The organism is Limnohabitans rimovensis (SeqCode), assembly GCF_965234775.1.
GTDB lineage: Bacteria > Pseudomonadota > Gammaproteobacteria > Burkholderiales > Burkholderiaceae_C > Limnohabitans > Limnohabitans rimovensis.
In genome coordinates this window covers 55403-113073 of record NZ_OZ248568.1, presented here as the reverse complement: position 1 = coordinate 113073, position 57671 = coordinate 55403, and the positions used below count along the sequence as shown (strand labels likewise).

Annotated in this window: 51 protein-coding genes and 1 riboswitch (2 of these 52 running past the window's edge); of the genes, 23 read left to right on the top strand and 28 right to left on the bottom strand. The window is 60.1% G+C overall.

Annotation, left to right across the window (positions count from 1 at the left end; translation table 11 throughout):
* Window positions 1–553, bottom strand: partial view of a DNA helicase RecQ gene (gene recQ / locus AC8GFZ_RS13560; protein ID WP_506645437.1) — the 5' end (the start) only. Its footprint begins 1379 nt before the window's first position; only the first 553 of its 1932 coding nucleotides appear in the window; its start codon is at window positions 551–553; the stop codon falls past the left edge of the window.
* Window positions 538–930: a rhodanese-like domain-containing protein gene (locus AC8GFZ_RS13555; RefSeq protein WP_506645436.1), complete on the bottom strand. Its 393-nt coding sequence runs from the start codon at window positions 928–930 to the stop codon at window positions 538–540. Before AC8GFZ_RS13555 ends, recQ begins: the two co-directional genes overlap by 16 nt.
* Before the next feature lie 65 nt (window positions 931–995).
* On the opposite strand from AC8GFZ_RS13555, the gene AC8GFZ_RS13550 reads away from it, so the two are divergent.
* Window positions 996–2072 (top strand): homocysteine S-methyltransferase family protein, encoded by a 1077-nt coding sequence (locus tag AC8GFZ_RS13550; RefSeq protein WP_506645526.1) that lies wholly within the window; start codon window positions 996–998, stop codon window positions 2070–2072.
* A gap of 30 nt (window positions 2073–2102) precedes the next feature.
* Here AC8GFZ_RS13550 and AC8GFZ_RS13545 read toward each other — a convergent pair whose 3' ends face one another.
* Entirely contained in the window at window positions 2103–2699 is a 597-nt protein-coding gene (locus AC8GFZ_RS13545; RefSeq protein ID WP_506645435.1) for a hypothetical protein, read from the bottom strand.
* A complete protein-coding gene (locus AC8GFZ_RS13540; protein WP_506645434.1) occupies window positions 2699–2902 on the bottom strand; it encodes a hypothetical protein in 204 nt (67 codons plus the stop codon). The genes AC8GFZ_RS13545 and AC8GFZ_RS13540 overlap by 1 nt, the downstream gene beginning before the upstream one ends.
* Window positions 2903–2992: 90 nt before the next feature.
* Window positions 2993–3064: riboswitch (S-adenosyl-L-homocysteine riboswitch) on the top strand.
* Window positions 3065–3115: 51 nt separating this feature from the next.
* On the opposite strand from AC8GFZ_RS13540, the gene metH reads away from it, so the two are divergent.
* Window positions 3116–5920: a methionine synthase gene (gene metH, locus AC8GFZ_RS13535; RefSeq protein WP_506645525.1), complete on the top strand. Its 2805-nt coding sequence runs from the start codon at window positions 3116–3118 to the stop codon at window positions 5918–5920.
* Between the two features lie 15 nt (window positions 5921–5935).
* Here the strand turns inward: metH and AC8GFZ_RS13530 are convergent, their stop codons facing one another.
* The 4 genes from AC8GFZ_RS13530 to AC8GFZ_RS13515 form a co-directional block, all read right to left on the bottom strand.
* Complete coding sequence (locus AC8GFZ_RS13530; RefSeq protein WP_506645433.1) at window positions 5936–9670, bottom strand: beta strand repeat-containing protein; 3735 nt, start codon at window positions 9668–9670, stop codon at window positions 5936–5938.
* A gap of 230 nt (window positions 9671–9900) precedes the next feature.
* Window positions 9901–10095, bottom strand: a complete 195-nt coding sequence (locus AC8GFZ_RS13525; RefSeq protein ID WP_506645432.1) for a hypothetical protein — start codon at window positions 10093–10095, stop codon at window positions 9901–9903.
* 171 nt (window positions 10096–10266) lie between these two features.
* A complete protein-coding gene (locus AC8GFZ_RS13520; protein WP_506645431.1) occupies window positions 10267–11679 on the bottom strand; it encodes an MFS transporter in 1413 nt (470 codons plus the stop codon).
* Between the two features lie 70 nt (window positions 11680–11749).
* A complete protein-coding gene (locus AC8GFZ_RS13515) occupies window positions 11750–13252 on the bottom strand; it encodes a YifB family Mg chelatase-like AAA ATPase (protein WP_506645524.1) in 1503 nt (500 codons plus the stop codon).
* 170 nt (window positions 13253–13422) lie between these two features.
* Between AC8GFZ_RS13515 and AC8GFZ_RS13510 the strand changes: the two genes are divergently transcribed.
* From AC8GFZ_RS13510 to AC8GFZ_RS13470, 9 genes are all read left to right on the top strand, one after another.
* Window positions 13423–14232, top strand: coding sequence for a TorF family putative porin (locus AC8GFZ_RS13510; RefSeq protein ID WP_506645430.1), 810 nt, complete (start codon window positions 13423–13425; stop codon window positions 14230–14232).
* Window positions 14233–14575: 343 nt separating this feature from the next.
* Window positions 14576–15361, top strand: a complete 786-nt coding sequence (locus AC8GFZ_RS13505) for a TorF family putative porin (RefSeq protein ID WP_506645429.1) — start codon at window positions 14576–14578, stop codon at window positions 15359–15361.
* Window positions 15362–15384: 23 nt separating this feature from the next.
* Window positions 15385–15723, top strand: coding sequence for a P-II family nitrogen regulator (locus tag AC8GFZ_RS13500; protein ID WP_506645428.1), 339 nt, complete (start codon window positions 15385–15387; stop codon window positions 15721–15723).
* A 35-nt stretch (window positions 15724–15758) separates the two neighbouring features.
* Window positions 15759–17234, top strand: coding sequence for an ammonium transporter (locus tag AC8GFZ_RS13495; RefSeq protein WP_506645427.1), 1476 nt, complete (start codon window positions 15759–15761; stop codon window positions 17232–17234).
* A 151-nt stretch (window positions 17235–17385) separates the two neighbouring features.
* Window positions 17386–18261: an aldose 1-epimerase gene (locus AC8GFZ_RS13490; RefSeq protein ID WP_506645426.1), complete on the top strand. Its 876-nt coding sequence runs from the start codon at window positions 17386–17388 to the stop codon at window positions 18259–18261.
* Window positions 18262–18590: 329 nt separating this feature from the next.
* Window positions 18591–19595, top strand: coding sequence for an AAA family ATPase (locus tag AC8GFZ_RS13485; RefSeq protein WP_506645425.1), 1005 nt, complete (start codon window positions 18591–18593; stop codon window positions 19593–19595).
* 83 nt (window positions 19596–19678) lie between these two features.
* Window positions 19679–20830, top strand: coding sequence for a glycolate oxidase subunit GlcE (gene glcE, locus AC8GFZ_RS13480; protein ID WP_506645424.1), 1152 nt, complete (start codon window positions 19679–19681; stop codon window positions 20828–20830).
* A gap of 5 nt (window positions 20831–20835) precedes the next feature.
* The gene (gene glcF, locus AC8GFZ_RS13475) at window positions 20836–22071 is read left to right on the top strand and encodes a glycolate oxidase subunit GlcF (protein WP_506645423.1); all 1236 of its coding nucleotides are present in this window, start codon (window positions 20836–20838) and stop codon (window positions 22069–22071) included.
* Complete coding sequence (locus tag AC8GFZ_RS13470) at window positions 22068–22952, top strand: LysR family transcriptional regulator (RefSeq protein WP_506645422.1); 885 nt, start codon at window positions 22068–22070, stop codon at window positions 22950–22952. Before glcF ends, AC8GFZ_RS13470 begins: the two co-directional genes overlap by 4 nt.
* Window positions 22953–22961: 9 nt before the next feature.
* Here the strand turns inward: AC8GFZ_RS13470 and AC8GFZ_RS13465 are convergent, their stop codons facing one another.
* The 5 genes from AC8GFZ_RS13465 to AC8GFZ_RS13445 form a co-directional block, all read right to left on the bottom strand.
* Entirely contained in the window at window positions 22962–23291 is a 330-nt protein-coding gene (locus AC8GFZ_RS13465) for a P-II family nitrogen regulator (protein WP_506645421.1), read from the bottom strand.
* 21 nt (window positions 23292–23312) lie between these two features.
* Window positions 23313–26399, bottom strand: coding sequence for an efflux RND transporter permease subunit (locus tag AC8GFZ_RS13460; RefSeq protein WP_506645420.1), 3087 nt, complete (start codon window positions 26397–26399; stop codon window positions 23313–23315).
* A gap of 6 nt (window positions 26400–26405) precedes the next feature.
* On the bottom strand, window positions 26406–27581 hold the full coding sequence (locus tag AC8GFZ_RS13455) for an efflux RND transporter periplasmic adaptor subunit (RefSeq protein WP_506645419.1): 1176 nt from the start codon (window positions 27579–27581) through the stop codon (window positions 26406–26408).
* A 26-nt stretch (window positions 27582–27607) separates the two neighbouring features.
* Window positions 27608–28933: a TolC family protein gene (locus AC8GFZ_RS13450; RefSeq protein WP_506645418.1), complete on the bottom strand. Its 1326-nt coding sequence runs from the start codon at window positions 28931–28933 to the stop codon at window positions 27608–27610.
* 137 nt (window positions 28934–29070) lie between these two features.
* A complete protein-coding gene (locus AC8GFZ_RS13445; RefSeq protein ID WP_506645417.1) occupies window positions 29071–29556 on the bottom strand; it encodes a glutathione peroxidase in 486 nt (161 codons plus the stop codon).
* 169 nt (window positions 29557–29725) lie between these two features.
* Here AC8GFZ_RS13445 and AC8GFZ_RS13440 point away from each other — a divergent pair, with 169 nt between their 5' ends.
* The 4 genes from AC8GFZ_RS13440 (at window position 29726) to AC8GFZ_RS13425 (ending at window position 33825) form a co-directional block, all read left to right on the top strand.
* Window positions 29726–30619 carry an isocitrate lyase/PEP mutase family protein gene (locus AC8GFZ_RS13440; RefSeq protein WP_506645416.1) on the top strand — a complete coding sequence of 298 codons (894 nt, stop codon included), beginning with the start codon at window positions 29726–29728 and terminating at the stop codon, window positions 30617–30619.
* 6 nt (window positions 30620–30625) lie between these two features.
* Window positions 30626–31303 (top strand): pyroglutamyl-peptidase I, encoded by a 678-nt coding sequence (gene pcp, locus AC8GFZ_RS13435; RefSeq protein WP_506645415.1) that lies wholly within the window; start codon window positions 30626–30628, stop codon window positions 31301–31303.
* Between the two features lie 84 nt (window positions 31304–31387).
* The gene (locus AC8GFZ_RS13430; protein WP_506645414.1) at window positions 31388–32785 is read left to right on the top strand and encodes an MmgE/PrpD family protein; all 1398 of its coding nucleotides are present in this window, start codon (window positions 31388–31390) and stop codon (window positions 32783–32785) included.
* Window positions 32786–32823: 38 nt separating this feature from the next.
* Window positions 32824–33825, top strand: a complete 1002-nt coding sequence (locus AC8GFZ_RS13425; RefSeq protein WP_506645413.1) for a Bug family tripartite tricarboxylate transporter substrate binding protein — start codon at window positions 32824–32826, stop codon at window positions 33823–33825.
* A gap of 152 nt (window positions 33826–33977) precedes the next feature.
* On the opposite strand, the gene AC8GFZ_RS13420 is transcribed toward AC8GFZ_RS13425, so the two are convergent.
* The 6 genes from AC8GFZ_RS13420 to AC8GFZ_RS13395 all read right to left on the bottom strand — a co-directional run bounded on the left by AC8GFZ_RS13420 (window position 33978) and on the right by AC8GFZ_RS13395 (window position 39786).
* On the bottom strand, window positions 33978–34985 hold the full coding sequence (locus AC8GFZ_RS13420) for an NAD(P)-dependent oxidoreductase (RefSeq protein ID WP_506645412.1): 1008 nt from the start codon (window positions 34983–34985) through the stop codon (window positions 33978–33980).
* A gap of 76 nt (window positions 34986–35061) precedes the next feature.
* The gene (locus AC8GFZ_RS13415) at window positions 35062–35871 is read right to left on the bottom strand and encodes a class II aldolase/adducin family protein (RefSeq protein ID WP_506645411.1); all 810 of its coding nucleotides are present in this window, start codon (window positions 35869–35871) and stop codon (window positions 35062–35064) included.
* A 60-nt stretch (window positions 35872–35931) separates the two neighbouring features.
* Window positions 35932–37245: a TRAP transporter large permease gene (locus AC8GFZ_RS13410; RefSeq protein ID WP_506645410.1), complete on the bottom strand. Its 1314-nt coding sequence runs from the start codon at window positions 37243–37245 to the stop codon at window positions 35932–35934.
* Entirely contained in the window at window positions 37242–37808 is a 567-nt protein-coding gene (locus tag AC8GFZ_RS13405; RefSeq protein ID WP_506645409.1) for a TRAP transporter small permease, read from the bottom strand. Before AC8GFZ_RS13405 ends, AC8GFZ_RS13410 begins: the two co-directional genes overlap by 4 nt.
* Window positions 37809–37821: 13 nt before the next feature.
* Window positions 37822–38793, bottom strand: a complete 972-nt coding sequence (gene dctP / locus AC8GFZ_RS13400; RefSeq protein ID WP_506645408.1) for a TRAP transporter substrate-binding protein DctP — start codon at window positions 38791–38793, stop codon at window positions 37822–37824.
* 108 nt (window positions 38794–38901) lie between these two features.
* Complete coding sequence (locus AC8GFZ_RS13395; RefSeq protein WP_506645407.1) at window positions 38902–39786, bottom strand: alpha/beta hydrolase; 885 nt, start codon at window positions 39784–39786, stop codon at window positions 38902–38904.
* A 401-nt stretch (window positions 39787–40187) separates the two neighbouring features.
* Between AC8GFZ_RS13395 and AC8GFZ_RS13390 the strand changes: the two genes are divergently transcribed.
* From AC8GFZ_RS13390 to AC8GFZ_RS13365, 6 genes are read left to right on the top strand one after another with little or no spacing between them, the layout of a single operon-like run.
* Window positions 40188–41438, top strand: coding sequence for an ABC transporter substrate-binding protein (locus AC8GFZ_RS13390; RefSeq protein ID WP_506645406.1), 1251 nt, complete (start codon window positions 40188–40190; stop codon window positions 41436–41438).
* A gap of 10 nt (window positions 41439–41448) precedes the next feature.
* Complete coding sequence (locus AC8GFZ_RS13385) at window positions 41449–42324, top strand: branched-chain amino acid ABC transporter permease (protein WP_506645405.1); 876 nt, start codon at window positions 41449–41451, stop codon at window positions 42322–42324.
* A gap of 5 nt (window positions 42325–42329) precedes the next feature.
* Window positions 42330–43268 (top strand): branched-chain amino acid ABC transporter permease, encoded by a 939-nt coding sequence (locus AC8GFZ_RS13380; protein WP_506645404.1) that lies wholly within the window; start codon window positions 42330–42332, stop codon window positions 43266–43268.
* Window positions 43255–43980 carry an ABC transporter ATP-binding protein gene (locus AC8GFZ_RS13375; protein ID WP_506645403.1) on the top strand — a complete coding sequence of 242 codons (726 nt, stop codon included), beginning with the start codon at window positions 43255–43257 and terminating at the stop codon, window positions 43978–43980. Before AC8GFZ_RS13380 ends, AC8GFZ_RS13375 begins: the two co-directional genes overlap by 14 nt.
* A complete protein-coding gene (locus AC8GFZ_RS13370; protein WP_506645402.1) occupies window positions 43973–44674 on the top strand; it encodes an ABC transporter ATP-binding protein in 702 nt (233 codons plus the stop codon). Before AC8GFZ_RS13375 ends, AC8GFZ_RS13370 begins: the two co-directional genes overlap by 8 nt.
* A complete protein-coding gene (locus AC8GFZ_RS13365; RefSeq protein WP_506645401.1) occupies window positions 44664–46544 on the top strand; it encodes a flavin-containing monooxygenase in 1881 nt (626 codons plus the stop codon). Before AC8GFZ_RS13370 ends, AC8GFZ_RS13365 begins: the two co-directional genes overlap by 11 nt.
* An 11-nt stretch (window positions 46545–46555) precedes the next feature.
* Here AC8GFZ_RS13365 and AC8GFZ_RS13360 read toward each other — a convergent pair whose 3' ends face one another.
* From AC8GFZ_RS13360 to lplT, 9 genes are all read right to left on the bottom strand, one after another.
* On the bottom strand, window positions 46556–47563 hold the full coding sequence (locus AC8GFZ_RS13360; protein ID WP_506645400.1) for an MBL fold metallo-hydrolase: 1008 nt from the start codon (window positions 47561–47563) through the stop codon (window positions 46556–46558).
* Between the two features lie 46 nt (window positions 47564–47609).
* Window positions 47610–48518, bottom strand: coding sequence for an isocitrate lyase/PEP mutase family protein (locus AC8GFZ_RS13355; RefSeq protein WP_506645399.1), 909 nt, complete (start codon window positions 48516–48518; stop codon window positions 47610–47612).
* A 17-nt stretch (window positions 48519–48535) separates the two neighbouring features.
* A complete protein-coding gene (locus AC8GFZ_RS13350; RefSeq protein WP_506645398.1) occupies window positions 48536–49210 on the bottom strand; it encodes an SDR family NAD(P)-dependent oxidoreductase in 675 nt (224 codons plus the stop codon).
* Window positions 49207–50295 carry an aromatic ring-hydroxylating dioxygenase subunit alpha gene (locus AC8GFZ_RS13345; protein WP_506645397.1) on the bottom strand — a complete coding sequence of 363 codons (1089 nt, stop codon included), beginning with the start codon at window positions 50293–50295 and terminating at the stop codon, window positions 49207–49209. Before AC8GFZ_RS13345 ends, AC8GFZ_RS13350 begins: the two co-directional genes overlap by 4 nt.
* 15 nt (window positions 50296–50310) lie before the next feature.
* The gene (locus tag AC8GFZ_RS13340) at window positions 50311–51063 is read right to left on the bottom strand and encodes an SDR family NAD(P)-dependent oxidoreductase (protein ID WP_506645396.1); all 753 of its coding nucleotides are present in this window, start codon (window positions 51061–51063) and stop codon (window positions 50311–50313) included.
* Window positions 51064–51366: 303 nt separating this feature from the next.
* Window positions 51367–52380 carry a nucleotidyl transferase AbiEii/AbiGii toxin family protein gene (locus AC8GFZ_RS13335; protein WP_506645395.1) on the bottom strand — a complete coding sequence of 338 codons (1014 nt, stop codon included), beginning with the start codon at window positions 52378–52380 and terminating at the stop codon, window positions 51367–51369.
* Window positions 52373–52966: a DUF6088 family protein gene (locus AC8GFZ_RS13330; RefSeq protein ID WP_506645394.1), complete on the bottom strand. Its 594-nt coding sequence runs from the start codon at window positions 52964–52966 to the stop codon at window positions 52373–52375. Before AC8GFZ_RS13330 ends, AC8GFZ_RS13335 begins: the two co-directional genes overlap by 8 nt.
* A gap of 277 nt (window positions 52967–53243) precedes the next feature.
* Window positions 53244–54131: a DMT family transporter gene (locus AC8GFZ_RS13325; RefSeq protein WP_506645393.1), complete on the bottom strand. Its 888-nt coding sequence runs from the start codon at window positions 54129–54131 to the stop codon at window positions 53244–53246.
* Window positions 54132–54142: 11 nt separating this feature from the next.
* A complete protein-coding gene (lplT, locus tag AC8GFZ_RS13320) occupies window positions 54143–55450 on the bottom strand; it encodes a lysophospholipid transporter LplT (RefSeq protein WP_506645392.1) in 1308 nt (435 codons plus the stop codon).
* Between the two features lie 149 nt (window positions 55451–55599).
* Between lplT and alr the strand changes: the two genes are divergently transcribed.
* Both alr and AC8GFZ_RS13310 read left to right on the top strand, forming a co-directional pair.
* Window positions 55600–56709 carry an alanine racemase gene (gene alr / locus AC8GFZ_RS13315; protein WP_506645391.1) on the top strand — a complete coding sequence of 370 codons (1110 nt, stop codon included), beginning with the start codon at window positions 55600–55602 and terminating at the stop codon, window positions 56707–56709.
* A gap of 36 nt (window positions 56710–56745) precedes the next feature.
* Window positions 56746–57671 carry the 5' portion of a spermidine synthase gene (locus AC8GFZ_RS13310; protein WP_506645390.1) on the top strand. It continues 1144 nt past the right edge of the window, so the window shows 926 of its 2070 coding nt (coding positions 1–926); it begins with the start codon at window positions 56746–56748; the stop codon falls past the right edge of the window.

Below are 57671 nucleotides of genomic sequence, written 5' to 3'. Positions count from 1 at the left end.
AACGCTCGTGCAAAACCGTCAGGCCACGGTACTCGGGGCGAAAGTCGTGCCCCCATTGGCTCACGCAGTGGGCTTCGTCAATCGCAAACAAACCCAGCAAACCGCGCTCGTGCAATTGGTCGAGCAAGGCCAAAAAGCGCGGCGTGGTCACCCGCTCGGGGGCGGCGTAGAGCAAAGTGATGTCGCCACTGAGCAAGCGTTGCTCCACCGCATGGGCCTGCTCGCCACTCAAGGTCGAATTGAGCAAGGCCGCGCTCACCCCCACCTCCAACAAAGCGCCCACTTGGTCGTGCATCAACGCGATCAAGGGCGAGACTACCACCGCCACACCCAAGCCAGCACGTTGCCGTGCAATGGCTGGTATTTGGTAACACAGCGACTTCCCCCCGCCAGTGGGCATCAGCACCAAGGCGTCACCCCCTTGGCTCACATGGCCAATGATGTCGGCCTGTGGGCCGCGAAATTGGTTGTAGCCAAACACCTCGCGCAGCAAGGCGTGCAAGGCCTGTGGTGCCAGCTCAGGCCGTGTGGCCGGGCTTACATCTGCTCCCACGGCAACCCTTCATGGCGCCAGCCATTGACGCTGGAGCGTTGAAAGCGGGGGTCCAAGTCACCCTCAAAGCCATGCACCACGTGGGCCACATCGGAGAAACCAGCGGCCTCCAAGGCAAGGCCTGCGTCGATGGTGCGCTGACCGCTGCGACACAGCAGCACCAGGGGTCTGGCCTTGTCGCCGGCCTCGGCCAGCACCTGGTTGCAAAACGCGGGGATGTCGGGGGTGAAGTCGGGGTATTCGTACCACGCCACATGCACGGCACCCGGGGGGCGGCCCACGTACATCGATTCGATTTCCATGCGCACGTCGATCAGCAAAGCCTCAGGGTTGGCTTGCAAGCATTCCCAAGCCTGCTTGGGCAATAAATGTTTCATGGGGGGCATTTTCGCTGTTTGGCAAAACCCTGTCCGCGTGGGACCGCGCAAGCCAGGTTTCTACAATCGGCCCCATGAACTACACCCGCGCCCAAACTTTGCCCGATTTGCTCCAGCAACGCATCGCCATCCTAGACGGTGCCATGGGCACCATGATCCAGCGCTTTAAGCTATCCGAGGCCCAGTACCGAGGCGCGGGCTTCAGCGGCGAGGGCGGCCAAGCTGAGCGTTTCGCCGACTTTCACCGCGACGTCAAAGGCAATAACGAGCTGCTCAGCCTCACCCGCCCGGACATCATCCGCGACATCCACGAGGGCTATTTGGCGTCGGGTGCCGACCTGATTGAGACCAACACCTTTGGCGCGACCACCATCGCACAGGCCGATTACGACATGGCCGACTTGGCGGTGGAAATGAACCGCGCCTCGGCCCGCATTGCCCGCGCCGCTTGCGACAAGTTCTCCACGCCCGACAAGCCGCGCTATGCGGTCGGCGCTTTGGGCCCCACGCCCAAAACCGCCAGCATCAGCCCCGATGTGAACGACCCCGGTGCGCGCAACGTCAACTTTGAAGAGCTGCGAGCGGCCTATTACGCGCAAGTGCAAGCCTTGGTGGAAGGCGGCGTGGACGTGTTGTTGGTCGAGACCATCTTCGACACCTTGAACGCTAAAGCCGCGCTGTTTGCCATTGACGAATACTTTGACGCCAGTGGCGAGCGCCTGCCGCTCATCATCAGTGGCACCGTCACCGACGCCTCGGGGCGCATCCTGAGCGGCCAAACCGTCACCGCGTTTTGGCACAGCGTGCGCCACGCCCAACCTTTGGCGGTGGGGCTGAACTGCGCCTTGGGCGCGGCCCTCATGCGCCCCTACATCCAAGAGCTCGCGCGCGTGGCCGGCGACACCTTCATCAGCTGTTACCCCAACGCCGGCCTGCCCAACCCCATGAGCGAGACCGGCTTTGACGAAACGCCTGATGTGACCAGCCGCTTGCTGCACGAGTTCGCCGCCGAGGGTTTGGTCAACATCGTGGGCGGCTGCTGCGGCACCACGCCCGAGCACATCGCAGCCATTGGCGACGCGGTGTCGCCACTCAAACCGCGTGGGGTGCATGCTTGGGGTGGGTATAAGCAGGCGGCGTGAGGTGATGGTGCGGTTGATGATGTCCGTTGATCAAGCCTTGATAGGGCGAAAGTAACCCTTGATGCAATCGGTGTTGCGGATGCAAAGTTGAATGTGGTTTTCGCTGCGGAAACCGGCGTTGGGATAGAGGTGCGCGCCTTCTAAAAACGGCCCGCGCACAGAGTCGTATTCTTCTTCGTTGCGCTCTTTGCGGTATTCATGCAAGTAGTTCAGTACCAAGCAATCGAGCTTTCTGCCGGCGTTGTCCGGCGTGTTTCCGGCATTGGAGGGCATGGGTGTGCCTGTCAGCTGCATGGTTTGTTCGAGTTCGGCATGTGCTGTCCGAACTTGCCTCAGCCCTTCTTTGTCAAACAGATCGAGGCAGCGGCGCAGGTCAATGATGGCGCCAATGACAAATGGCGCCAGGATCTTTTCTTCTTGTTGTTTAAGCTCAGCCCACTCAAGTGCGCGCGCAGGATTGCCTTCCCAAAAGTAAATTCCATGGCCCAGCCAGTCATAAATTTTGGTGGAAGGCTTCAGGTGCTTGGTTTTGCCTGAGAGCAGGGCTTCGCCGATGGCCTTGTCACAGCCGTGAAAGCCCAGTACGAAGCTGGGCTGGTATTCGTAAGTCGACCAATGGGCAGACATCAGCCGCGATAGGGTTTGGCCAACGCACCTTTCTTGTTCAAGATACCCGCGCGGATGAGGAATTCTTGAGCGGTTTTTTTGGATTCGCGAATCTCACGGCCAAACGCCTGCATGTCGGCAATGCGTTCATCAGGCGTCATGGCAACCACAGATTTGCCACGAGGCGGTGTGGCCACTTTGCTCGGTTTATTCATGGTGATCATATGGGGCTCCCTGACAATGCATTTTTATGCTTTCAAATAACTATACCTCGTCCATTGCGGCTTGGAAATCAGAAGGGCTTAAAATCTGATCGTCTCAAGGAGCGTTGCAGCTTCGCACGAAGCCAGGCTTGAGATGATTGCCCGCAACGACGCTCGCCTGTTTTGCATCCATCAGGTGAGCCCATGACGACCCCACATACCGCTGTACCCCCCATGAAGCTATCTGGCTTGGAGCCGGTTCGCATTGGCGTGACCGCCAGCGATGACGGCACAGGCACGGCGCAACAAGCCACGTTTGTGAACATCGGCGAGCGCACCAACGTCACCGGCTCCAAAGCCTTCGCCCGCATGATTTTGAACGGCGAGTACGAGCAAGCCCTGGCCGTTGCGCGGCAGCAGGTGGAAAACGGCGCACAAATCATCGACATCAACATGGACGAGGCCATGCTCGACAGCCTTGCCGCCATGGTGCGTTTTTTGAACCTCATCGCGTCTGAACCCGACATCGCCCGTGTGCCCATCATGATCGACAGCTCTAAGTGGAGCGTCATCGAGGCCGGCTTGCGTTGCATACAAGGCAAGGGCATTGTGAATTCCATCAGCATGAAAGAGGGCTTGGACGAATTCAAGCGCCAAGCCAAGCTGATCAAGCGCTATGGCGCGGCCGCGGTGGTGATGGCGTTCGACGAAAAAGGCCAAGCCGACACCTACCAACGCAAGGTGGAGATTTGCGAACGCGCTTACCGCGTGTTGATCGCGGATGTTGACCAAGGTGGGGTGGGCTTTGCGCCTGAAGACATCATCTTCGACCCGAATATTTTTGCCATCGCTACTGGCATTGAAGAGCACGACAACTACGCGGTGGACTTCATCAACGCCACGCGCTGGATCAAAGAGAACCTGCCCGGCGCCAAGGTCAGCGGTGGTGTGTCAAATGTGAGTTTTTCATTCCGTGGCAACGACCCGGTGCGCGAAGCCATCCACACCGTGTTCCTGTACCACGCCATCCAAGCGGGCATGGACATGGGCATCGTCAACGCCGGCATGGTGGGCGTTTATGACGACCTCGAGCCCACGCTGCGCGAGCGTGTGGAAGACGTGGTGTTGAACAGAACGCCTCAGTACAAAGACGGCGAAGCGCACCTGACAGCGGGCGAGCGTTTGATTGAAGTGGCTGAGAGCGCCAAGGGCGCGGCCAAAGACGACAGCGCCAAGCTGGCTTGGCGAGGCACGCCCGAGGCACCGGTGAGCGTGTCGCACAAACTCAGCCATGCGCTGGTGCATGGCATCACCGAATTCATCAACGAAGACACCGAAGCCGCTTACCAAGAGGTGTTGGCCCGTGGCGGCAGGCCGCTGCATGTGATCGAAGGCCCGCTGATGGACGGCATGAACGTGGTCGGCGATTTGTTTGGCCAAGGCAAGATGTTTTTGCCGCAGGTGGTGAAAAGCGCTCGCGTGATGAAGCAGGCCGTGGCCCATCTGATCCCCTACATCGAAGAAGAAAAACGTTTGCAAGAAGCGGCCGGCGAAGATGTGAAAACCAAGGGCAAGATCGTGATTGCTACAGTCAAAGGCGATGTGCACGACATTGGCAAAAACATCGTCACCGTGGTTTTGCAATGCAACAACTTTGACGTGGTCAACATGGGTGTGATGGTGCCCTGCCACGAAATTTTGGCCCGCGCCAAGGTGGAAGGCGCGGACATCATCGGCTTGTCGGGCCTCATCACCCCCAGCTTGGAAGAGATGCAGTACGTTGCCGCCGAGATGCAAAAGGACGACCATTTCCGCTTGCGCAAAATCCCGCTGCTCATTGGTGGCGCCACTTGCAGCCGTGTGCATACCGCGGTGAAGATTGCGCCGCACTACGAAGGGCCGGTGGTTTATGTGCCCGACGCCTCGCGCAGCGTGGGCGTGGCGCAAGGCCTGCTGAGTGACCAAGCGGCACAGTACATCGAAGAACTCAACGCCGACTACGCCAAAGTGCGCGAGCAACACGCCAACAAAAAGCAAACCCCCTTGCTGCCGCTGGCCAAGGCCCGTGCCAACGCCGCGGCCATCGATTGGGCGGCGTTCCAGCCCACCGCGCCAAAGTTCATTGGCAAGCGGGTCTTCAAAAACTTTGATTTGGCCGAGTTGGAGCCCTTCATCGACTGGGGCCCTTTCTTCCAAACCTGGGATTTGGCCGGTCCCTTCCCCGCCATCTTGAAAGACGAGGTGGTGGGCACTGAAGCGCAGCGGGTGTTCAGCGACGGCAAGCGCATGTTGAAGCGGCTGATTGAAGGCCGCTGGTTGCAAGCCCATGCGGTGGTGGGCCTGTACCCCGCCAACAGCGTGGGCGACGACATCGTGCTGTGGACCGACGAGAGCCGCAGCCAACGTGCGCTCACCTGGCACGGCTTGCGCCAGCAAACCGAAAAGCCGGTACATGACGGTGTGCAAAACCCCAACCGTTGCTTGTCTGACTTTGTCGCACCTTTGAACGATGCCAAAGGCCAGGCCAGCGGCTTGCAAGACCATGTGGGCCTGTTCGCCGTGACCGCCGGTGTGGGCGTGGGCTCAAAAGAAAAATACTTCATGGACGACCACGACGACTACAGCGCCATCATGCTCAAAGCCTTGGCCGACCGCTTGGCCGAAGCCTTTGCCGAGTGCATGCATGCCCGGGTGCGCCGCGACCTGTGGGGCTACGCCGCCACAGAGCAATTGAGCAACGAAGAGTTGATCAAAGAAAAATACAAAGGTATCCGCCCCGCACCCGGCTACCCCGCCTGCCCCGACCACAGCGTGAAAAAGCAAATGTTCGACTTGCTGCAATGCCAAGACATCGGCATGACGCTGACTGAGAGCATGGCCATGACACCTGCGGCGAGTGTGAGCGGTTTTTACCTGGCACACCCCGAGGCCACCTACTTCAACGTGGGCCGCATTGGTGATGATCAGGTGCAAGACTTGGCCAAGCGCCAAGGCGTGGACGACAAAGACTTGTTGCGTTTGCTGGCGCCCAACCTTTGAGCGCAGCCATCGGCATCAAATGACACCGTTGTTGCTCACCATCAACTGATCGATCAACAACTGCGCTTGCGCACTGGCGTGGTTGTAAACCACCAAGGTGTGCCCGCCTTGAACCACTGTGTCATTGGATTGCACCCATCCCGTGACACTGAGGTCAATGTCCACGCGGTCATTGCTGCCCCCATACACCGCCACTTGGTGCTTGGCCACGCTTTGGCCATTCACTTGAAACAGGTTCATACCGGCCATGTCGACCACATCTCTGAGTTCAATGGTCAGTTGGTTGGCGGCGGCGTCGCTGGCCATGTCGATGATTTCGATGCTTTCAATCCGGCTCAAACCATCCGGCCCGCCCGCGTCCACATTGGCCACTTTCGTCAAGTCCAGGTCGCCGCCCAAAGCGGAAATGCGCAGGGTGTCCAGGCCACTGCCGCCCACCACCCGCGACAACTGGTAGGTGTTGCCGCCTTGCCCGAACACGTTTTGCAAAGCGGTGAGGTTGCTGAGGTTGAGGACAAAAGTGTCGTCGCCCGCGCCACCCATCATCACATCGGCGCCGCCACCGCCGATCAAAATGTCGTTGCCCTGGCCTGCGGCAAAGGTTTCGCTGTAGCCGGTGCCGGTGAGTTTTTCGCTCGCAGCGGTGCCGACGAAGTCCACGGTTTGGGCCAGTTGGCTGCCGCCAAATATCACGTAGCTTTTTCCGGTGAAGTTACCAATACCGCGCCCACCCACGATCAAATCGTCAAAGCCGTCGCCGTTGACGTCGTCCGCTGCGCTTACCGCGTACCGGGACTTGTCGGTGGGGTCAAGCAAGCCGTTGATCACAAAACCGCCGTTGCCGGCTTCGATCGCAGTGGCCTCCACGGCCGTGTTGTCGGCCTTGCCAAAAATCACATAGCTTTTGTTGCCGTTTGCCGTGCCGACGATCAAGTCGGCCAAGCCATCGCCATTGATGTCGCCGGCGGAGCCCACCGAATAGCCGGCATATTCTTCCGCCAGGCCCTTGAAGGCAAACCCGTTGCTGCCCAAGTTGTTCACATCAATAGCGCCGCCATCGCTTTTGCCAAACACCACATAGGCCGCGCCCGCATTGGCAGAGTTATACGGTGTGCCCACAATCACATCGGCCAAACCGTCGCCGTTGACGTCGCCAGCGGAGCGCACCGAAAAGCCCAATTCGTCGAGGAAGGCCTCCCCCTTGATCACATAGCCTTGGGTGTTGTTCGCGGTTTCCAAGTCGAAGAGGTTGATCGCGCTGGCGTTGGCTTTGCCGAACACCACATAGGCATGGCCAGCGCCAATAGACGCAAATCCTGGTCCTCCAGCACCTGTGGCGCTCACCAGCAAATCGGCCAAACCATCGCCATTCACATCGCCGGCGGAACTGACCGAAAACCCCGCGCTGGCAAAAGATTGGTTGAATTGCCCGTCGTCGTAGAACATTCGAAAGCCAGTTTGCGCCCCCTCAATGTCAAGCAAGTTGACATCTGTATTCAACCCCGTTTGACCAAACAGCACATAGGCATTGGCATTTGTGTCCACACTTCCCTCCGCGCCCACGATCAGGTCTGCCACACCATCCCCGTTGACGTCGCCCGCCGATCGAGCCGATCGGCCCAACAAATTGCCCCCAGCAAAGTTATAGGGCGTGTTCAAAGTAAAACCATCGCCACCCAAGTTTGAAATCTCCACGGCGTCGGTGTCTGTTTTGCCAAACACCACATGGGCAGAGCCAGCGTCTATAGAGTTTGTAAAAGTGCTATCGATGTTGCTGAAGGGCGACCCCACAATCAAGTCGGCCAGGCCGTCGCCATTGATGTCCCCAACCGCGCTCACCGAGGTGCCCAGTTCGTCGCCACGGCCGTTGTTGTTGTTCGTGTCACCATCCCATTGGCCATTGGGATCGCCGCGGATGACAAACCCACCGCTACCTTGCGCAATGTCGCTCAGCTGAACGTCCGTCAAATCGGTTTTGCCAAACACCACATACACATTGCCCGCATAGACATTGGCCCCGCGTGCCCCGATCAGCAAATCGTCCAGGCCGTCGCCATTCACATCCCCGGCGTTGCTCACCGCCCAGCCGCTTTGGTCATCGGCTGTTTGCCCGTGGATGATGAGCTGCTTGGGCTTGCCGGCTTCATCGACTTCGCCAACCCTGATCGGGCCGAGTACCGGGTTGATGGGGGCCGGGTCAGGTTCTTGGTTCAAAGCGAATGGGCTGCTGCGTTGTGACAAATTACCCGCTTTGTCCACCGCATACACCACATAATTTCGTCCAGTCTCCAGGCTAGCCAAAGCCACGATGACGTTATCTTTCTTGGGGGTGGATTGCGACAGCAGCAAACTGTTTGGTGCATTGAGGATGTCGGCCAAGCTATTGATGCTGAGGTTGTCGCCCTCCACCACATACAAAGTTCCGCCTTCGCTCACATCCACTGACAAGCTTTCGATGTTCAGAAAATCGTTGCCGTTGCTCAGGTTGACAGTGGGGGCGGTGGTGTCGATGGGTTGCAGGTCAATGGGGGTGGCGGTGCCCACATTGCCGATGGCATCGCTCAAACTTGCAGCTACTGCGATGGTCTCGCTGCCGTCAAATTGATCCACCTTGGCGGTGTAGGTGTCTAGGCCATTGACACCTACCGTGATGGTGAACCAGTCGGCCAGGGCGCTGCCTTGGATGGTGTTGCCATTGATCTTGACGCTGGCAGTGGCGCCCGTGGTGACGGTAAAGCCTTGGTTGAAGGTTTCGCCAGGTGCGGCATCACTGTCGCCAATAGCGGTCAACGTGACCGTTGGTGCCAAAGTATCGATGGTTTGTTTGGCAAAGCCAGACAGATCAGCATCGAGCACCGAGTTGCCCGCAGCGTCTTTGAGGCCGCTGCCTTTGAGGCTCAGGCTCACCGTGCCGTTGGCCACACCGCTGTTGGGTGTGACCACCACGGTGTATTGGTTCGTGCCCGCCACGGGGGTGACAGAAGTCACCGTGCCTTGTGTGGCGCTGAAATTGGCGGTGCTGGGTGCACTGGCAAGGGCCTTGCTGAAGCTGACCTTAAAGCTGATATCGCTGTTGGTTGGCTTGTCGGAAGTGCCGGTGACGGCGGTGACCACAGGCGGCACGGTATCGCCGCTGGGCGTGGCGTCACTGGTTTTGCCGCCGCCGCCGCCATCGGCAATGGCGGCCACCCCGGCGACGCCGGCTGCGCCTGCGGCCAGCGTGCCCCAACCAAAACCGGGGACGGCAGGGGCCAAAGCCGTCAAAGGGGTGATGCCAAAAGCGACCGGATTGACACACAAGATGCCAGCACTGCCCGGCGACCACAGAACCCCCGCAGCATCGCCTGCCAAACTGGCTGTGGAGTCAATCGCCGACAAAGGGCAGTTGGCCAGGCCGGTTGGAAACACGTATTGGATCGCCGCCGTGGGCACCATTGAGCTGGGGGGCTGGGGGACTGGGGTATCGCCTGGCGTGGGCACATCGCTGTCAAAGTAGTTGAGCAGGTTGACAACCGGCGTGCCGTTCAGCTCAATGACCAGGTTTTTGCCTTTGCGGATGATTTTCTGACCCGCCACGGGCTGTTGGGTCTGCGGGTCCAGCAGGGCATAGATTTTGTTGGGCTCTGCTGGCACGGCCAGTACAAAACTTTTGCTCCCGCTGGTGCTGACAACCGTTTGCGATGGGGGCGCTTTGGATGTGCCTGCCTGTGGGGTGGGCCGATCGCGGCTCAGCAGTAAATAAGACGACATGGTTTTTACTCGCTTGGCCCGCCAAACATTTGGCAAACCGACAACTGGCAACCATTGTATTAATAATTTACACCGAATACAACTATAGATTTATTAAATGCAAGCCAATTCCACAAAAATGAACTATTAAGAGGGAGCCTGACTCACCGACCCTGGGGCTTGATCGATGACCAACTCCCCAAAAAACACAGCCCGCTGATGCGGGCTGTGTGGGGTGGGCGGGAAGAAAATTACTTCTTGGTTTCTTCTTTTTTAACGGCGGCTTTTTCTTTCACTGGAGCGCTTTTGGCCTCGGCCTTGACTTCGGCTTTGGCTGCGGCTTTGGGTGGCGTTTTGTCGCCCGCCGCTGGGGCCAGGTTAGGGGTGCTGGCAAATGATGCGCTGGCAAATGCAGACAACAGGATGGTGGTGAAGAGTTTGTTCATGGAGAGCTCCTTGGTTGAGGTTTGAATCACTCCGAAAGCTGGAGTGATCATTCAACGACCCCTGATGACGCGCTGTTGACCCAAATAAAAAATTATTCGTGTCAACCAAATCACCAAAAAAACATTGATGATGCGCTTTCAATGCGCTTTCAATGCGCTTTCAATGCGCTTTCAATGCGCTTTCAATGCCGAGGATTTTTGTGCCATCCACATGCACACCACCGCCACCAACCCCAGCGCACACATGCACACCAAGCCCCAGGTGTAGCCCCATTGGCTGGACCACAACAAACCCATCAACCAGGGCGCGAAGGCCCGTGCCATGGCGGTGGGAAAGCCGAGCAATCCGTTCAAGCTGCCGGTGTGCAAGCGGCTGACGTATTCGGTCATGGCGGTGGCGCGCACGATGGTGAGCAAGCCATTGCCCACTCCAAACAACAACACAAACAGCAAGGACCACCACACCTGCCCGTAGCCCCAGAGCAAGACCGCAAACCCCAAGGGAATGAGGGCGGGCAGCCACAGGTTGCCCGCGTGAACGGGCAAGCGGTGCTCGGTGGTGTACAGGGCCAGTCGCCCCACCACTTGAAGCACACCGATGCTGGCCGGCATGGCAATGGCCCAGGCCTCGCTCATGCCAGCTTCGCGCAGCAGGCTCACCAAATGCGGCGGCAGTGCGGCTGTGGTGCCCATCATCAACACCACAAACACGCTCAACCACCAAAACGCGGGTTGTTTCAAATGCACCGACCAAGCGGGTTCTTCTTGGCGCGCAGCGCTGCCCCCGTGGGTGCCAGATGAAGGCAATTGCAGGTGCGCAGGTGAAGCCGAGGGCGTGGTAGAGGTAGAGGTAGAGGTAGAGGGTGAGGTAGAGGGTGAGGGTGAGGGTGAGGGTGAGGGTGAGGGTGAGGGTGAGGGTGAGGGTGAGGGTGAGGGTGAGGGTGAGGCGTGGTCGTGCGCGACCCCATGGGTGGCACCGGCTTGTGGGCCATGGGCCATCTCGGGGCCCGATGGGCGCAGCCACCAAGCGTGCAGGGGCGCGCACACCAAGGCGTTGAGCGCGGCCAGCACCCACAGCGCGTCGCGCCAGCCCCAGTGCTCGACCAAAGCGGCGGTGAGGGGGATGAACACCGTGCTGGCCAGCCCACCCAAAAACGTCATGGTGATGATGGCGCGCCGGTAAGCGCTGCCATAGCGTTGGGTCAACACCGTGAAGGCCGGTGTGTACAAGGTGGCGGCCCAGGCCAGGCCCATGCACGACCACACCGCATAAAACCCGGCCACACTGTCGACCCAGCGGTGCGCCACAAAACACAGGCCCACGGCCAAGGAGCCCAAAGTCATCACGCGCCGGGCATGGCCTTGGTCGACCCAACGGCCCACGGCAAAGGCCATCACACCTTCGCCCAGCAAGGCCAGGCTGAAGGCCAGCGAAGATTGCGCCCGGTCTATGCCGAGTGCGGTCTCCATCGGCCCCATGAACAGGGCAAAACCATAAAAACCACTGCCCCAGGTGATCAACTGCGCCAGCGACAACCACCACACCAAAGCGTGTGAAGGTGTGGCGGGGGTTGTGCGCGTCATCCTCCGATTATGCGAAACCGCCTCGATCAACGGGCTTGGCCGTCGCGGGTGTAACCCGCCGCGAAAACACTCACCAGGCGGGGCGGTATTGCAGCGCCTCGGCCATGTCTTGGGCCTCGATGAGCACATGGCCGTGCAAGTCGGCCACGGTGCGGGCCACGCGCAAGCAGCGGTGGGTGCCCCGCCCCGACCAACCCAAGCGCTGGGCCGCGCGTTCGAGCAGTTGCTGCGCGGCGGGCTGGCGCGTCAGGCTGTCCAAGGCTTGGCCTTGCAACAAGTGGTTGGTGTGGCCTTGGCGCGCCAGGGCAAGCTCGCGGGCGGCTTGGCAATCTTGGCGCAAGGCTGCGCTGCTGGCGCCCGGGGGGGTGTTGAGCAAGGCCTGTGGGTTTAGGCTGGGCACCTCCACATGCAGGTCAATGCGGTCGAGCAACGGCCCCGACAACTTGCCTTGGTAGCGCGCCACTTGGTCGGGCGTGCAGCGGCAGGCTTTGAGGGTGGAGCCGTGGTGCCCGCAAGGGCAGGGGTTCATGGCCGCGATGAGCTGAAAGCGCGCCGGAAACTCGGCTTGTTGGGCAGCCCGCGAGATGGTGATGCGCCCGCTTTCCAGCGGCTCGCGCAAAGCCTCCAAAGCGCTGCGCGCAAACTCGGGTAATTCGTCTAAAAACAACACACCGTGGTGGGCCAGCGATATCTCGCCCGGTCGGGGTGGCGAACCGCCGCCGACCAAGGCCACCGAGGTGGCGGTGTGGTGCGGGCTGCGCACCGGCCTGCGCCCCCAGTCCTGTGGCGCAAAACGCCCCACCAGGCTGGCCACGGCGGCGCTTTCCAGGCATTGGGTCAAGTCCATGGCGGGCAACAAGCTGGCAAAGCGCTGCGCCAGCATCGATTTGCCGCTGCCCGGCGGGCCCACCATCAACACACTGTGGCCGCCTGCGGCCGCGATTTGCAAGGCCCGTTTGGCAGCGGCTTGGCCTTTCACCTCAGCCAGGTCAAGGCCCAGCGGCTCAGGCGTGGGCGCAGCGGCGGTCAAGACCGGCCAGTCGGCCTTGTCCGCATCGGGTGCAAAAGCCTGCACCACGTCGCGCAAGTGCAAAGCCCCGTGCACCTTGATGTGCGGCACCCATGCGGCCTCGCGGGCGTTGTCCATGGGCAACACCAGACGCTTGGGGCTGTCTTGCGCCGCCAAGGCCATGCCCATGGCCAAAGCGCCGCGCACCGGGCGCAGCTCTCCCGACAAAGACAACTCACCCGCAAACTCGTGTCCGGACATGGCGACGGCGTCCACCACCCCGCTGGCTGCCAAGATGCCCATGGCAATGGGCAGATCAAAACGGCCTGAGTCCTTGGGCAAATCGGCCGGCGCCAGGTTGACGGTGATGCGTTTGTTGCTAGGAAACGACAGGCCAGCGTTTTGAATGGCGCACCTGACCCGCTCCCTCGCCTCTTTCACCTCGGTATCGGCCAGGCCCACCAAGGTGAAGCTGGGCAGCCCATTGGCCAAGTGAACTTCCACGCTCACGGCGGGGGCTTGCAGGCCCACCAAACAGCGGCTGTTGACCATGGCCAAGCCCATCGAGCTTCCTTTTTTCAAAAATGCAAGTTTTGACAATTTGGTGAAAGCCGTGAAGAATCATGGTTTTCCCTGATCGCCGGGGTGGGTGTGCAGTACCCGTGACCAGCACCCCCATCGTGGCCCAGGAAATCGATTCTTTCATCCTCAATAACCCTGCTTTGGAGCCCAAAATGAGTAAAAAAACATTGGCCTTGGCCGCATTGACATTGGTTTCTGGCGCTGTGTTCGCACAGGCCGCCCCCGAAACCACCCTGACCTTCAACGCTGGCGTGGTCACCGACTACCGCTACCGTGGCATCACCCAAAGCCGCAACGAAGCCGCTGTGCAAGGTGGCGTGGACTACGCCCACAAGAGCGGCTTTTACGTCGGCGCTTGGGCCTCCACCATCAAGTGGATTGCTGACAACTCATACACTGCCAACTCTGGCGGAACACGCACGGGAACGGACATCACTGGAAACGTAGAGTTGGACCTGTACGGTGGGTACAAGTTCGACTTGGCCAAAGACGTGACCATGGATGTTGGTTACTTGCGTTACCAATATCAAGGCAACAACTTGGAAGCAACCAGAACAAACGTCAATGCTGGCCAGTACAACAACGCCAACACCAACGAGGTTTACACCGCCATCACCATGGGCCCCATCACTGCCAAGTACTCCTACAGTTTGGGTGATCTGTTTGGCTACATTGACTCCAAAGGCAGCGGCTACTTTGATTTGTCGGCCAACTTTGAAGTCATTCCCACTTGGACGGTCACACCCCATGTGGGCCGTCAGACGGTCAATTACACCGTTCAAGGCGTGAATGCTTCATACAACGATATGTCTTTGACCGTTACCAAGGACTTCGGTAAAGGCTTGACCACTTCTTTGTCGTACCACGGAACCAATGCTGAGCCCAGCATTTACTCCAGCTCTTTTGACAACAAGTACTTGGGCGAACGCGGTGCCGTTTTGGGTATGAAGTACAACTTCTGACCCCCGGTCAGGCTGTAACGGCCTGACCCAAACCCCGCCGTTGCTATGCCCGGCGGGGTTTTTTCTTGGCCCCCAAAAAGCGCTACCCCCCAACTTGAGCGGCCCATCAAGGCGTTTGTGACCCGTCACGCCGTTGTCATAGCGCGCATCAATTTGGGGATTCATTTGGCAGATAACCCAAAAGCACAATCATGCGCACCAAAATAATGCGGCCACTGATATAGATATGAAATGCATGTGGCTTTGTTGGGGTCAATCCAAAGCGAAACCGCACCAAATTGGCGAAAAAGGCGGGTGGCACAAAGTCTGCTTATACGTGTTACACCTTACTTTGGAGAAACCCATGAAGAAATCCGCTCTGTCCCTGATCACCTTGGCTTTGGCCAGCGGCGCTGCCGTGGCCCAAACTGCGCCAGCGCCCGCCAGCACCCTCAGCTACAACATCGGCGTGGTCACCGACTACCGCTACCGGGGTATCTCGCAGTCCAGCCGCAACCCTGCGGTGCAAGTCGGTGCCGATTACGCGCACAAGAGCGGCTTCTACATTGGCGCATGGCACTCCACCATCCAGTGGATCACCGACAACAGTTCTTATGCACCCGCCACCACCGTCAAGGGGGCTGGCGAACTCGATATTTATGGCGGCTACAAAGGCGAAATCGTCAAGGGCTTGGGCTACGACGTGGGCATGTTGCGCTACGAATACCTGGGCAACACCTTGGAAGACACCGGCGGCGCCAAATATGGGGTGTACGACAACGCCAACACCACCGAGGTCTATGGCGCTTTGAGCTTTGGCATGTTCACCGCCAAGTACTCCTTCTCCACCACCCCCTTGTTTGGCAACTTGCGCTCCAGTGGCAGCGGCTACTTGGACTTGAGCGCGACTGTTGACCTGGGCAATGGCTTGTCCGTGGTGCCGCATTTTGGCGCGCAGTCGGTGGCCAATGTGCCTGTTGCCGCTTACAACGATTACAGCGTCACTTTGAACAAAGACTTTGGCAATGGCATGGTGGCTTCTTTGGCCTATGTCACCACCAACGCCAATAAAACCAACTACGCCCGCCCCAGCGACAACAAGTTTTTGGGTGAGTCGGCCGGCGTGATCGGCCTCAAGTACACGTTCTAAAGAACCTCACGATTGGACACCCCATGAAAATCATCACCGCCATCATCAAACCGTTCAAGCTCGACGAGGTCCGCGAGGCCTTGTCGGCCATCGGTGTGCAAGGCATCACCGTGACCGAGGTCAAGGGCTTTGGTCGCCAAAAGGGCCACACCGAGCTGTACCGTGGCGCCGAATACGTGGTCGACTTTTTGCCCAAGGTCAAGATCGAGGCCGCCGTGGCCACCGAGTTGGTCGAGCGCGCCATCGAAGCCATCGAGGGCGCTGCCCGCACCGGCAAGATCGGCGACGGCAAGATCTTTGTGTACGACCTGGAGCAGGTGGTGCGCATCCGCACCGGTGAAACCGGTAAAGAGGCGCTTTGAGCCGCAGCACCACGAACCCACAGAAAGCCATTACCATGAAAAACTTCTTTGCCTCTCTACTGCTGGGCTTGAGCCTGCTGACGGTGACGTCGGCAGCCTTGGCCCAAACCCCTGCCCCGGCAGCACCAGCCGCTGCTGCTGCAGCCGCCCCCGCAGCCGCTGCACCGGCCGCAGAAGCCGCAGCCCCCGCTGCGGCACCAGTGCCCAACAAAGGCGACACGGCCTGGATGACCGTGGCCACCTTGTTGGTGATCCTCATGACCATCCCTGGCCTGGCCCTGTTCTACGGCGGCTTGGTGCGCTCTAAAAACATGCTGTCGGTGCTGATGCAGGTGTTTGTCGTCACATCCATGATTTACGTCTTGTGGGTGCTGTACGGCTACACCGCTGCATTCACGGGCGGCAACCCATTCATTGGCGGGCTGGACAAGCTGTTCCTCAAAGGCATCACGCCTGACTCGGTGGCCGCCACCTTCAGCAAGGGCGTGGTCATCCCTGAGCTGTCGTTTGTTGCCTTCCAAGCCACGTTTGCCGCCATCACCTGCTGCTTGATCGTCGGCTCGTTTGCCGAGCGCATGAAGTTCTCTGCGGTGTTGCTGTTCTGTGCCCTGTGGTTCACCTTCAGTTACTTGCCGATCGCCCACATGGTGTGGTATTGGGACGGCCCCGATGCGATCACCGACGAGAAAACCCTCGAGACAGTGACCGCCGCCGCCGGCTGGTTGTGGGCCAAGGGCGCGCTGGACTTCGCCGGTGGCACCGTGGTGCACATCAACGCCGGTGTGGCTGGCTTGGTCGGTGCTTACATGCTGGGCAAGCGCGTGGGTTACGGCAAAGAAGCCATGGCCCCACACAGCCTGACTTTGACCATGGTGGGCGCAGCCCTGCTGTGGGTGGGTTGGTTTGGCTTCAACGCTGGCTCCAACCTGGAAGCCAATGGCGTGACCGCCCTGGCCTTCATCAACACCTTGGTGGCGACCGCTGCCGCCACGCTGAGCTGGATCGCTGGTGAAGCCCTGGCCAAAGGCAAAGCATCCATGTTGGGCGCCGCCTCTGGCGCGGTGGCTGGCTTGGTGGCTGTGACGCCTGCCTGCGGTTTTGTCGGCCCCATGGGTGCCATCATCATTGGCTTGATCGCTGGCTTGGTTTGCTTGTGGGGCGTGAGCGGCTTGAAGCGCATGCTCGGTGCCGACGACTCCCTGGACGTGTTTGGCGTGCACGGCGTGGGCGGCATTGTGGGCGCCTTGCTCACCGGCGTGTTCGCAGCGCCCTCGCTGGGCGGCACGGGCATCTTTGATTACGTGGCCAACGCGGCATCGCCCGACTACTCCATCGGCGGCCAGGTGTGGGTGCAATTCCAAGCCGTGGCCACCACCATCGTGTGGTCGGCAGTGGTGTCCTACATCGCCTACAAACTGGTCGACATGATCATCGGCCTGCGCGTCAGCGAAGAAGACGAGCGCGAAGGCCTGGACATCAGCTCACACGGCGAAAGCGCCTACAACCGCTGATCTGAGCGTTTCAGAAAACTCCTCCAAGGTTTTACCCGCCGCGCGTCATGCTCGGCGGGTTTTTTCATGTGCGCCCCGCTTGGGGGAACGGCTTGGGTTGCCCGCCGAAACCAAGTCACAATGCACGCTCTTTGACCCAGGAGACGACGGCATGACCTTGCGTTTGAGCCACCAAGACATGGTTTGTGAATTGCGCCCCGACCTGGGCGGTTGCATTGCCGGCCTGTGGCTGGGGGGCGTGCCCATCTTGCGCTCCACCCCGGGCGATCAACTCAACACCGTGCGCGCCTCGGGCTGCTACCCCTTGGTGCCCTTTTCCAACCGCATCGCTCAGGCCAAACTGGTGTGGAACGGCACCAGCCACCCCCTGGTGCGCAACTTCAACGACGAGCCCCATGCCATCCACGGGGTGGGCTGGCAGCGGCCCTGGACGGTTTTGGACCAAAGCGACAACACCGCTTTGTTGAGCTATGAGCACCGCCCCGACAGCCACTGGCCGTTTGCCTTTGACGTGTCGCAGGCCTTTGCCCTGCAAGGCCACAGTTTGCAAATCAGCCTGTCCATCACCAACCAATCGGGCCAAGCCGCGCCGGTGGGCCTGGGGTGGCACCCTTACTTCGTAAAGCGTGCCCACAGCCATGTGCAGTTTGCCGCCACGGGCCTGTGGGAAATGGGCGAAGACAAACTGCCCACCCTGCGCCGCGCAGCACCGGGCATGGACACCGACTGCCAGCACCTGCGCATCGACAACTGTTTTGACGGCTGGGATGGCCGCGCCCAATTGAACGACGAGTTGTTGCACACCCGCATCGAAGCCAATCTGCGGCATGTGGTGGTCTACACCCACCCTGACTTGGATGTGGTGGCCATAGAACCTGTCAGCCATGTCAACAACGCGGTACACCTGTCCAGCCACAGTGCCTCCCAGTGGCGCGGCGTCGATCAGGCCGATCCATTGGGCTTGCGCGTGGCCCAGCCGGGCGAATCCTATGGCGTGCAAATGACCATTTCGGCGCAACACGCCTAAGGGCCCGCATCAGCACGACGCAGTGTTGGTGCGAACCTGGAACAGGGCTTGTGTGGACTGAGAGAACAGTTCGAACGCTCTGGCAAATTTGGTGTTTTTATCAATTCAGGCGTCGCTCATTTTGTGGCGCGCATGTCGCTGGCTGCCCCGGTGTTGTCGACCTCCTGACACCTGCGCGTGGGGGCCAGCGTCAACGGATTGAAACCAAGCGCTGAAACCGCGCGGACTTTGTGCTTCAAACGCTGCGCACATGCGGCATATTTGTCGAAAAAACCAGACCAAAACTGGCTTGCTCCTTGCTCATTCGATAGGCATCAGGAGGATGAAAAATGGAACCAAACCAGGGAGTAAAAATTGACAAAAATAACAATAAAAAAACACAACAACGCCCCGTTTTTGATGCTGGCGAGTTAGAAGCGCGTTGGCTTCAGATGCAAACCGCTGGCCCCAGCAACGAGCACAGCGCGTTGCTGGGCATTTACGATCGTTTGCTGCATCGCGGCGCCATGCGCACCTGGGCCAAGCCCCTGGCTGTGCCCGACATGGCGGCCTTGTACGCGGCCTTGCCCAACTTTGCGCAACCCTTGGACGAGGTCAAGCGCCAGCTGGCCCTGAGCCAAGACAGCGACGAAGGTTTGGAGCTGATGCCCATGTTGTTGCTGGGCCCGCCCGGGATTGGCAAAACCCACTTTGCACGCCAATTGGCGCAGCTGGTGGGAACCCGCGCCGAATTGATCAGCATGAACGCCATGACCGCGGGTTGGTTGTTGTCGGGCTCGTCCCCGCAGTGGAAAGGCTCCAAGCCGGGCCGGGTCTTTCAAGCCCTGGCCGAGGGTGACTTTGCCAACCCGGTGATGGTGCTCGACGAAATCGACAAAGCCAGTGCTGACGCGCAGTACGACCCGCTGGGCCCTTTGTACAACTTGCTCGAAGTGGACACGGCGTCGCAGTTTGTCGATGAGTTTGTCGACCTGCGCATGGACGCCAGCCGGGTGTTGTGGGTGGCCACCGCCAACGACGAGCGCCACATCCCAGCGCCCATTCTCAACCGCATGAATGTGTGGGAGATCGCACCACCCAGCGTGGACGAGGCCCGGGGCATTGCCAGCCGCATGTGTGGATCGATCTTGTCGCAACACCATTGGGGCCGGTTTTTCCAAGCCGAGCTGGGCGAAGACGTGCTGGACCAATTGGCCCGCATGCCCCCGCGCGACATGCGCCGCTCGTTGATGACCGCCTTTGGCAATGCCCGTTTGGCCCGGCGCGATCGTTTGCTGGGGGTGGATTTGCCCGATCGCAGTGCACAACGCCAGCGCATGGGTTTTGTCGCCTGATGCGGTGGGGGGCGGACAAGGCTGCACAAAGCCTGTTCAAAAAAATCAAACAGGGGCAAGCCAGCGACAGTTAACATGGCCAAATGGACACCACATTGGCACATTGGGTGGCGCAAATTCGCGCCGCTGCGCAGCAGAAACAAACCTTGGTCATCCAAGGCGGCAACAGCAAATCTTTTTATGGCGAAACCGCGAACAGCGCCAATGTGTTGGACACCCGCGCCCACAGCGGCATCGTCAGCTACGAGCCCAGCGAATTGGTGGTCACCGTGCGTGCGGGCACGCCTTTGGCCGAGCTGGAAGCGGTGCTCAACGCGCAAGGCCAATGCTTGGCGTTTGAGCCGCCGCACTTTTCTGTCGACGGCCAAAGCCAAGCCACCGTGGGCGGCATGGTGGCCTGTGGTTTGGCGGGTCCGGCCCGGGCCAATGTCGGCGGTGTGCGCGACCATGTGCTGGGCGTGCAAATGCTCAACGGCCTTGGCGAGTGGCTGACCTTTGGCGGGCAGGTGATGAAAAACGTCGCTGGCTACGACGTATCGCGGGTCATGGCCGGCAGCATGGGCACCTTGGGTGTGATCACCGATGTGTCGCTCAAAGTGCTGCCCCAAGCCCCGGCCGAAGCCACCTTGGTGTGCCATCTGCCGCAAGACAAAGCCTTGGCGGTGTTGCAGCGTTGGGGCGCACAACCCCTGCCCTTGAACGCCAGCTGCTGGGTGCATGACACCACGGCACAACCCGCACAAGACCTGCTCTTTGTGCGCTTGCGTGGCGCGGTGGCGGCGGTTGAATCCGCCGTGCCGCGCATGTGTGCTGATGTGGTCGCCTTGGGCGGGCAGGCTGTTGCCATGGACCCAACGCAGGCCAAGGCCGATTGGTCGGCTTGCCGCGATCAACGCTTGCCCTTCTTCACACCTCCTGCACCCGACTTGGCGCTGTGGCGCTTGAGCGTGCCGCAAACCGCGCCGGTTTTGCCACTGCCCTATGCACCCTTGATCGAGTGGCACGGGGCCTTGCGTTGGCTGTGGGCGCCGCTGTCAGCCGCCAGCGACTTGCGCGCCATTGCCGCGCAAGTCGGCGGCCACGCCACCCTGTTTCGTTCACCCCTGCAAGCCCCAAGCGACATGCCCCAAGTGTTCTCGCCCTTGCCTGCGGTGCAGCAACGCATTCAACGCCAACTGCAACACCAATTTGACCCGCACGGTGTGTTCAACACCGGCCGACTGGGCCTGAGCTGACCACCATGCAAACCAACCTCGCCCCCGAATTTCAAAACACCGCCGACGGCCAAGAGGCCGAGGCGATTTTGCGCAAATGCGTGCATTGCGGTTTTTGCACCGCCACATGCCCCACCTACCAACTGCTGGGCGATGAGTTGGATGGCCCACGTGGGCGCATCTACCTCATCAAACAGGTGTTGGAAGGCGTGCCACCCACGCGTGACACGCAGCTGCATTTGGACCGGTGCCTCACCTGCCGCAACTGCGAAACCACTTGCCCGAGCGGCGTGCAGTATGGGCATTTGGTCGACATTGGCCGCAAAATTGTGGATGAGAAAGTCCCGCGCCCCGCGACTGAGCAAAGTGTACGCTGGGCCTTGAAAGAAGGCCTGTCCTCGCCCTTGTTTGCCCCGGCCATGAAGCTGGGCCAAAGCGTGCGTGCGTTGTTGCCCAGCAGCCTCAAAGCCAAGGTGCCTGAAGCCCGCAGCGCAGGTGCGTGGCCCACACGCCAACATGCACGCAAGGTATTGATGCTCGCCGGTTGTGTGCAACCCGCCATGAGCCCCAACATCAACACCGCCACGGCGCGGGTGCTGGACGCTTGTGGCATTCAAACCGTGGTCGAACCGCTGGCAGGTTGTTGTGGCGGCGTGAAATTCCACTTGAACGACCAAGACGCGGCCCATGTCCAAATGAAGAACAACATCGACGCGTGGTGGCCGCATGTGGCGCAAGGCGTGGAAGCGATTGTGATGAACGCCTCAGGCTGCGGTGTCACGGTCAAAGACTATGGCCACATTTTTCGCAACGACACGGCGTATGCCGACAAAGCCGCCCGCATCAGCGAACTCACCAAAGACTTGAGCGAGTTGTTGCCCCACTTGATGCCCACGCTGCAAGAGCGCATTCGCCCTGAACAAGCCCAACAGCAAGGGCAGCTCGCGTTTCACCCGCCTTGCACCTTGCAGCACGGCCAGCAACTCAAAGGCGGCGTGGAAACTCAGATGAGCGCCTTGGGCTTCAAAGTGCGCGTGGCCAGCGTTGAGGCGCATTTGTGCTGCGGATCCGCCGGTACTTACAGCGTGTTGCAACCCACCATCGCCACCCAACTGCGCGACCGAAAACTCGGCAACTTGAGCGAGATGCAACCCAGCGCTATTTTGAGCGCCAACATCGGCTGCATCACCCATTTGCAAAGCGGCACCCAGGTGCCGGTTAGGCATTGGGTGGAAGTGGTGGACGCAGCCTTGGCCCCATGAGCCACCTTAATTACAAGCACCTTTATTACTTTTGGGTGGTGGCCAAAGAGGGGGGCTTCTCGCGCGCTGCCGAGCGCTTGGACATGGCGATTCAAACCATCAGCGTGCAGGTGCGCGAGTTGGAAAAGTCGCTGGGCTATCAACTGCTCAAACCACAAGGCCGGGGCGTGACCCTGACCGATGCCGGGCAAGCCGCTTATGCCAGGGCCGAAGAAATATTTCAAATTGGTCAGCACATTGCACCCGAGGTCAGCGCTGCCGCCACGGGCCGTGGCGTGCGTTTGGCCGTGGGTTTGTCGGATGGCATTTCCAAAATGGCCGCACACCGCTTGCTCGGGCCGGTGTTGCACACGCCCGGCCTGAAGCTGCTGTGCCATGAGGGCGAATACGAACAACTGATGGCCGAGCTGGCCTTGCACCATTTGGACATTGTGTTGGCCGACCAACCAGCGCCGCACAACCCCAATTTGCGCTTGTCGGGTCAGTTGTTGGCCTCAGCCCCCGTGGCTTGGTTTGGGCAAAGCAGCCAGGTGCACAAAGCAGACATAGACCAATTCCCCCAGTGCCTATCGCGCTTGCCGGTGCTGCTGCCCACCCAGCACACGCCGCTGCGGGCCGCGTTGGACCGTTGGTTCGATAGCCACGGCATCGCGCCCCATGTGGTGGGTGAGTTTGAAGACAGCGCCATGATGGCCGTGTTTGCGCTGGGTGGGATGGGTGTGTTTCCCGCCAGTCTCACCGGCCAAGAAGATTTGGCGTTGATGAAGGGCCTCAAGCGCTTGGGGGTGTGTGAGGCCAAAGAAAACATTTACGCCATCTACACCCGGCGCGGGCGCAACCATCCGCTGGTCGGTCAAATCATTGGCAAACCGGCGGGCTGAGGCGGCAACTCAAGCGATGGTTTGTTGGTCGCGAATGCGTTGCGCCTGGTGCACATCCACAGACCACACCAAACCGTCGCCCATTTGACCCGTGTGACAAGCCACCAACAAGGCGTTGCGCACCATGGCCTCCAATTCTGGGCTGACCAAAATGCACACCATGCACTTATCGGAGAATTCGGTGAGCTCGTCTTTCACGGTTCGCTTGACCATGGCGTCAGGGGCCGTGAAGCCTTGGGCGGGCAACACCGTCAGACCAGGAAAACCGGGTATTGCGCGCAGGGCTGTTTGCAAGCGGGCCATGCGGGTCGGTCGAACAATGGCGCGGATCTCTTTCATGCATTTTCCTTTCAAGTGGGCTCACGCTTCAACAGGAACTTCATCAAACCATTTGTACAAAGTGGGCAAGACCACCAAGGTCAGCAAGGTGGAGGAAATCAGCCCACCGATCACCACAATGGCCAGGGGCCTTTGCACCTCAGAGCCTGGACCGGTGGCAAACAAAAAGGGAATCAGCCCCAACAAGGCCACCGTGGCGGTCATCATCACCGGCCGAAAGCGCTGCACACAGCCTTCGCGCACGGCCTCAGCCACGGCCATGCCGTCTTCTCGAAAGCGGCGGATGCAAGTCACCAGTACCACGCCATTGAGCACCGCAATGCCCCACAGGGCGATAAAGCCCACAGAGGCAGGCACGCTCACATATTCGCCGGAAACAAACAGCCCGATCAAGCCGCCAATGCAGGCAAAAGGCAAGACCAAGATGATGAGCGAGGCCAGGCGCAAAGAGCGGAACAGCAAAAACAGCAGGAAAAAGATGGCGCCAATGGTCAATGGCACGATGACCGACAAGGTCTCCATGGCGCGCTCCATGTTTTCAAACTGGCCGCCAAATTTGAAGTAATAGCCTTCGGGCAATTGGACGTCTTTGTCAAGCCGTTGCTGTACTTCGGCCACATAACCACCCAAATCCCGCCCTTCGACGTTGGCGCCGACCACCACGCGGCGTTTGGCACTTTCGCGGCTGATCTGTGCCGGGCCATCGACCAAGGTGATGGTGGCGAGGCTCGACAGCGGCACTTGAGCCCCACCGGGTGTGGGCAACAAGGTGCTGCCAATGGCTTCGGCCGATTGACGCAGGTGCGGCGGAAAGCGCACCACCACGCTGTAGCGGCGTTCGCCTTCGTACAAAGCCGTGACGTCTTTGCCACCAATGGCGGTTTCAATGATGTTTTGCACATCGGCCACGTTCAAACCTTGGCGGGCAATGGCATTGCGGTCAATGTCCACGGTCAAAGCCTGCTGACCAGACAAACGCTCGATGCGGATGTCGCGGCTGCCGGGCGTGCTTTTGAGAATGCGCGCCACTTGCTCGGACAGGTCTTTGAGGGTGGCCAAATCATCACCAAAAATCTTCACCGCCAATTGCGATCGAACGCCGGTGACCATTTCGTCCACCCGCTCGGCAATCGGCTGAGACAACACAATTTGAACCCCTGGAATGGTGGACAAACGCTGGCGAATGTCTTCATCAATTTCTTCTTGAGAGCGTTTGGATTTCGGGTCGAGCAAAACGATGGGATCAGACTCATTCGGCCCTGCGGGATCAGCGGGCGACTCACCGCGGCCCAGCTTAGAGACCACCATGCGCACCCCAGGCACATCGGCAATGGACTTCATGGCCGCCATTTCCATGCGCACCGATTCATCCAAAGAGATGCTGGGCACCCGATTGATCTGGGGCGTGAGTGCGCCCTCTTTCATGGTGGGCATGAATGATTTGCCCAAAAATGGGAACAAAGCCATGGAGGCGAGCAACAACGCGACTGATACGCCCAAGGTCAAGCGGCTTTGCTGTGTGGCCCCGTCCAGCAGGCGCAAATAATGGCCTTTCAAAAAGGCAATCACCCGGGTGTCTTTGTCGGCGCCACCCTTGAGAAAGTAAGTGCACAGCACCGGCGACAAGAACAAAGAAACCAACAGCGATATGCCCAGGGATATGGCGATGGTCAATGCCAGGGGGGCAAACATCTTGCCTTCAATGCCTTGCAAAGTCATCAAGGGCAAAAACACCAAGATGATGATGGCGATGCCAAACACAGTGGGGGTGGCCACCTCGGTGGTGGCCGACAACACACAACGCACCCGCTCGCCAATGCTGTTGCCCGCATGGCCCAAGCGGTGGTAAATGTTCTCCACCACCACCACGGTGGCGTCCACCATCAGGCCAATGGCAATGGCCAGGCCGCCCAAAGACATCAGGTTGGCTGAAATGCCATAGCGGTTCATCAAAATAAAGGTGGTCAAGGGGGTGATGACCAAGGTGGCCACCACGATCAGGCTGGAGCGCACATCGCCCAAAAATACAAATAGCACCAGCACCACCAGGAAGATGCCTTCGATCAATACCTTGCCAACGGTCCACAGGGCGGAGTCCACCAACTCGGTGCGGTCGTAGTAGGGAACGATGCGCAAGCCATCCGGGAGCATGCCCTTGGCGTTGATTTCGTCCACCCGCTCCTTGACCCGCGTCACCACCTCTTTGGCATTGCCGCCGCGCATCATCAGCACAATGCCAGAGACGCCTTCGGTGTATCCCCCCTTGATGATGGCCCCTTGGCGCACCTCGCTGCCCACCTGCACTTGGGCCACATCGCGCACAAAAACGGGCACGCCGCCCTGCTCCTTGATCACAATGTTGGCAATGTCCTCTTGGGTTTTGATCAAGCCCACGCCACGGATCAAAAACTGTTGGCTGTCTTGCGGCAAGATACCGCCACTGGCGTTGGAGTTGTTGGCCGCGATGGCGCGCACCACCTGATCGATCGACAAGTTGTAGTGGCGCAATTTGCCCGGATCGGCCAAGGCTTGAAACTGCTTGACATAACCACCTTGGGAGTTGATTTCGGCCACCCCAGGGATGGAGCGCAGCAAGGGGCGCACGACCCAGTCTTGCACGGTGCGTCGCTCGGTCAACTCTTCCACGCTGAGGGCGCGCTGGCCGTCGTCAGCCCGCTCCAGGGTGTATTGATACACCTCGCCCAAGCCCGTGGACACGGGCCCCAGCACCGGCACGATGCCTGCGGGCATGCGCGGGGTCACTTCGATCAAGCGTTCGGTCACCAACTGGCGGGCAAAGTACACATTGGTGGCGTCGGTGAACACCAGGGTGATGATGGACAAGCCGCTTTTGTTGAGCGAGCGCATTTCGACCAAGCCGGGCAAACCAGTCATGGCGATTTCCAGGGGAACGGTGACAAAGCGCTCTATTTCTTGCGGCGAACGCCCCACCGCCTCGGTGGCCACTTGAACCTGCACATTGGTCACATCGGGAAACGCATCCACCGACAAGCGGCTGGCAGCGCGAAAACCAAACGCGCACAAAATCAACGCCAAAGCAACCACCACCAAGCGCTGGCTGAGCGCAAAACGAATCAATGAACTCATGGCCGCTTATTCCAGTTCCGCACGCTTGCGTTCGTTGTTGAGATGAAAGGCGCCTTTTGCAACCACATCCACCCCGGCCGTCAGCCCTTTGAGCACGGGCCGCATATCACCTTGGGCAGGCCCAAGCTCTACGGGCGTGAGGCGAAACACCAAATCAGACTTGCGCACAAACACATGGTCGCGGTCGTTTTCACGCACCACCGCTTGGGCCGAAACGGCCAGTGTGTTTTGCTCTTCGCCACGGATGCGCATGGTGGCCAACATTTGCGGCTTGAGATCGCGGCGTGCGTTGTCCACTTGGGTGCGGATCATCACCGAGCGGGTGTCCACTGAAACGGTGTCTCCGACATAAACAATCTTGCCCGAAAGCACCCGGTCACCCAATGCGGGCACGGCTATTTCTACGCCTTGGCCGGCCACCACGGATCGGGCCACTTGCTCGGGCAAGGCGCCCACCACCCACACGTTGTCCAAGTTGGCCACGGTGAACAAGGGGTCGCCCGGTTGGGCCACTTGACCGGTGCTGACCTTGCGCTCAATGACCACGCCGGTCAGTGTGGCGCTGATGGCGGCAGAAGGGTGCAAATTGCCTTGTTCGCGCAAGCGATCAATGGCCTCTACGGGCAGCCCGGCTTGCACCAATTGATCGGATGTCGCTCGCATTTCGGCCCGCGCTACCACCAATTCGGATTCGCGTCGTTGCAACTCTGCGGTGCCAATCACATCGGCTTGGATCAACTGCTGGGCGCGCTCGAGGGCGCGCTGTGCTTGTGACGCTGTGGAATACGCCCGCAGGTAATTGAGCTGCATATTGGTCAACTCGGGGCTGGTCACCCGAGCCAATGTTTGGCCCACGCGCACCCGGTCACCCACCTCGGCCAACACCTGGGTGACACGGCCAGTGACCGAGGCGCCGATGCGGGTGACCAATTGCTCATTGGCCTCAATGCGCCCGGCCACCTCCAGCCAAGGCGTGACGTTCATTGTTTGAACAGTGCTCATCTCAAACTGCGCTTTCATTTCAGGCTTGATCGCCACTTCCAAGGGGTCTGAAGCGGCAGCCGCTTGTTTGGCTGCAGAGGCCGAATTGGGTTTGTCTGAGCAAGCGCTGAGCAAAGCGACAGAGGAGCCAATCAGCAGAGACAGCATGACATGCTGCAAGGCCAGTGAACGATTTTTCATGGTGATGGCGGATGCGAAAGTGAAAATCAGGAGGGAGGCAGCGCCGCATCGAGACCCATCAGTTGGTCCAGGGCCACGCGCGAAATTTGTAATTGATAGCGTGCATCGATGATGTCGGCGCGCACGCTGCGCAGCACCCGTTGGGCATCGAGCACATCCAAAAAGCCGCGCTCGCCAAAGCGATAAGCGGCTTCAGACACGCGCAACGCTGCAAGCGCTTCGCGCAATGAGCCTTGGCTCAGGGCGGCGATGCGCAAACGGGCAATCTCCATCGACTTCCAGGCCAACAAAATTTGTTGGCGCAACTCGTTTTGACGCCCCAGCAGCCGAATCTGGGCGCGCTCCAAGTCGGCGGACGCCTGCGCAATAGGGCCTTGGCGTTGGTCCAGCAAAGGGATATGCATGCCCACGCCCACGTAACTTTGTCGCCATTCGGGATCGAAGGTTTCGCTGTAGCGCACCTCAAAACCGGGCCATTTTTGTGTTTTGGCGCCATTCAGTTCTGAGGTCAACCGCTCCAATTCTGTTTGCAGCGACAAAACCGCGGGGTTGTGTTTCAAAGCCAAGGCGTGCATTTGATCAATGCTCATCATGTCTGGGGTGGCGATCAAGTCGCCCACCAACTGCCAATCCGCTGGCAATTGGTTGGCTGCCATGCGGTTGAGTTCCAGTTGGGCTTGTTGGACCATGAGGCTGGCGGTTTGCAATCGCTCGCGCGCGTTGATGATCTCGGCATCGGCTTTGATGATTTCGTACTTGGGCGCTTCGCCAATCTCCACCTTCAGCCGAACCAATTCGCGCACCTTCTCCAGCAATGTCACCGATTCGGCGGCCGCTTGTGCCTGCGCTTGGTGCAGCAAGCCCTCATTGACGCGCAGCCGCACTTGCGTGATCAGATCGTTGCGAACCGCTTGGGCTTGGTGCAGGCTGTCCTTGGCGCTGGCGCGGGCCGCTTGGGTGCGGAACTGTCGTGCAAACGGGTTTTCAATGAACTGGCTCACGCCCCAGCCTTGAACCACCCCCGGAACCAAGCCGGGCAGTCGGGCTTCGTTGCGGCCTTGCACGGTGTCAATGCGCGGGTTGGCCCAGGCCTGAGCAGTTTGAATGCCCGCTTGCGCACTGAGCGTTTGGGCTTGGGCAGCGCGGATATCGGGGTTGTGGCGCAGCACCTGGCGAATCAGATCGTCCACACCCAAGTGGGGGCCAATGGCGGAGACGCCCGCTGATGGGGCAGGCTGCGCCGCGGATGCGGTCAGGGTGTCGGTGGCGGCATGCGTGGAAAAACTGCCCAGCAGCCATGCTGACAGGCACCAAGCGACCAGGTGGGGGGTAGGGGTGGAGGGCTGATTCATCTTCCGTTGGATTGCTCAAACGGGCGGAGAATAGGGCCTCAAAGCATGTTAAAAAAGCAGAATAATACTGACGCCAACTTCCAATAAAACTGAATATATGGGGCCATCAATCCAGCATCACGCCCCGCCACTCGGCGTCAAGCCGCCAGCGCCGCCTCGATGTCTTTGGTGATCTTGGCCGGTGTGTCGGTGGGCGCATAGCGTCCCAGCACTTGGCCGTCTTTGCCGATCAGAAATTTGGTGAAGTTCCACTTGATGCCCTCGCTGCCCAAAATGCCTGGTGCTTGCGCCTTGAGCCATTGGAACAAGGGGTGGGCGTCGGTACCGTTGACATTGATTTTGGCCATCATGGGGAAACTCACGCCATAGTTCTTTTGGCAAAAAGCGCCAATCTCTTCGTTGCTGCCCGGGTCTTGGCCGCCAAATTGGTTACACGGAAAGCCCATCACCGTGAGGCCCTTGGCGCCATGGGATTGGTGCAATGCTTCTAAACCTGCGAATTGGGGTGTGAACCCACAGGCACTGGCGGTGTTCACGATGAGCAGCACCCGGCCTTGCAGGTCGGCCAATGAAACGCTGCTGCCGTCGATGCGTTGGGCTTGAAAGTCGCTGAGCTGGGGCATGGTGTTCTCCAAAAAGGGTTGGCACCATTGTCGCCAAATCAAAAGCCAGCCTGCGCTTGACGAACCGCTGTTGGGATTACAGTCCCCTGCGACATTGACAAACTCAAACCCGGGGCCCAACAATGCGTCGCAGCTTGTTATTGCCCCATCCATCACAGAGGAATTCACCATGCCCCGCAGCGTCGCCAACGCCTTATTGAACCAGCAATTTCGCCAAGCCCTCACCCCCGGTGCCGGGCATTTGATGCCGGGTGCTGCGAATGCGTTGGCGGCCCGGGTGATTGAGGCCACCGGGCATCAGATGCTGATGGTCAGTGGGGCTGCCGTGGCCAACACCTATTTGGGTGCGCCCGACATTGGTTTGGTCTCGCTGGCCGAGTTGGCGGCCCATGTGGGCGCCATTCGCGATGCGGTCAACATTCCGCTTCTGGTGGATGGGGACACCGGCTTTGGCAACGCCATCAATGTGGTGCACACGGTGCGGGTGCTGGAGCGTGCCGGGGCCAACGCCATCATGCTGGAGGACCAAACCTTTCCCAAGCGCTGCGGCCATTTTGAAAACAAGACCGTGATCTCCAAGTCAGAGATGGTGCAAAAAATCAAGGCCGCTGTGGACACCCGCGAAGACGACCAAATGATGATCTTGGCCCGCACCGATGCCCGATCCATGGAGGGGCTCGAGGCCGCCATGGACCGCGCCAGGGCTTACCAAGAAGCGGGGGCCGACTTTTTGTTCATCGAAGCCCCGCTCAACATTGAAGAGCTGGCGGCCATCCCACGCGAAGTGCCTGGCGTGCACGTGTGCAATTTGGTGGTGGGTGGCAAAACGCCGCTGCTGCCGCAAAAAGAGTTGGCCAAAATGGGCTTTTCGGTTGTTTTGTATGCCAACTTGGCCTTGCAAGCCTCGCTGATGGCCATGCAAAAAAGCCTGCAGTATTTGCACGACCACGGCTCGGTCAATGGCATCGAAGACCAGTTGATGATGTTCAAAGAGCGCCAAATCATGGTCGATGCGCCGCACTTCAATGCGCTCTCCGACCGCTATGGCGAGCGCACGGTTTAAGGCGTGATGCGCGCCATGCCCGATCTGCGCATCTTGATCACCGGCTTTGAGCCCTTTGGGGGCGACAGCGTCAACCCGTCTTGGTTGGTGGCGCAACACCTGTCGCGGGCATCTATCGCAGGCGCGCAGGTGCAGGCGCTGCAGTTGCCCTGCGTGTTTGGTGTGTCGGCCCAAGTGTTGGTGCAGGCCTTGTCGCAACACCAGCCGGATGTGGTGTTGGCCTTGGGGCTGGCCCAGGGCCGCGAGGGCATCTCCATCGAGCGCGTGGCCATCAATGTGGACGATGCCCGCATCCCCGACAACGCTGGCCAGCAACCGATTGACACGCCCGTGGTGCCCGGTGGCCCAGCGGCTTACTTCAGCACCTTGCCGATCAAGCGCTTGGTGCAAGGCTTGCACCAAGCCGGCCACCCGGCGCACATTTCGCAAACAGCGGGCACGTTTGCTTGCAACCATGTGTTTTATGCCCTGCAACACCACTTGTACGGCCAGCGCGCGATCAGCGGCTTTGTGCACCTGCCGGCTTTGCCCGAGCAAGCCGCCCGTGCCGGGCGACCCACCCCACCGAGCATGGCGCTGGCCGATCAAGTCGCAGCGGTGCAGTGCTTGCTGGAACTCTGTGTGGACCACCGGGCCAGCGCTCATGCAGGCGATGTGCGGGTGAGTGGTGGGGCCATCCATTGACTGAGTTTGTGCGCAGCAGCCCGTCGCCAAGGTGTTTGACGTTGTGACCGCCTTGGTCTATGGTCGACTAAGGAGATAACTCACATGACCCAACCGACTTCGGTCACCGACATAAAAGAACCGAGGCTCACCCGTAGTTTGGCGCGCTTTGCTTTGGAAACCCCTTGGGCGGCCATGCCGCCATCGGTTCAATCGGCGGCGGTGCGTGCCAATCTCAACTGGCTGGCCTGTGCATTGGCCGGTTCACAAACACCGACGGTGCACAGTGCATTGGCCGCAGCACAGGCGTTGTCTGGCTCGGGCTCGCACGGCCTCGTCGGGCGGCGCGAAACCGTGGACGCCAGCCAAGCGGTGTTCATCAACTGCTTGAGTTCGGCGGCACACGCGTTTGACGACACCCACCTCAAAACCATCACCCACCCAACCGGCCCGGTGGCCGCGGTGGTGTGGGCGCTGGCCGAACAGCAGGCCGCGCAAGGGGTTCGCTGCTCGGGTGCCGACTTGTTGGGCGCGCTGGTGGTGGGCATGGAAGTGGAATGCCGCTTGAGCAATGCCATCGTCAACCACGGGCGGGGCGCCCACTTGGGTTGGTACATGACCGGCTTGACCGGTGGCATTGGAGCTGCCGTTGCCGGTGCGCGTTTGCTGGGCATGTCAGAAGACCAAGCGGTCATGGCCATGTCCTTGGCGGCTGCGCAGTCGGGTGGTTTTCGGGCCACCCACGGCAGCATGGGCACCGCTTTTGTGCCCGCCATGGCCGCGCGCAACGGCTTGGTCGCGCTGCGCTTGGCGCAAGCGGGCTTTACCTGCACCGAGCACGCCATCGATGGCAACAATGGTTTGTTTTCGGTGCTCTCGCCCGACTGCGATGTCGCGCTGGCTTTGGCCGACCTGGGCCAAACCTACGAAATACTGGACAACGCGCTCAAGCCCTATCCTTGTGGCATCGTCATTCACCCAGCGATCGATGCGTGCATGGCATTGGCCCAGCAACTTAAAAACCCGCTTGAAGAGGTGGCGTCTTTGTCTTTGTGGGTGCATGGCGACACCCTGCGCTTGTGCGGCCGGCGTTTGCCCGAGACCGCTTTGGACGCGCAGATCAGCCTGTACCACTGGGCAGCGGCCAGCTTGATTTACCCCAGCGATGCCTTGGGCAATGCCGAACTACCAAGGGTGCAAGACCCACAATTGCGGGCTTTGCAGTCGCGCATCCAAGCGCAAGCGGACGACAGCTTGCAAAGCGACCAGGCGCGAGCCCAATTGCGCACCCACGCAGGCCAGGTGTTGGACACTTTTATCGAGCACGCCAGCGCCAGCGCCGCCAACCCCATGACCGACGAACAACTCAACCACAAGTTCACGGCCTTGTCCTTGCGTGCATTGCCACAGGCTCAAGCACAGGCGTTGAAAGACATGTCTTGGCAGTTACCCACCCTGACCGACCCATTGGCTTGCTTGCACCAAGCCTGTGTGTTGGCCTGATCGCCGAAAAAACCAACCTGAAGCAAGAGAGGCTAACCATGTACCAGCACACATCCACCACATCTATACGACCCTGGGGGCGCTGGCTTGGCCTGGTCTTGGCCGCGCTCTTGTCGACACACGCCATGGCACAAACGGGTGCGTATCCGCAGCGCCCGATCAAGGTGATCGTGCCCTATGCCGTGGGTGGCGCCACCGATGTGCTCACCCGGGTGGTGTCCGATGCCGTCTCACGCAGCATCGGGCAGCCGTTGGCGATTGAAAACCGCGCCGGTGCCGGTGTGGTGGTGGGCAGCCAATTTGTGTCCAAGTCCCTAGCCGATGGGTACACCTTGCTGGCAACGACCAGTGCACACTCCATCAACCCCACCTTGTTCAAGCGACTCCCTTACGACTCGGACAAAGACTTCGAGCCGATTGCCATCTTGGGCCAGGTTTCGTTTGTGCTGCTGGTCAACCCACAGTTGGAGGTCAGCGATGTGGCCGGCTTGATTGACTTGCTGAAGAAAAACCCGGGCAAATACAGTTTTGGCTCGGCCGGGTTGGGCAGCCCCATGCATGTGGGCCCAGAGTTGTTCAAGACCATCACCCAAACCCAGGCTCTGCACGTGCCCTACAAAGGCGAGAGTGCGGCCCTGAATGATTTGTTGGGTGGGCACACGGCCTTCATGTACGCATCTCCCGCCACCTCTGCGCCGCATGTGCAAGCGGGCAAGTTGCGCGCGCTGGCGGTGACCTCGGCACGCCGCTCCAGCGTACTGCCTCAGGTGCCGACTTTGGCCGAAAAAGGCGTGCTCAATGCAGACACCTACAGCTGGATTGTTCTGATGGCACCGGGCAATACGCCGCGCGAGGTGGTTGATCAACTCAACCGCGAGGTGCACAAAGCGCTGTCCTCGCCCGAGGTGCGCGCCAAGATGGCCGATTACGGTTTTGAGGTGGGCAGCAACCTTAGCGCGGGGCAAACCCGCGATTTCATTCGCGCCGAAGTGGCCAAATGGGCTCCAGTGGTGCGCGCTTCGGGTGCCGTCACCGATTGAACAAACCCACTGACCCGTCTACACATTCCAGTTGTGAGGGGCACGCGCAGGAATATGGCTTCACCTCCGCAGGTACATAAGGGTAGATGTAGGCTGCACGCGCAACCGTGCTTGGGCATGGTCAAAAACCTGCGCAGGTAAACCAGTATTCATTAATGGTGGCCACGCCGCTTTGGCCACAGCGCCAGAGCGGCAGGGTTGCACAGCAAAGGCGGCGCTTGACCGCGCCACAGGGCCTGCACATTGGCCGTGGTGGCGGCGATCAAGGATTGGTCAGATTCAAAGGTGTGACCGACGCGGTGAGGCGTGAGGATCACATGGTCCAAACCGCGCAAACCGGAATCTGCGGCCAAGGGCTCGGTGTGAAACACATCGAGTGCCGCGCCAGCGATGCGTTTTTGGGACAGCAAGTCGGTGAGCGCTGCCTCGTCCACCGTGGAGCCGCGCGCCAAGCTGATGAAAAACGCCGAAGGCTTGAGCAGGCCCAAATGTGCACGGGTCACGATGGGCGCCGCACCGGCCTGGGCGCCGGCCAGCACACACACCACATCACTCTCGCGCATCAAACTCTCCAGCGGTGTGATCGTCACATGGTCGGGCACATGGCCGGGGTTTTCGCGCCGGCTGTGAACCAAAATGCGAACGCCCCAAGGGCGCAACAACTCGGCGGTCATGGCGCTGATGCGGCCCCAACCCACCAGACCGATGGTTTTGCCCCACAGGGATTGCGCCGCCATGGGATAAGGCCGGGGCAGCCCCAGGCGCATGGCATCACGCGATCCGTCCAAGTCGTGCACCAAGTTCAGCATCAGCATGACGGCGGCTTCGGCCATGCCGCGTTGGTTGTCGGGCGTGGCCGCATTGGCCACCACAATGCCGCGCGCCGTGGCGGCGGGCACATCAAAGCCATCGGTGCCCGACACACACGACACCACCGCGTGCAGCCGGGGCGCGGCATCAAAGACTTGTGCTGTCATCGGCATGGTGCCAAAGCCGACCGCCACTTGCACCTGGGCCATCAACGCAGGGTCGCCCAGCAGGGCTTGCACACTCGGCAGGTTGTGGTGTGGGATGTGTTCAGCGGCCAGCCACTGGCGCACACCGTCGAGCAATGGGTCGAGGTGGGGCAATTCCGGAACGGCACAAACCACCACACTCATGGCGACCTCCACTGCGTGTGATGGGCGCGCGCGGTGAGGCAGCCTTGCGCGAAGGCATTAGAGGGCACGGCGGCCATCAATCGCGGTAAGAGGGGTCGATGCGGTCGAGCAGCCGCAGCATGGCCGGCCACTCCATGCGGCCCAGGGGGCTCTCGCCTTCTTGGTACTCGGCAACCGTGCGGCTGGTGAAGCCGCGCTCGGCAGTGGCTTGCGACACGGCGTGCGGCGTGGTGGTCAGCTCTTGCCCGGTGGCCATGGCATCGATCTGGGCTTGCATGGCTTTTTCCAGGTGCGACATCATGCTGAACGCCATGGGGATGCTGGGGCCCGCCACCAAGGTGCCGTGGTTGCGCAAAATCATCACCGACTTGTCGCCCAGGTCGCGCTGCAAGGAGGTGCGCTCGTCAAGGTTGATGGAAAAGCCTTCGGAGTCGTGATAGGCCACTTGGCCATAAAACAAATTGGCGTGTTGCGACAAAGGCAACAAGCCGCATTTCAGCATGGACACCGCCATGCCCGCCCGCGTGTGCGAATGGAATACACAGGCCGCATCGGGTCGCGCTTGGTGGATGGCGCTGTGGATCACAAAGCCTGCCTTGTGCACCTTGTGCGACGAGCCATCGACCTTGTTGCCTTCGAGGTCGATCTTGACCAAGCTCGAGGCGGTGATTTCATCAAACGTCCAACCAAAGGGGTTGAGCAAAAAATGTTGGTTGTCGCTGCCCGGCACCACGGCCGAGATATGGGTGTAGATCAAATCGGTCCAGCCAAAATGCGCCGCCAAGCGGTAGCACGCGGCCAGTTGCACGCGGGTGTCCCACTCGGGGTCGGAGACGCGGGTTTTGACCCCATCGCGTTGGGGCAAGGCACTGACGTTGGCATTCATAGAAGACTCCTGGGTGAGGGGGTGGTCGTGGTGGGTGCCGATGGCGCAAAGCGCCGGGTGTCAGTCCATCAAATTGGGCAACCACACCGCCACAGTGGGGACGCAAAACACCAGCACCAGCAACAAGATGCTCATGATGACATACGGCGTGACCGCTTTGAAAATATGGCCCATGGTGACCTCGGGCGGGGCCACACCTTTCATCGTCATGAGCAACATGCCATGCGGGGGCAGCAGCATGCCGAGCTGCATGCAGATGAGGAACATCACGCCAAACCACACCAGGTCAATGTTCAAGCTGGTGACCACCGGCATGAAGATCGGCAGGGTGATCATCATCATGCTCACCTGGTCGACAAACACACCCAAAAAAATCAGCAAGGCCATCATGGCCACCACCACCACCCAAGGCGCCAGCGCTTGGCCGGTGATCCACTGCACCAAACCATTGCTGGCCCCAGAAAACGACAGGATCTGCGAAAACGTCGTGGCCCCCACGATGATGAACAAAATCATGCCGCTGATGCTGACCGTGCCGAGCAAGGCGCCGACCAAGTTCTTGACGGTGAGCGCGCGGTAGGCCATGGCAAACAGCATGGTCGCCAATGCCCCAATGGCGGCTGACTCGGTGGGCGTGGCCCAGCCCGAGGTCATGGAGGCGATGACGATGACAAATATCGACGTCAGCGGCAACACATAAAAAACAAACAAGCGGTATTTGTCCCAGCCCCGGTAGGGTGTGCTTTCACCCATGGGGGCCAAGCTGGGTTGCATGCGCGAGCGCACGATGATGTAGGCCACAAAGGCCAGTGACAGCAGCAGGCCGGGCAGCACGCCGCCCAGCAGCAGTTTGGAGATGGAGATGCCCGACAGCGAGCCGAGCAACACGGTGAGCGCGGAAGGCGGGATGAGCATGTCCACCGCACCAATGGCCATGATGGGCCCGGTGGCCATGGTCGGGTGGTAGCCGCGCGCCAACATCACCGGCACCATCAGGCTGCCCAGCATGGCCGTGGTGGCAATGGTCGAGCCAGAGATGGCCGAAAACACCGTGCCAGCCACCACCGCGACCACCGCCAAGCGGCCGGGCACCTCTTTGATCAAGCGCTCAATGCCGTCGATCACCTTGACCGCCAAGCCGGTGTGGAACAACACCTCGCCCATCAGCACAAACAAAGGGATGGGGGTGAGCGCCGCGCTCGACACCGACACCACACTGGAGCGGGCCAGTTGCACCAATCCGGGTTCACCACCCAGGTACAGCCACGCGCCCACCAGGTTGATGACCAAAAAGCCAAAGGCCACGGGCAGGCCCAAAAAAATCAGCACGGTCGAGCCGCCCAGCAACAACCAAGCGGCCAGCTCCCAGCTCATGCGGCCGACACCGCGTCGTCGCGCGGCCCTTTGTCAGCATGCCACAAGCGGTACATGCGAAACAGCATTTCAATCGCCAGCAAGGCAAACGCCACCGGCATGGGGGCCAGCGACCACCATTCGGGGGTGACCAGGGTTTTGATCGCCAGCGAGCCCGATCGGTAGCTGGCCATCAGCGCGCTCCAGCTGTTGACCATCATCAGCACGCAACACGCCAGCCCCAACACATCGGCCAGCCACTCGGTGTACCAAGCCGCCGTTTTGGGGATGGCGCGCAACACAATGTCTACCCGGATGTGCTGGCCCCGGCGCAGCAACCACGGCGCGGCCAGCATGGTGATGAGCATGAGCATGCTCTCGGAGACTTGGTTCGCCCAATCCAGCCCCATCATCCCGGGCACCAAGGGCACATTGCGCAACAGCACATCGGCGCTGATGATCAAGACCATGCCCAGCAACAGCGCGGCCGCCACCATCGCCAAGGCGGTGAGCAGATGGCCAAACCAGGTTTCGAGTTGTTGCACGTCAAGCACCCAGCCATGCAGCGCACGGCATCGGTCCACTCATGGGTGTGGCTTATTTGGTCAGGGCTTGTTTGAGTTTGGGCCCGTACTCGGGGCTGTTTTTGATCACTCCAGCCCAGCCTGAGTCGTAGGCTTTGTCCAGGTACTGTTTGGCGGTGGCCGGGTCAAACTTGATGACCTGGATGCCGGCTTGGTCCTGGCGCTTGATCTCGTCTTCGCTGTTCTTTTTCCAGTAAGCGGTGTTGTCGGCTTCGAGCTCGAGCATGTGTTTTTGCAGCAACTCGCGCTGCTTGGGGTTGAGCTTTTTCCATACATCCAAATTGACCACCAGCGACACCTCGGCGTTGTAAAAGCCGGGCTCGACACGGAACTTGGTCATTTTTTGCCAGTTCTGATCGAACAAGCCCGTCAGCGGCCAGCCATAGCCGTCGACCACGCCGCGCTCCAAGGCGGTGTAGACCTCACCGGGTGCGGTGGTGATCACGGTGGCGCCCAAGGTCTGGAAAAAGTCGCGGTACACCGGGGTGATGCGCAGCTTCAACCCGGTCAAATCGGCCTTGTCGATTTTCTTGGTCAGGTACAGGTAAAAAGGTTGCTGCTCGCCCATGCGACCGAGGTAATACATATTGGCTTTTTTCGACCAGATCTCGTTGATCAAATCGAAAGCGCCGCTTTTGCGTTGCTCGGTGATGGTCAATTGGGCCATCTTCAGCGCGTCGGCTTCGGGCATCAGGTTGGTATAAAAAGCGCCAGTGGTCAAGGCCATGTCGACCACGCCAGTTTTCACCGCATTGCCCACCTCAAATGGCGGAATCGCCTTCGGGCCGCCGATGAAGTTCATTTGCAAAACGCCCTTGCCCTCTTTGTTGAGCTTGTCAAACATTTGCTGCATACGAATGACGTAGCTCAGGTTTTCAGCAAAGCCACTGACCACCCGCAAGGTGGTTTCTTGGGCTTGTGCCGACAAGGGCATGACCAAGGCGGTGCACAAGCTGGCAATGGAGAGTCGGATCAGGTGTTTCATGGTTGTCTCGCTCGGTGGGGTGAAGGGGCGTTTACTGCGCAGGGCAAAAAAATGTATCAGCCAAACTGGGGGGATGCCATCGGCATTGACCCCAATGGCCCGCACCCTTCAGCGGGGCGGTGTAAAGGGGTGCGCTTGGTAATCCAATTGGCGTGCGATAAAGCCCTTGAGCATGGCCAAACCGCGGCGCATGGCTTCGCTGTCGGGCATCAGGCCGGGGTTGATGAAGATGTGCGGCGCACCGGCCAAGATGGCCAGCTCCACTTGGCCCCCGCGTTGGGTGTAGCGCTGCGCAAACTCGGCCGCTTTGTCATTGGTAAAGCCCGGCAGCACATCGGCACCGGCTTGGATCAGCAACAGCGGTGGCGTGGCCAAGGTTTCTTGGGTTTGGATCACATGTAGCGGGCTTTCGCCGCGCACGCCTTCAACCCCACCAAAATAATCGTACAAATTGAAGTGATCGTATTTGTGCGGCGCCACAGGCGACTTTTCGGTCATGGCGGTGATCAGGTCATAGCCGCAACCGCTGCAAATCAGGTAGGCCAACTCAGCGTTGTGTGCGTCCCCCTCTGCGCTGCCATAGGCTGCATGGTGGGGGCGCATGCCGGCCATCAGCACCTGGTGGCCACCGCTAGAAAAGCCCAACGCGCCCATGCCCTCCGGCGTGGCGTCAAAGTCGGCCGCGTGGGCTTTGAGCCACCGGATGGCACTGTGGATGTCTTGCATGGCCGCTGGGTGCGGGGCTTGGCCGTTAAGGCGAAAGTCCACCGAAGCCACCACCATGCCCAGCGCCGCCAGTTGCTGATCGACGGGCCCGTCGCGGGTGCGGTCAAAGCGGTTCCAGCCCCCACCGTGCACATCGAGCAGCATCGGCCAAGGGTGTTTTCCGGGCTGGGCCGGCATGTGGATGCGGCATTGCAAATCCAAGCCCGCGACGGTTTGATAAACCACGTCTTTTTCGATCACGTCCAGCTGGTTGTGCAGGTCAAACATGGGGGCCTCTGGTGGGGTTTCGGGCCATGGGTGGCCCAGCATCAAGTGCGGTTCAGGGGGAAGCAATTGCCCAGCCAAGCCTGCAAAAGCGGGTTCGCAAGCGGTTTGATTCCGCAGAGCAGAACCAACTCCGTTGAAGATTATCAATGCACTGTACCGCGCCAAAATACATCATTTTGCGCATCGACTGCGACAACGCGGCCAAGGTGGCGCGCATGGGGCCAACCTCAAGATGGAGTGAGTAACGCTTGCGACCCTATAGGGTTTTCATGGTGCTTCCCCTCTTGCAGTGAATCACCCACGGCCCTAGTATCCGAGCGTCTTTCGCAAGGCATGGCCGCCATCGGCCTGGCCAGAATGACAAGATTTTTCATCACTCACCACTGAACAAGGAGTTACCCATGAGCGAGGACAAGCGCAACCCCACATTGGTCAATCAACCACGTCGGCGTTTGCTGCAGGTGGTGGGTGCCGCGGGCGCTGCCAGCGCTTTGGGCATGCCTTCCGTTTCGTTTGGACAAGCGTCCACCCGAACGGTCAAGATCGGCATGATCCAGCCCATGACCGGCATGTTCGCCTACAACGGCGCACAGGGCATGGTCGGCGCCAAGATGGCCGCGGACGAGATCAACGCTGCGGGCGGCATCCGCTCCATGGGCGGCGCCAAGATCGAACTGGTGATCGGCGACTCCCAGTCCAAGCCCGAGGCGGCGGTGTCCGAAGTGGACAAGTTGTCTGAGCAAGGCATTTCGTGCTTTGTGGGTGGCTACGCCAGCGGTTTGGCTTTGACGGCCACCCAAGCATCGGCACGCAATAAAGTGCCTTTTTTGGTGGACGGTGCGGTGTCCGATCAAATCACCGGGCGCGGGCTGTACGGCGTGTTTCGCTTGGCGCCGGGGTTCAAGCAAATCACCGATGTGGCGCTGCAAAACCTGACCAACATCAACGACGCCACCGGCAAACAAGTCAAAACCGTGGCCTTGGTGTTTGAAGATGGCGCCTTTGGTTCGGGCCTGGCCAAAACCTTGGCCGGTGAGCTGCCCAAGCGCGGCTTTGAAATTGTGGAGAGCATTGGCTTTCCCACCCCCACCCGCGACTTCACCAACATTGGTTTGAAGCTCCGGTCGAGCAAACCTGATCTGATCATTCCCTCTTGCTACTTAAATGAGTACGTGCTGCTGGCCCGCTCGATTCACCAGAATAAGGTGCCCAAGAAAGCCATCTACTCGGTCATCGGCGGCGGCGCGTCCAACATGAAATTCGTGCGCGAGTTCAATGCCGCGGCCCAAGGCATCATGGATTGCAACCACTGGATTGACCCGCGCAAACCGCGCAGCCAGCGTTTGGTGTCGGCCTTGGATGCAGCCAAGGTGGACTTGACCTATGAGGTCTTGCTCAACTACTCGAATGTGTTGTTGGCCATTGACGCCATTGAAAAGGCCGGCTCGGGTGACCGCGACAAGATCAACCAGGCTTTGACCAACAGCACCTTTGACGGCCATGTGATGCCCTATGGCCCCACCAAGTTTGTCAATGGCCAAAACGAAGGCGCACGCCCCATCAACACCCAAATCCAGGGCATGAAGGTCGAAGTGGTTTACCCACCCGAGTACGCCACGGCCAAGATGGTCTTCCCTGTGCCTTTGGGTTGACCGGGCAACTGTGTTTGACATTGGCATCTTGACGGCAGTCACCCTCAACGGGTTGACTGTCGGCGCGATCTATGCCTTGGGTGCGCTGGGGCTGACCTTGATCTATGGCGTGCTGCACATCATCAATTTTGCCCATGGCAGCACCTTGATGATGGCTTTGTACGCCTGCTTCTTTTTGCACCAGCGCGCTGGTGTCGACCCCTACACCGCTTTGTTGATCGTTCCACCCGCCTTTTTTGTGCTGGGCTACGCCTTGCAGCGCTATTTGATCGCCCCCCTGGGTTTTGGCAAAGACATCAATGTGTTGCTGGTCACCTTGGGCATTTCGATCATTTTGGACAACCTGGCGCTGTACCTTTGGACATCCAACACGCGCAACATCGACATTCCCCAAGCCCAGATGTTTGTCGAGTTGGGCGACATATCGCTGGCGCTGCCCAAAATCATTGGTGTGGCCGCATCGATTGTGGTGGGCTTGTTGTTTTGGCTGCTCATGACCCAAACCGATTTGGGCAAAGCCATTCGGGCGGTGGCCCGCGAGCGGCGCGGCGCACGCATCGTGGGCATCAGTGTCGATCACATCTTTGCCATGAGCTTTGGCATTGGCTCGGCCTGCATCGCGGTGGCTGCATGTTTGCTGATCCCCACCTATTACGTCACGCCCAAAGTGGGTGACGGCTTTGTGTTGATCGCCTTCACCACGGTGGTGCTGGGCGGCATGGGCAGCTTCATTGGCGCGCTGCTGGGCGGCTTGTTTTTGGGCGTTGTGGAGGCTTGGAGCGGTTTGTGGCTGGGTGAAAGCCTGGGTCAAATCGGGGTTTTCATCATCTTTATCTTGGTCTTGCTTTTCAAGCCCAACGGCTTGTTTGGACAGCGCAACACATGACAAACATGAAGCGGCAAACCCAGATCATGCTGGTGCTGATTTTGGCGCTGGTGCTGATACCCCTGTTTGTCTCGTCCAAGTTTTGGATGGGCTTTTGGGTCATGCTGCTGTTCCACGCGCTGATCGGGCAGAGCTGGAACATCTTGGGCGGCTATGGCGGACAAACCTCGTATGGCCACGCCGTCTTCTTTGGCACGGGTGCTTATGTCACCGCAGTGATGCAAACCCACTTTGGCGTCAATGCCTGGGCGGGCGCTGGGGTGGCCATTGCGGCTGGGGCCATTGTGGGTTTGTTCATTGGTGCCGTGAGTTTTCGCTATGGCTTGCGCGGGTCTTACTTTGCGTTGGTCACCTTGGCGTTCGCCGAGGTGTTTCGGGTCATCGTCAACGCATGGGATTTCACCGGTTCGGGTTTTGGCATGTTGCTCGCGCTCAAGCCCGGTGCGGCCCACATGCAGTTTGCTGATCGGCAATGGTTTTATTACCTGATCTTGTTGCTGACCATCATGGCCACCGGTGTGGCCATGTGGTTGGAGTCTTCACGCTTTGGCGCCCATTTGGTGGCGATCCGCGAAAACGAGGATGCGGCCAAGGCCTTGGGCATCAACGCCTTTCAGGTCAAGTTAAGGGCCATCGTGATCTCTGCGGCATTGGCCGCCACGGCAGGCGTGTTTTACATGCAGTATTTTTTGTTCGTCGATTCACACATCGGTTACGGGCCGTCGATGTCGATCAGCGCTTTGCTGGTTCCATTGATTGGCGGCCCAGGCACGGTGCTGGGGCCGTTCATCGGTGCGCTGTCTTTGGGTGTGCTCAGCGAGATCACCAAGCACACCATGGGGGACTCGCCCGGCGCGAACTTGATGGCCTATGGTGTGCTCTTGCTGGTGGTGTTGCGTTTCTTGCCCAATGGGCTGATGGGGTTGTTCCGTGGCCGTTCTTGAAGTCGACAACATCTCCAAAAGTTTTGGCGGTTTGCAAGCCAATGCCCAAGCCCACCTCAAGGTAGAGCCTGGCAAGATCACCGCCTTGATCGGCCCCAATGGCGCGGGCAAAACAACCTTGTTTGCCATTGTGTCGGGCTTTGTCATCCCTGACGAAGGCCGCGTCACCTTCCAAGGCCAAGACATCACCGGCATGCAGCCTTTTGATATTTGTCGTTTGGGCTTGGTGCGGACTTTCCAAATTGTTCAGCCCTTTGCCGGTTTGACGGTGCGCGAGAACATCGCCGTGGGCTCGCACTTGCGCGAACGCAACCGATCGGCGGCGCTGGACAAAGCCAGCGCCTTGGCCGCCAAAATCGGCATGAAAGACATGCTCGACAAACCGGCGCAGTCCTTGACCATTGCCGGGCGCAAGCGCTTGGAGTTGGCCAAGGCCTTGGCCACCGAACCACGCTTGCTGTTGCTCGACGAGGTGATGGCCGGTCTGATCCCCACCGAGGTGAGCGAGATGACCGAAATGATTCGCATCATCCGTGACAGCGGGGTTGAAATTTTGCTCATCGAGCACCTGATGCAAGCGGTGATGAGCTTGTCCGATCACATTTATGTGCTCAACAATGGGCGCATGATTGCCAATGGCACGCCACAAGAAATCACCGCCAATCCGCAGGTGATCGAGGCCTATCTGGGCCATGGGGCCGCCGATGCTTGAGGTGCGTAACATCCATGCCGGTTATGGCGCATTGAGCGTGCTGCGCGGCATCGATATGACCATCGCCGAGGGCGAAGTCGTGGCGGTGCTGGGCTCCAATGGGGTGGGCAAAACCACCCTTAACAATGTGATGTGTGGCTTGGTGCCACACACGCAAGGCGAGATCACTTTTTTGGGCGAATCCCTGCATGGCGTCGAGGCCAATGCCATCGTTTCGCGCGGGCTCATCCAAGTGCCCGAAGGTCGCTTGATATTCCCCAACCTCACGGTGCTGGAAAACCTGGAGTTGGGCAGCTACCAACGCGCCAAAGCCCGCCGCGCCAGCAACCTGGAAAAAATCCTCAACTGGTTTCCGCGTTTGCGCGAGCGTTTGCCGCAACTGGCTGGCACCTTGTCGGGCGGTGAGCAGCAAATGCTGGCCACTGGTCGAGGGCTGATGGGCGAGCCGCGCTTGCTCATCATGGACGAGCCCTCGTTGGGCCTGTCGCCCATGATGGTGCAAGAGATGTTTGCGATGATCAAACGCATTCGCCTCGAGGGCGTCACCGTCATCTTGATTGAACAAAACGTGGTGCAAAGCTTGGCCATTGCCGACCGTGCCTACGTATTGGAAAACGGCAGCTTCAGCCTGAGCGGCAGCGCCGCTGAGATCGCCAGCAACCCCCGGCTGAAAAAGGCCTACCTTGGACTTTAGACCCCTGTTGGCGCAAGCGGACTTTGCGCCCTTGCTGATGTCGTACGTGCACCTCAGTGGTGACACGCAAGCCTTGGAAACCTATCGCCCTTACATCAAGGGCCCTTGGGCCTTCCATGAAGAGGTGCCCGCGCCTTTGAAGGCGGCATTGCTCGACAAGTTCAACCAGTTTTTGTTGGCGCGCGAGCGTGGGCAACGCGACGCGTCCTTGCCCGACGAGGCGGTATTGCACCGCATGATGAACACCTGCGTGGGGCAGACCGTGCCCGACGAATACTTGCCCTTGATCCACCACGAGATGCGCCTGGGCCAAACCCCGGCCTTGGAGGTCCACTGGCGCCAACGGCCCAGCGAGCAAGTGCTGCAAAACTTCAAAGTGCTGATCATTGGTGCCGGCGAGTCGGGCATTGGCACCGGCGTCAAGCTCCAAGAGTTGGGCATCCCCTTTGAGATCATTGAACGCAACGCCTCGGTGGGCGGTACTTGGCTGGAGAACAGCTACCCCGGCTGTGGCGTGGACACGCCGAACCACTTTTACCAATACTCTTTTGCGCCCAACCACGGCTGGTCGCGCTACTTTTCGCCGCGCGATGAAATTTGGAAATACCTCGAGGACTGCGCTGACCGATTTGACATTCGCCGCCATGTGCGTTTTCACACCGAGGTGACGGCCGCGAAGTGGGTGGAAGCCGAAAAACTGTGGCAGGTGCAGGTGCGTGGGCCTGATGGTGTGGTCAGCGTGCTCCAGGCACAGGTTTTGGTCAGCGCGGTGGGTCAGCTGAATATCCCCGCCATTCCGGACCTGCCCGGTTTGGACGACTTTCAAGGTGCCAAGTTCCACACCGCACGCTGGGACCATGGCGCACCCTTGAAGGGAAAGCGTGTGGGCATGGTGGGCACCGGTGCCAGCGGCATGCAGGTGGGCCCCTCGATCGTGGACGACGTGGCGCAATTGACCATTTTTCAGCGCAGCCCGCATTGGGCGATCAAAAATGCCTTGTATTTTTCCGAGGTCAGCGAGGGCAAAAAATGGGCCCTCAAAAACCTGCCCCACTACGCGCAGTGGTATCGCTTTCAGTTGTTTTGGGCCTCCGCAGACGGTTTGTACCCCCACTTGAAAGTGGACCCCAACTGGGCGCAGCCGGATTTGTCGCTGAATGCGGCCAACCATGAAATTCGCCAAAACCTGATTGCCCACATCACCCATGAGGTGGGCGGCGACCCCGAGCTGATTCGCAAAGCGGTGCCCATGTTTCCGCCCTACGGCAAACGCATGTTGCGCGACAACCATTGGTACCGCATGTTGACCAACCCCAAGGTCAATTTGGTCACTGACGGCATTGAGCGCGTGTTGCCTCATGGGGTGCGCACCCGTGACGGCCAAGAGCACACCTTGGACACCTTGGTGTTGGCCACCGGGTTTCAGGCTGGTCGCATCACCTGGCCGATGCACATTGAAGGACGCCAAGGCAGTTTGCGTGAGCGCTGGGGCGATGATGACCCGCGTGCCTACATGGGCTTGACCGTGCCCAGCTTCCCCAACTTTTTCGTCATGTTTGGCCCCAACACCACCTTGGCCCATGGCGGCAGCGCGATCTTTTTCAGCGAATGCCAAGCGCGGTATTTGTTGCTGGCCTTGCGCGACATGCTTGAAGGGGGTTACACCAGCCTGGACTGCAAGCCCGAGGTCCATGATGCGTTCAACCAACGGGTGGACGACATCCACAGCCAAATGGTGTGGTCGCACAAGGGCGTGGGCAGCTGGTACAAAAACAAAAAAGGTCGCGTTTTTGCCACTTCACCCTGGCGCATGGTGGACTACTGGGAAATGACGCGGGTCTTTGACCGCGACGACTACACCGTCACCTGACGGTCAAGGGCTCAATGCTTGTGGTCATGGCCGTGGCCATGATCGTGGTGACCATGCCCCGCTTGCTTGGAAAAGTGTTTCTTGGCCATCAGCTGGTACATCTGCTCAAAGTTGGGCTTGGGCCCTTGCATGCCACCCAGCTCGCGGTAGCAGGCAAACACATTGACATACATGCGTTCGTCTTCGGCCAAGTGGGCCCAGCGGTCCAAGGACATGTGGTCGGCGGCTTGCTCAAAGGTCATGCCGTTGGCGTGGCAGATGCGGCTTTGTTCAAAAATATAGATCAGGTAGTCGCGAAACTCACGGATGCCAGCTTTGTCGGTCATCGGGCCATGGCCGGGGACCACGGCTTCCAAATCCCATGACAGCATCAAATCACAGGCCTTGATCCAGTTGCTCACCGGGCCGGCCCAAATGGCGGGGTGGCCGCCGTTGAACAACATGTCGCCGGTGTAGAGGATGCGGTCTTCGGGCACATACACCAGCACGTCACCCCGGGTGTGGGCTGGGCCCACTTCGATCAATTGCACCTCTTTGTTGCCCACGCGCAGGTTCATTTGCCCGGTGAAGGTTTCGGTCGGCAAGGTCAGATGGATGCCCTCGAAATCAAAGCGCGAGCCAATCACTTCTTGCCAGAACTTGCCCGCAATGCCCATGGTGGGCCACTCGCGGCCCCAGCGGGCCAGCTCTTCGGGCGGGCGCAGCTTCATGTCTTCGGCGCAGGCCTGCGAGGCGATGATGCGCGCGCCCTCCACCAATTGGTTGCCAAAGGTGTGGTCGCCGTTGGCGTGGGTGTTGATCAACGCCCCAATTTGCGAACTCGCGGGCACAGCGGAGCGCATGGCCTTGAGCATGTCGGCGGTCATCTTTAGGTCAAACAGCGTATCGACCAACATGGTTTGGCCCGAGTCTTCGATCAAGCCGGCATTGGACCAACCCCAACTGCCATCGGGCACCAAATAAGCAAAGTGGCCACGGCCCAGATCGTGCAGGCCTTTGGTGTAACTGTGTTGCGACATGTGGGTTCCTCTTGGTGATGGTCAGGGGCGTGGGTGTTGGATGGATTCAGTAGCCCACACGGTGGGTGTCGTCCACCCCAAAGCGGGCTTCCAAGTCTTGCACTTCGCGCATGCCCAGCAGGTCAAAAAACTGTTGGAAGTTGGTGATGTGTGGCGCAATGCCGGCCACCGTTCCCGTTTGGTGCAAGGTGGCGAGGGTTTTTTCAATCGCGTTGATGGCCGACAGCAAAGCGAAGTTGGGGTAGATCACCAACTTGTAGCCCATGCGGCCAATTTCGTCGATGCCCAAAAAAGGCGTTTTGCCGCTGGAGGCCATGTTGTAGAGCGTGGGCACCTTGATTTGCCGGGGCACGGCCTCGAGGTGCTCGCGCAGCGAGGGCGCTTCCATGAAGATCATGTCGGCACCGGCTTGTGCATAAGCTTGGCAACGCGCCATGGCCGCTTCAAAACCCTCTACCGCCAATGCATCGGTGCGGGCAATGATCACAAAATCATCATCGTGGCGCGCGTCGGTGGCGGCCTTGACCTTGCTGACCATGTCGCCCACGGGGATGACCGATTTGCCGGCCAAATGCCCGCAGCGCTTGGGCCACTGTTGGTCTTCGATGTGGATCCCGGCCACGCCGGCGCGCTCATAGGCGCGCACCGTGCGGCGCACATTCATCACCCCGCCGTAGCCGGTGTCGGCATCGGCGACCAGGGGCAGGCCGGAGGCTTCGGCAATGCGCTGTGCGTTATCGGCCATCTCGCCCATGGTCAGCAAGCCAATGTCGGGCATGCCCAAACGCACGGCGGTGGTGCCAGCGCCGCTCATGTAGATGGCCTCAAAGCCTTGGCGCGCCACCAACCGTGCGGTCAAGGCGTCTGCCGCGCCGGGGGCCATCAGGGCTTGGGGACGCGCCAGCAACTCGCGCAATCGGCGGGTCATGGTGGTGGGTTTGGCGGTGGATGTCATGTGTGTCCTGTGGTGGGTCAGTCCATGCGAATGCCGCCATTGACGGCCAGCACCTCGCCGGTGATGTAAGCCGCGTCATCGCTGAGCAAAAAAGCCATGGCCGCTGCGATCTCATGGGGCGAGCCCAGGCGCTTCAAAGGGGTCGCCGCTTCCAGCATTTGCACCGAGGCCGGCGGGTTACGGCGCACCATGGGCGTGTCCACACCGCCAGGTGCCACACAGTTGACCGTGATGTGCCGGGGTGCCAACTCTTGGGCCATGGATTTGGTCAAGCTTTCAATGCCCCCTTTGGACACTGCGTAAGCGGTGCCGGTGAGCACCCCCCCAGTGCGGCCGGCCAAGGAACCGGTTAACACCATCCGACCGCCATCGCGCAACCAGGTTTGGGCGGCTTGGCAACACAAAAAAGGCCCCGTCAAATTGATGGCCATCACCCGGTTCCATTCGGCCAAGCTCAGGTTGTTCAACTTGTCCAGGTGCAAAATGCCTGCGGTCAGCGCCAGCGCGTCGATCTGCGGCGCGGCCTCGCGCGCCAGGGCAAAAGCCCGCTCAATGCTGGCGGGGTCGGCCAGGTCAATGGGGATGGGCCCGTCAACGTCCATGCGAATGATGTCGTGATCGGCTTGCAGCCGCTCGCACAAAGCCGCACCAATGCCGCCTTGGGAGCCGACCACGCAAATGACTTTTTTCATGGCTGGCTGCTTTGTGCCGCTTGCTCAGCGGCGATCATGCGCTCGAGCAGCATGTGGGCTTGGGCGCGCCCCGCGTCCATCCGCAAATGGGTGGGCTTGGGCAAGATGCCGCTATCGATGCGTTCTTGGATGGCGTCGGCCACCACCAAATCTTCTTTGAAAGCCAACGTGGCTTGGTCGACCACTTGGCGCTCGATGTAGCGGTCGGTGAGGCCAAAGTTACGGATCAAAAACCAAAAGTAATGGGTGCTGTTGTCGGTCTCTGGGGTCATGAAGTCAAACCCACGGATGGCCAGCATTTGGCGCGGGTCGCCCTCAGGCAGGCTGACCATGCGCGTCAAGCTGTCCTCGGCCAAGTCCAGCGCTGAGCCATCGTCTCCCGTGGCGTCGATCGAGCCGGTGTCAATGATGCACAAAGACGGTGGCGCCACCCGGTACACCTGCCAGCGATGCACATTGCCTTTGAAGTTGCCAAAGCGCTTGAACACCGGTGCCGGGGGCTTGTCGGGCACCATGCGGCTGACCGTGATGAAGTGCTCGTGCTGGGTGGTTTTGACCGGCAGTTGGGCTTCCTCGTTGGTCCCAAAGGTGGACCGGTGCACATAGCTCACGTGCGAGGGGTCGAGCAAGTTGTCGGTCATCAAGGTGTAATTGCCTTTGAAGTGCAACAGCTCGCCCGCACACACTGCCCATTCTTTGGTGCGAAGCTGGGGAATGTCGATGATCAAACCCTCGTCGGCCAAGTTGGGGTCTCCCATCCAAATCCAAATCCAGCCCCAGCGCTCCACCACAGGAAAGCTGCGCACCTTGGCGCTGTCGGGAATTTTGTCTTGCCCGGGCACGCGCTGGCAGCGACCGCTGCAATCGAATTGCAAGCCGTGGTAGCCGCACTCGACCGCATCGCCGATCAGTTGCCCCTTGGACAGCGGGTAAAAGCGGTGCGGGCAGGTGTCCTCCAAGGCCACTGGCGCGCCCGCTGCGGTGCGGTAGAGCACCACCGGGATGTTCAAAATTTTGCGGGCCATCAAATGGCGACCCACCTCGTGGTCCCAAGCGGCCACGTACCACGTGTTGCGTACAAACATGTTTAACCCATCCTTTCAGTCTGGCGTGCCCACGCTGTTGGTGGCGCTCCAACCCCCGTCAATGACCAACACGTGGCCATTGACAAAGCCAGCGTCCTCAGAGCACAGGAAGTGAATTGCACCGGCCACGTCTTGTGGGGTGCCGATGCGCGGAAAAGGCGTGGTGTTGACCATCAAACGGCGAAACCCTGCGTCACCCAGCCGGGCCTCGGTCAGGGGGGTGTGGATCACGCCGGGCGCGACCGCATTGATGCGAATGCCGCGGGGCCCATAGTCCACCGCCATCTGGCGCGTCAAACCGATCAGCGCGGCTTTGGTGGCAGCGTAGGACGACGCCACGGGGTTGCCAATCAGGCCAAAGGTGGAGGCCACATGCACCATGCATGCGCCGGACGCCATCAGGCCCAAGGCCTCGCGGGAGAAGCGAAACACACTGCGCAAATTGATGACATAAAACCGGTCCAGTTCCGCGTCGGTGGTCTCATGCACGGCCTTGGATTTGCCAATGCCTGCGTTGTTGATGAGGGCGTCGAGCCGGCCAAAGCGTTGTTTGGCCAGCGCCATCGCTTGGGTGGGCGCATCTTCCCCCGTGACATCCAAGACCAGGGTGTTCACTTGGGTCGGTGCTGCGCTTTGCAAAGTGGCCAAGCCTTCGGCTTGTTGGTCGATGGCCAGCACCTGCCAGCCTTGGGCCAAAAACTTTTCAGCCGTCGCGCGCCCAATGCCTTGCGCGGCCCCGGTGACCATGACGACCTTGTTGTGAACCATGCTTTCTCCATGCGCCAAAAGCGGCGCCTTGTGAACTGTGCGGTGTGTCGATCATGACGACCCAAGCTGCGTTCGATGGTGCAGACAAGCCCCGCCCCTGTCAATAGAACAAATGGCTAGAAACAGCGTTCTTTCGCTGCGCACTCTGATGACTTTTGGCTGTGCGTGGTCGCTAAAAAACCAGCCTGGGGTTGCCAGCATCACGTATCACAACGGGGTGACTTTGCTCTGATGAATACAACCTTCCTCAGGGCTGCCGGCATCAAGCCGGCGTGCGGGGGCGGGTGGTGTGGCTTTTTCTGATCAGCGGTTGATCAAGTTTTGCAAATGGGCACAAGCTGCCATGATGCTGTCAAACCGGGGTTGGTGCGTGGATAGCAAACCATCTTCCAGCATGGCGGCGTAGTCTTTTTCCAGTGCAACCATTGCACCCCCTTCGGGAATGATCTGAATGTGCCCCCCAACGGCTGCCTTGTAGTCAATGGGTAGGTGGGCGGCATCTTTCTCGGAAAAGAACATGGACTTGTGCAGAGCCACATCGCGGGCAAGCGATTGATCTGAAATGGCTGCTTGGGCATGGCCAGATTCGGCCATGGCAGCCAGGTCGTACCAGTGACGCGAATAGCGATCGCCTCGCAACCTGCCTTGACGGCAGTACACATGCGCGGCTGTGGCCTTTTCCCAAAAAGTCCGCTCCGCTGCCATCACCAAGGGTTGGGCTGATGGAAAAGCAATCTCAGGCAGGGCTGCTGCCATGTCGCAAGTCACGGCGTGTCGTTGGTGTGGTTCACCCGTGGCCCGCCCGCCAAACTCCAGCTGAATCGTGGACTGGGTGTAGCCCATGCCCATCTTGATGGGCGCGTAGGCCAACAGCAGCTTCTCCCGATCAAGACCAGCCAGCGACAGGCTGCTTTGCAATCCATCGCGCTCAAGGGCTGAGCGCAGGATGGGCAGCACTTCGCCCTCAATCCACAGCGGCAAGCGTGCGCGAACGTGGTCGGAGATTTTTTTGGCTTGACTCGCTGTTTCGGGGATGGGGTTGCCATCGCGCAGCAAATCGGGGGCGATCGCACGGATGTCGCAAGTCAGATCGATGTCTTCTGAAAAGCGGTCAATGATTTTGTAGGCCTTGGACAGCGAGGTGCCACCTTTGAACGTCAGCTTGTTCGCCAGTGGCGACTGGTCAATCACCGACAACACCCACACCACCCAAACGTCTTTTTCCAAAAGATGTGGTGCGCGGCCTGTTTGCGCAGCGGCGACCTCCAGTGCTTCAGCCCGGTCTTCGCGGCTGAGGCTGAGCCAGGCCTCAGCCAAGACCTGCCTCGCTGACCGCTTTGGCCATCCAACTGGGCAAGCCTGCGCGCGCCTGAACCAAGGCCTTCCATTCTTGGGTGGGCAGCTGGCGCTTGATCCCTTCAAGCGCCAGGGGCGTTTGTTCTGGCCCCAGCCAAATGAGTGCGCGAATGACTTGGCCCGCCGGGCGCTTTCCCAGCAGCATTTGCCAGCGGTTGCCGTGTTGGAGTTCGATCGCCCGGTTGCCCAAGGTCAGTCGCCGCGAAGGCCCAGAGGTGAGGTAAACCTCGCGGGTGGGCACCTGTGTGGTCAAGCCCAGCGCATTCGCCTCGGCCGCGCCGCTGGCCACCACCGTTTCGCCACTGGCCGACTCGATGGCTTGCACCACCGATGCGGACGTGGGCGGGCGCACACCAAAGCGGCCCTGAACGGGCACAGCGTAAGCACCCCGACCAAGCCTGAGCAGCTTGCCATCGCGTGCCAGGCGCGAGAGCGTTTGGTCAACCGCCGCACGCGACCCCAAATGCAAAAAGTCTTTGGGCGACAGCAAACCGCCCTCAGGCAGAGATTGCGCTTGCAAAAGGATGTGTTGGGCAAGTGGGCTCATGGTGCTTTTGTCAGAAGTTTAAATCAACTTCTGACAAAAAGACGCGCATGTACTGGCTAAAGGTAAAAAAATATGCCCCTTATGTGACTTTCTTGGGAGCGGCCGCCTCATTGCTGGGATGAAGAGCAGCGCAAGCACTTTCCACATGTGAGCGACTTGCTCGCCTTGTGTGATGCAACACAACAAATCTACCTAGGACTGCCACCGTTGACTGTTGAATGGCACAAAAAATGGGAGAAACGCAGTAAAAGGTGAAATCCTCACAAGGCCGCTGGCATCAAGCCGAAGTGATGGCCCGAGTCCGGCTGGGCCAAGCGCTCAAGGCGGCGGCCAGCACGATCAAACCGCCGCCGATCAGGGTGCGGGCCGACAACTCTGACACGCCCAGCGCCACCGATGAAAGCGCGGCGAAAACCACTTCAGACAGCATCACCAGCGCCGTGGTGTGGGCGCTCAAGCGCGCTGCGCCGTATTGCAGCGCCAGGTTGGAGGCCAAAAATGTCAGCCCCAAGCCCAGGGCATACGGCCACCACGACAGGTCGGTGGGCAAGGTGGTGTGGCCCAAACCCACCCACACCACAGCCAAGCCCAGCGAGAGCGCGGTGCCGCCGGCAAACATGGCGATCATGCGCGCCCCAGACGGCGTGTCGTGGTGGCGGCGCAGCAGCGCATTGGTCCAGGCAAAGCTGGCCCCGCCCATGAGGGCCAGGTAGTCGGACGCGCTTTCGGGCCAAGGCCAAGGGGTGTCGGGGGTTTTGAGCACCAGCGCCACGCCCACCAAGGCCAAGCCCAAGCGCCACAAAGCGCCGCGGGTGGGGCGCTCGCCCAGCACCCACCAAGCGATGGGGATGGACCAGGCCGGCATCACATAAAACAGCAGCACCACCCGCACCACGTCGCCGGTGGCCACCGCCCAGTTGAAGCCCACATTGGTCAAACCGGCGGCAATAATCAGCGTCCACAGCGCCGGGGTGTGGAGCAGCTGTGGCCAAGCGGTGGGCTTCCAAAAGCTCAGCACCACCAAGGCCAGGCCAAAAATCAGGCCACTCGACCACAGCGGGTGCAAGCCCAGGGCCTGCATTTCGCGCAAGGGCCACCACGACAAGCCCCAGACCAAGGCGTTGAGCAGCAGGCCCATGACGGGCCAAATGGGGCGGGCGTGCATGTGTGGGGGGGTTAGCCGTGTGAGTGGTCGTCGCGGGCGATTTTCATCAGCCGATCGACTTCGGCGGCGTGGTGCACGGTGTTGGACTTGTGCCAGCGCTGAATGAGCCACATGAATCCGGCCACGATCAGGCCAAAACCGGTGATGGCACCAAACGCGCTCAGGCCCATGCCGGTGGAGAAGGTGTACAAAAAGCCCAGCGCCAAAATGCACGCTTGTTCGTTGAAGTTTTGCACCGCGATGGAGCGGCCCGCACCCATCAGGCTGTGGCCCCGGTGTTGCAGCAAGGCGTTCATGGGCACCACCAAAAACCCGCCCAAGCCGCCCAGCATGATCAAAAACGGCGCGGCCACCCAGACGTTGTCAATGAAGTTCATGCCCAGCACCACCACACCCATGCCAATACCCAGGGGCATGACGCTGGTGGCGTGGTGCAGCTTCATGCGCATGGACGCGATCACCGCGCCCACGGCTGTGCCAATCGCCACCACACCGACCAGACCCGAGGCCTGGGTGGTGGTATAGCCCAGCGCAGCGGCGCTCCAGGCCAGCACGATGTAGCGCAAATTGCCGCTCACGCCCCAAAACAAGGTGGTGGTGGACAAGGAGATTTGGCCCAACTTGTCGCGCCACAGCAGCATGTTGCAGCGCCAAAAGTCGGGCACCAAGGCGGCCAGGTTGTAGCCCAGGCTGTGGCTGGTGTCGCTGCGCAGGGGAATCATGTCCACGCCAGTGTGGGGGATGCGGGTGTTGAACCAAGCGGCCAGGGCGTAAATGAACACCAAGATGCAAATCGCTGCTTCAGGCGCGGTGTCCACACCGGTGTCGATCAGCGGAAAGTCCAGGGTCAGCAACCAGCCCGACACATGCGGCCCCACCAATTGGCCGCCCACCAGCACGCCCAAAATGATGGAGGCAATGGTCAGCCCTTCGATCCAGCCATTGGCCTTGACCAGCATCGAGGCCGGCAGCAGTTCGGTCAAGATGCCATATTTAGCGGGTGAATAAGCAGCTGCACCCAAGCCCACAATGGCATAGGCCATCAAAGGGTGCGAGCCAAACAGCATCATCAAGCAACCAGCCACCTTGATGGCGTTGCTGACAAACATCACATCGCCCTTGGGCCGCGAGTCGGCAAACGCCCCCACAAACGGCGCGAGCACCACGTAAAACAAGGCAAACATGGGCACCAAGGCGGCGCGTTGCCATTCGGCCCCGCCCGAGGCCTTGATCAACTCCACAGCCGCCACAAACAAGGCGTTGTCGGCCAGCGAGCTGAAAAACTGCGCCGCCATGATGGTGTAAAAACCGCGCTTCATGCCAAACAATCAATGGGAGTTGTGGGGAGGTGCATCGCGGCTTGTGATGGGTGTGTCAGCGCCAGTTCAGCACTGCACGGGATGTTGTTATTTTGAGCACCGTGGTCGAATGCCGGTTTATAACATGCGCCTGCGACAATGCCCCCGCCATGCCCCGCCCCATCCACGCCACCATCCACCTTGAAGCTTTGAAGCACAACCTCGCTGTGTTGCGCGCGCGCGCGCAAGATGCGCGGGTCTGGGCGGTGGTCAAGGCCAATGCCTACGGCCACGGCATCGAGCGGGTGTTTGAGGGCTTGCGCGGGGCCGACGGCTTTGCCTTGCTGGACTTGGACGAAGCCCAGCGCGTGCGCGACCTGGGCTGGCGCGGGCCCATCTTGTTGCTCGAAGGGGTGTTTGAGCCGCGTGACTTGGAGCTGTGCTCGCGCCTGGACCTGTGGCACACGGTGCATTGCGACGCGCAAATTGACATGCTCAGCCGCCACAAAACCCAAGTGCCCCAACGGGTGTTTTTGAAAATGAATTCGGGCATGAACCGCTTGGGCTTTGCCCCGGGCCGCTTTCGCGCCGCGTGGAGCCGCTTGAACGCCTTGCCCCAGGTCGACGAGGTGTCGCTCATGACCCACTTCAGCGATGCCGATGGCGAGCGCGGCATCGCCCACCAAACCGCCGTGTTTGCCGAGCATTGCCAAGACCTGCCCGGCGAGCGCAGCCTGGCCAACAGCGCCGCCTTGCTGCGCCACCACCAGGACGCCAGTGTGATGGCCGACTGGGTGCGCCCAGGCATTGCGCTGTATGGCAGCTCGCCCGACCACCCGCAAAACCTGGTGGCGCAGTGGGGCTTGCGCCCCACCATGAGCCTGCGCAGCCAGCTCATTGGCCTGCAAACCTTGGCCGCCGGCGACAGCGTGGGTTATGCCTCGACCTACCGGGCCACCGCCCCGCAACGCATGGGCGTGGTGGCGTGTGGCTATGCCGATGGTTATCCGCGCCTGTGCCCCACGGGCACGCCGGTGCTGGTGGGTGGCGTGCCCACCCGCACCTTGGGGCGGGTCAGCATGGACATGATCGCGGTGGATCTCGAGCCCGTGATTCAAGCCGGTGCCAGCCCCCAAGTGGGCACGGCGGTCACCCTGTGGGGCCAAGACACCAGCGGTTCGCTGCTGCCCATCGACGAACCTGCGGCGGCGGCGGGCACCATTGGCTATGAGTTGATGTGCGCCCTGGCCGCCCGTGTGCCGGTGAGCACCGACGCCTGAACCCATTTTTAACACCGACAAGCCCCCAAGGACTGGATGAATACTGCAACCCGCGCCCCCGTTTTGGCCTATGCGCTGACCATTTTTTTGAGCGCGTTTTTGCTCTTCCAGGTGCAGCCCTTGATGGGCAAGATGATCTTGCCCTGGTTTGGCGGCTCGGCCTCGGTGTGGACCACTTGCATGCTGTTTTTCCAATCGCTGCTGCTGTTGGGTTACCTCTACACCCATTGGTTGGTGCGCCACCTCACACCGACACGGCAAAGCGCTTTGCATGTGGTGTTGCTGCTGGCGTGTTTGTGGTTGTTGCCCATCACCCCCAGTGAAGCCTGGAAGCCCGATGGCGCCGAAAACCCCACCTTGCGCATCTTGGGTTTGTTGACCGCCTCGATTGGCCTGCCCTACTTTGTGCTGTCCACCACCGGCCCCTTGGTGCAAGCCTGGTTTGCCCGCGAGCAGACCGGTCTGGTGCCGTACCGCTTGTTTGCCCTGTCCAATTTGGGCTCGATGTTGGCCTTGCTGGCCTACCCCCTGGCGGTCGAACCGCTGCTGCCCACGCGCGCGCAGTCGTGGGCTTGGTCGGGCTTGTTTTTGTGTTTTGTGGCGGCTTGCGCTTACTTGGCCTGGCGTGGCCGGGGCCATGGCGTGCCAGCCCGTAGCGATCAGTCCGCTGGGACCGATGCAGGCACCACCCCAGGCGGGGCCAGTGTGTCTTGGGGTCAGCGCGGCTTGTGGGTGGCCTTGGCCGCCTGCCCGTCCATATTGATGGTCGCAGACACCAGTTTTTTGACCGAAAACATCGCGCCCATCCCCATGCTGTGGGTCGCGCCCTTGGCTTTGTATCTGCTGTCGTTCATCTTGTGCTTTGAGGGCCAAGGCTGGTACCGCCGCACCCTGTGGCTGCCCTTGTTTGTGGTGGCTTTGGGCCTGCTGGCCTATTTGCCCACCCTGGGCATTGGCGAGTG

Excerpts from the sequence above, each read along its gene's own strand:
- pcp (WP_506645415.1), top strand. The coding sequence starts at position 30,626 with ATGCGCGCCATGCCCGATCTGCGCATCTTGATCACCGGCTTTGAGCCC.
- alr (WP_506645391.1), top strand. The coding sequence starts at position 55,600 with ATGCCCCGCCCCATCCACGCCACCATCCACCTTGAAGCTTTGAAGCAC.
- AC8GFZ_RS13540 (WP_506645434.1), bottom strand. The coding sequence starts at position 2,902 with ATGATCACCATGAATAAACCGAGCAAAGTGGCCACACCGCCTCGTGGC.
- AC8GFZ_RS13360 (WP_506645400.1), bottom strand. The coding sequence starts at position 47,563 with ATGTCGCAACACAGTTACACCAAAGGCCTGCACGATCTGGGCCGTGGC.
- AC8GFZ_RS13530 (WP_506645433.1), bottom strand. The coding sequence starts at position 9,670 with ATGTCGTCTTATTTACTGCTGAGCCGCGATCGGCCCACCCCACAGGCA.
- AC8GFZ_RS13555 (WP_506645436.1), bottom strand. The coding sequence starts at position 930 with ATGAAACATTTATTGCCCAAGCAGGCTTGGGAATGCTTGCAAGCCAAC.
- AC8GFZ_RS13490 (WP_506645426.1), top strand. The coding sequence starts at position 17,386 with ATGACCTTGCGTTTGAGCCACCAAGACATGGTTTGTGAATTGCGCCCC.
- AC8GFZ_RS13445 (WP_506645417.1), bottom strand. The coding sequence starts at position 29,556 with ATGCCCCAGCTCAGCGACTTTCAAGCCCAACGCATCGACGGCAGCAGC.
- AC8GFZ_RS13510 (WP_506645430.1), top strand. The coding sequence starts at position 13,423 with ATGAGTAAAAAAACATTGGCCTTGGCCGCATTGACATTGGTTTCTGGC.
- AC8GFZ_RS13440 (WP_506645416.1), top strand. The coding sequence starts at position 29,726 with ATGCCCCGCAGCGTCGCCAACGCCTTATTGAACCAGCAATTTCGCCAA.
- dctP (WP_506645408.1), bottom strand. The coding sequence starts at position 38,793 with ATGAAACACCTGATCCGACTCTCCATTGCCAGCTTGTGCACCGCCTTG.
- AC8GFZ_RS13350 (WP_506645398.1), bottom strand. The coding sequence starts at position 49,210 with ATGAAAAAAGTCATTTGCGTGGTCGGCTCCCAAGGCGGCATTGGTGCG.
- AC8GFZ_RS13380 (WP_506645404.1), top strand. The coding sequence starts at position 42,330 with ATGAAGCGGCAAACCCAGATCATGCTGGTGCTGATTTTGGCGCTGGTG.
- glcF (WP_506645423.1), top strand. The coding sequence starts at position 20,836 with ATGCAAACCAACCTCGCCCCCGAATTTCAAAACACCGCCGACGGCCAA.
- AC8GFZ_RS13520 (WP_506645431.1), bottom strand. The coding sequence starts at position 11,679 with ATGACGCGCACAACCCCCGCCACACCTTCACACGCTTTGGTGTGGTGG.
- AC8GFZ_RS13355 (WP_506645399.1), bottom strand. The coding sequence starts at position 48,518 with ATGACATCCACCGCCAAACCCACCACCATGACCCGCCGATTGCGCGAG.
- AC8GFZ_RS13345 (WP_506645397.1), bottom strand. The coding sequence starts at position 50,295 with ATGTTTGTACGCAACACGTGGTACGTGGCCGCTTGGGACCACGAGGTG.
- AC8GFZ_RS13415 (WP_506645411.1), bottom strand. The coding sequence starts at position 35,871 with ATGAATGCCAACGTCAGTGCCTTGCCCCAACGCGATGGGGTCAAAACC.
- AC8GFZ_RS13525 (WP_506645432.1), bottom strand. The coding sequence starts at position 10,095 with ATGAACAAACTCTTCACCACCATCCTGTTGTCTGCATTTGCCAGCGCA.
- glcE (WP_506645424.1), top strand. The coding sequence starts at position 19,679 with ATGGACACCACATTGGCACATTGGGTGGCGCAAATTCGCGCCGCTGCG.
- AC8GFZ_RS13470 (WP_506645422.1), top strand. The coding sequence starts at position 22,068 with ATGAGCCACCTTAATTACAAGCACCTTTATTACTTTTGGGTGGTGGCC.
- AC8GFZ_RS13390 (WP_506645406.1), top strand. The coding sequence starts at position 40,188 with ATGAGCGAGGACAAGCGCAACCCCACATTGGTCAATCAACCACGTCGG.
- AC8GFZ_RS13420 (WP_506645412.1), bottom strand. The coding sequence starts at position 34,985 with ATGAGTGTGGTGGTTTGTGCCGTTCCGGAATTGCCCCACCTCGACCCA.
- AC8GFZ_RS13465 (WP_506645421.1), bottom strand. The coding sequence starts at position 23,291 with ATGAAAGAGATCCGCGCCATTGTTCGACCGACCCGCATGGCCCGCTTG.
- AC8GFZ_RS13410 (WP_506645410.1), bottom strand. The coding sequence starts at position 37,245 with ATGAGCTGGGAGCTGGCCGCTTGGTTGTTGCTGGGCGGCTCGACCGTG.
- AC8GFZ_RS13485 (WP_506645425.1), top strand. The coding sequence starts at position 18,591 with ATGGAACCAAACCAGGGAGTAAAAATTGACAAAAATAACAATAAAAAA.
- AC8GFZ_RS13430 (WP_506645414.1), top strand. The coding sequence starts at position 31,388 with ATGACCCAACCGACTTCGGTCACCGACATAAAAGAACCGAGGCTCACC.
- AC8GFZ_RS13515 (WP_506645524.1), bottom strand. The coding sequence starts at position 13,252 with ATGGGCTTGGCCATGGTCAACAGCCGCTGTTTGGTGGGCCTGCAAGCC.
- AC8GFZ_RS13545 (WP_506645435.1), bottom strand. The coding sequence starts at position 2,699 with ATGTCTGCCCATTGGTCGACTTACGAATACCAGCCCAGCTTCGTACTG.
- AC8GFZ_RS13495 (WP_506645427.1), top strand. The coding sequence starts at position 15,759 with ATGAAAAACTTCTTTGCCTCTCTACTGCTGGGCTTGAGCCTGCTGACG.
- AC8GFZ_RS13505 (WP_506645429.1), top strand. The coding sequence starts at position 14,576 with ATGAAGAAATCCGCTCTGTCCCTGATCACCTTGGCTTTGGCCAGCGGC.
- metH (WP_506645525.1), top strand. The coding sequence starts at position 3,116 with ATGAAGCTATCTGGCTTGGAGCCGGTTCGCATTGGCGTGACCGCCAGC.
- AC8GFZ_RS13455 (WP_506645419.1), bottom strand. The coding sequence starts at position 27,581 with ATGAAAAATCGTTCACTGGCCTTGCAGCATGTCATGCTGTCTCTGCTG.
- AC8GFZ_RS13330 (WP_506645394.1), bottom strand. The coding sequence starts at position 52,966 with ATGAGCCCACTTGCCCAACACATCCTTTTGCAAGCGCAATCTCTGCCT.
- AC8GFZ_RS13395 (WP_506645407.1), bottom strand. The coding sequence starts at position 39,786 with ATGTTTGACCTGCACAACCAGCTGGACGTGATCGAAAAAGACGTGGTT.
- AC8GFZ_RS13340 (WP_506645396.1), bottom strand. The coding sequence starts at position 51,063 with ATGGTTCACAACAAGGTCGTCATGGTCACCGGGGCCGCGCAAGGCATT.
- AC8GFZ_RS13460 (WP_506645420.1), bottom strand. The coding sequence starts at position 26,399 with ATGAGTTCATTGATTCGTTTTGCGCTCAGCCAGCGCTTGGTGGTGGTT.
- AC8GFZ_RS13370 (WP_506645402.1), top strand. The coding sequence starts at position 43,973 with ATGCTTGAGGTGCGTAACATCCATGCCGGTTATGGCGCATTGAGCGTG.
- AC8GFZ_RS13450 (WP_506645418.1), bottom strand. The coding sequence starts at position 28,933 with ATGAATCAGCCCTCCACCCCTACCCCCCACCTGGTCGCTTGGTGCCTG.
- lplT (WP_506645392.1), bottom strand. The coding sequence starts at position 55,450 with ATGAAGCGCGGTTTTTACACCATCATGGCGGCGCAGTTTTTCAGCTCG.
- AC8GFZ_RS13325 (WP_506645393.1), bottom strand. The coding sequence starts at position 54,131 with ATGCACGCCCGCCCCATTTGGCCCGTCATGGGCCTGCTGCTCAACGCC.
- AC8GFZ_RS13425 (WP_506645413.1), top strand. The coding sequence starts at position 32,824 with ATGTACCAGCACACATCCACCACATCTATACGACCCTGGGGGCGCTGG.
- AC8GFZ_RS13500 (WP_506645428.1), top strand. The coding sequence starts at position 15,385 with ATGAAAATCATCACCGCCATCATCAAACCGTTCAAGCTCGACGAGGTC.